General features: G+C 64.9%; 47 protein-coding genes, 1 pseudogene and 1 riboswitch (1 of these 49 running past the window's edge). Of the genes and pseudogenes, 24 read left to right on the top strand and 24 right to left on the bottom strand.

Features of this window, described 5'->3' with window-relative positions; genetic code table 11:
- The first annotated feature begins 199 nt into the window (after positions 1 to 199).
- Positions 200 to 370: riboswitch (cyclic di-AMP (ydaO/yuaA leader) on the top strand.
- Positions 371 to 502: 132 nt separating this feature from the next.
- On the top strand, positions 503 to 1,654 hold the full coding sequence (locus AB1446_01350) for an NAD/NADP octopine/nopaline dehydrogenase family protein (GenBank protein ID MEW6545550.1): 1,152 nt from the start codon (positions 503 to 505) through the stop codon (positions 1,652 to 1,654).
- Complete coding sequence (locus AB1446_01345; protein MEW6545549.1) at positions 1,651 to 3,330, top strand: cobalamin B12-binding domain-containing protein; 1,680 nt, start codon at positions 1,651 to 1,653, stop codon at positions 3,328 to 3,330. The genes AB1446_01350 and AB1446_01345 overlap by 4 nt, the downstream gene beginning before the upstream one ends.
- A gap of 19 nt (positions 3,331 to 3,349) precedes the next feature.
- Here the strand turns inward: AB1446_01345 and AB1446_01340 are convergent, their stop codons facing one another.
- From AB1446_01340 to AB1446_01330, 3 genes are all read right to left on the bottom strand, one after another.
- Positions 3,350 to 4,492 (bottom strand): BtrH N-terminal domain-containing protein, encoded by a 1,143-nt coding sequence (locus tag AB1446_01340; protein ID MEW6545548.1) that lies wholly within the window; start codon positions 4,490 to 4,492, stop codon positions 3,350 to 3,352.
- Between the two features lie 72 nt (positions 4,493 to 4,564).
- Complete coding sequence (locus AB1446_01335; protein MEW6545547.1) at positions 4,565 to 5,554, bottom strand: EamA family transporter; 990 nt, start codon at positions 5,552 to 5,554, stop codon at positions 4,565 to 4,567.
- Positions 5,555 to 5,615: 61 nt separating this feature from the next.
- The gene (locus AB1446_01330; GenBank protein ID MEW6545546.1) at positions 5,616 to 6,632 is read right to left on the bottom strand and encodes a hypothetical protein; all 1,017 of its coding nucleotides are present in this window, start codon (positions 6,630 to 6,632) and stop codon (positions 5,616 to 5,618) included.
- Positions 6,633 to 6,879: 247 nt separating this feature from the next.
- On the opposite strand from AB1446_01330, the gene AB1446_01325 reads away from it, so the two are divergent.
- Entirely contained in the window at positions 6,880 to 8,181 is a 1,302-nt protein-coding gene (locus AB1446_01325) for a clostripain-related cysteine peptidase (GenBank protein ID MEW6545545.1), read from the top strand.
- Between the two features lie 23 nt (positions 8,182 to 8,204).
- Here the strand turns inward: AB1446_01325 and AB1446_01320 are convergent, their stop codons facing one another.
- Positions 8,205 to 8,765 (bottom strand): hypothetical protein, encoded by a 561-nt coding sequence (locus tag AB1446_01320; GenBank protein MEW6545544.1) that lies wholly within the window; start codon positions 8,763 to 8,765, stop codon positions 8,205 to 8,207.
- Between the two features lie 170 nt (positions 8,766 to 8,935).
- Here AB1446_01320 and AB1446_01315 point away from each other — a divergent pair, with 170 nt between their 5' ends.
- On the top strand, positions 8,936 to 9,445 hold the full coding sequence (locus AB1446_01315) for a hypothetical protein (protein MEW6545543.1): 510 nt from the start codon (positions 8,936 to 8,938) through the stop codon (positions 9,443 to 9,445).
- 91 nt (positions 9,446 to 9,536) lie between these two features.
- Positions 9,537 to 10,295, top strand: a complete 759-nt coding sequence (locus AB1446_01310) for a GvpL/GvpF family gas vesicle protein (protein MEW6545542.1) — start codon at positions 9,537 to 9,539, stop codon at positions 10,293 to 10,295.
- A 36-nt stretch (positions 10,296 to 10,331) separates the two neighbouring features.
- Here the strand turns inward: AB1446_01310 and AB1446_01305 are convergent, their stop codons facing one another.
- The 11 genes from AB1446_01305 to AB1446_01255 all read right to left on the bottom strand — a co-directional run bounded on the left by AB1446_01305 (position 10,332) and on the right by AB1446_01255 (position 20,901).
- Entirely contained in the window at positions 10,332 to 11,414 is a 1,083-nt protein-coding gene (locus AB1446_01305) for a glycosyltransferase (GenBank protein MEW6545541.1), read from the bottom strand.
- Positions 11,411 to 12,160: a glycosyltransferase gene (locus AB1446_01300; protein MEW6545540.1), complete on the bottom strand. Its 750-nt coding sequence runs from the start codon at positions 12,158 to 12,160 to the stop codon at positions 11,411 to 11,413. The genes AB1446_01305 and AB1446_01300 overlap by 4 nt, the downstream gene beginning before the upstream one ends.
- Positions 12,136 to 13,227: a glycosyltransferase family 4 protein gene (locus tag AB1446_01295; protein ID MEW6545539.1), complete on the bottom strand. Its 1,092-nt coding sequence runs from the start codon at positions 13,225 to 13,227 to the stop codon at positions 12,136 to 12,138. The genes AB1446_01300 and AB1446_01295 overlap by 25 nt, the downstream gene beginning before the upstream one ends.
- On the bottom strand, positions 13,224 to 15,545 hold the full coding sequence (locus AB1446_01290) for a glycosyltransferase (GenBank protein ID MEW6545538.1): 2,322 nt from the start codon (positions 15,543 to 15,545) through the stop codon (positions 13,224 to 13,226). Before AB1446_01290 ends, AB1446_01295 begins: the two co-directional genes overlap by 4 nt.
- Positions 15,536 to 16,309 carry a glycosyltransferase family 2 protein gene (locus AB1446_01285; GenBank protein ID MEW6545537.1) on the bottom strand — a complete coding sequence of 258 codons (774 nt, stop codon included), beginning with the start codon at positions 16,307 to 16,309 and terminating at the stop codon, positions 15,536 to 15,538. Before AB1446_01285 ends, AB1446_01290 begins: the two co-directional genes overlap by 10 nt.
- Positions 16,306 to 17,097, bottom strand: coding sequence for a glycosyltransferase (locus tag AB1446_01280; GenBank protein ID MEW6545536.1), 792 nt, complete (start codon positions 17,095 to 17,097; stop codon positions 16,306 to 16,308). The genes AB1446_01285 and AB1446_01280 overlap by 4 nt, the downstream gene beginning before the upstream one ends.
- The gene (locus AB1446_01275) at positions 17,094 to 17,624 is read right to left on the bottom strand and encodes a hypothetical protein (protein MEW6545535.1); all 531 of its coding nucleotides are present in this window, start codon (positions 17,622 to 17,624) and stop codon (positions 17,094 to 17,096) included. The genes AB1446_01280 and AB1446_01275 overlap by 4 nt, the downstream gene beginning before the upstream one ends.
- Before the next feature lie 2 nt (positions 17,625 to 17,626).
- The gene (locus tag AB1446_01270; protein MEW6545534.1) at positions 17,627 to 18,619 is read right to left on the bottom strand and encodes a GDP-mannose 4,6-dehydratase; all 993 of its coding nucleotides are present in this window, start codon (positions 18,617 to 18,619) and stop codon (positions 17,627 to 17,629) included.
- Complete coding sequence (locus AB1446_01265; protein MEW6545533.1) at positions 18,607 to 19,719, bottom strand: sugar phosphate nucleotidyltransferase; 1,113 nt, start codon at positions 19,717 to 19,719, stop codon at positions 18,607 to 18,609. The genes AB1446_01270 and AB1446_01265 overlap by 13 nt, the downstream gene beginning before the upstream one ends.
- A gap of 103 nt (positions 19,720 to 19,822) precedes the next feature.
- Entirely contained in the window at positions 19,823 to 20,416 is a 594-nt protein-coding gene (locus AB1446_01260; protein MEW6545532.1) for a hypothetical protein, read from the bottom strand.
- Positions 20,417 to 20,418: 2 nt separating this feature from the next.
- Positions 20,419 to 20,901 carry a methyltransferase domain-containing protein gene (locus AB1446_01255; GenBank protein ID MEW6545531.1) on the bottom strand — a complete coding sequence of 161 codons (483 nt, stop codon included), beginning with the start codon at positions 20,899 to 20,901 and terminating at the stop codon, positions 20,419 to 20,421.
- A gap of 408 nt (positions 20,902 to 21,309) precedes the next feature.
- On the opposite strand from AB1446_01255, the gene AB1446_01250 reads away from it, so the two are divergent.
- From AB1446_01250 to AB1446_01215, 8 genes are all read left to right on the top strand, one after another.
- A complete protein-coding gene (locus AB1446_01250) occupies positions 21,310 to 22,407 on the top strand; it encodes a BMP family ABC transporter substrate-binding protein (GenBank protein MEW6545530.1) in 1,098 nt (365 codons plus the stop codon).
- On the top strand, positions 22,408 to 23,937 hold the full coding sequence (locus AB1446_01245; protein ID MEW6545529.1) for an ABC transporter ATP-binding protein: 1,530 nt from the start codon (positions 22,408 to 22,410) through the stop codon (positions 23,935 to 23,937). It abuts the gene before it with no gap.
- 48 nt (positions 23,938 to 23,985) lie between these two features.
- Complete coding sequence (locus AB1446_01240) at positions 23,986 to 25,104, top strand: ABC transporter permease (GenBank protein MEW6545528.1); 1,119 nt, start codon at positions 23,986 to 23,988, stop codon at positions 25,102 to 25,104.
- Entirely contained in the window at positions 25,104 to 26,015 is a 912-nt protein-coding gene (locus AB1446_01235; protein ID MEW6545527.1) for an ABC transporter permease, read from the top strand. The genes AB1446_01240 and AB1446_01235 overlap by 1 nt, the downstream gene beginning before the upstream one ends.
- Before the next feature lie 86 nt (positions 26,016 to 26,101).
- Positions 26,102 to 27,520: a thymidine phosphorylase gene (locus tag AB1446_01230; protein MEW6545526.1), complete on the top strand. Its 1,419-nt coding sequence runs from the start codon at positions 26,102 to 26,104 to the stop codon at positions 27,518 to 27,520.
- Between the two features lie 13 nt (positions 27,521 to 27,533).
- Positions 27,534 to 28,031, top strand: coding sequence for a cytidine deaminase (locus AB1446_01225; protein ID MEW6545525.1), 498 nt, complete (start codon positions 27,534 to 27,536; stop codon positions 28,029 to 28,031).
- A 98-nt stretch (positions 28,032 to 28,129) separates the two neighbouring features.
- Positions 28,130 to 28,942: a deoxyribose-phosphate aldolase gene (gene deoC / locus AB1446_01220; protein MEW6545524.1), complete on the top strand. Its 813-nt coding sequence runs from the start codon at positions 28,130 to 28,132 to the stop codon at positions 28,940 to 28,942.
- A 358-nt stretch (positions 28,943 to 29,300) separates the two neighbouring features.
- Positions 29,301 to 29,798: a GNAT family N-acetyltransferase gene (locus AB1446_01215; protein ID MEW6545523.1), complete on the top strand. Its 498-nt coding sequence runs from the start codon at positions 29,301 to 29,303 to the stop codon at positions 29,796 to 29,798.
- A gap of 280 nt (positions 29,799 to 30,078) precedes the next feature.
- On the opposite strand, the gene AB1446_01210 is transcribed toward AB1446_01215, so the two are convergent.
- From AB1446_01210 to AB1446_01200, 3 genes are all read right to left on the bottom strand, one after another.
- Positions 30,079 to 31,029: a zinc ribbon domain-containing protein gene (locus AB1446_01210; protein ID MEW6545522.1), complete on the bottom strand. Its 951-nt coding sequence runs from the start codon at positions 31,027 to 31,029 to the stop codon at positions 30,079 to 30,081.
- 81 nt (positions 31,030 to 31,110) lie between these two features.
- On the bottom strand, positions 31,111 to 32,022 hold the full coding sequence (locus AB1446_01205) for a GNAT family N-acetyltransferase (protein MEW6545521.1): 912 nt from the start codon (positions 32,020 to 32,022) through the stop codon (positions 31,111 to 31,113).
- Between the two features lie 299 nt (positions 32,023 to 32,321).
- The gene (locus AB1446_01200; GenBank protein MEW6545520.1) at positions 32,322 to 32,789 is read right to left on the bottom strand and encodes a DUF488 domain-containing protein; all 468 of its coding nucleotides are present in this window, start codon (positions 32,787 to 32,789) and stop codon (positions 32,322 to 32,324) included.
- A 117-nt stretch (positions 32,790 to 32,906) separates the two neighbouring features.
- Between AB1446_01200 and AB1446_01195 the strand changes: the two genes are divergently transcribed.
- From AB1446_01195 to AB1446_01185, 3 genes are all read left to right on the top strand, one after another.
- The gene (locus tag AB1446_01195) at positions 32,907 to 33,557 is read left to right on the top strand and encodes a hypothetical protein (protein MEW6545519.1); all 651 of its coding nucleotides are present in this window, start codon (positions 32,907 to 32,909) and stop codon (positions 33,555 to 33,557) included.
- Positions 33,558 to 34,174: 617 nt separating this feature from the next.
- The gene (locus AB1446_01190; GenBank protein MEW6545518.1) at positions 34,175 to 34,336 is read left to right on the top strand and encodes a hypothetical protein; all 162 of its coding nucleotides are present in this window, start codon (positions 34,175 to 34,177) and stop codon (positions 34,334 to 34,336) included.
- Positions 34,337 to 34,553: 217 nt separating this feature from the next.
- A complete protein-coding gene (locus tag AB1446_01185; protein MEW6545517.1) occupies positions 34,554 to 35,354 on the top strand; it encodes a nitroreductase family protein in 801 nt (266 codons plus the stop codon).
- A 50-nt stretch (positions 35,355 to 35,404) separates the two neighbouring features.
- Here AB1446_01185 and AB1446_01180 read toward each other — a convergent pair whose 3' ends face one another.
- The 3 genes from AB1446_01180 to AB1446_01170 form a co-directional block, all read right to left on the bottom strand.
- Positions 35,405 to 36,145, bottom strand: coding sequence for a hypothetical protein (locus tag AB1446_01180; protein ID MEW6545516.1), 741 nt, complete (start codon positions 36,143 to 36,145; stop codon positions 35,405 to 35,407).
- Between the two features lie 354 nt (positions 36,146 to 36,499).
- On the bottom strand, positions 36,500 to 37,672 hold the full coding sequence (locus AB1446_01175; GenBank protein MEW6545515.1) for a hypothetical protein: 1,173 nt from the start codon (positions 37,670 to 37,672) through the stop codon (positions 36,500 to 36,502).
- A 441-nt stretch (positions 37,673 to 38,113) separates the two neighbouring features.
- A complete protein-coding gene (locus tag AB1446_01170; protein MEW6545514.1) occupies positions 38,114 to 39,268 on the bottom strand; it encodes an MFS transporter in 1,155 nt (384 codons plus the stop codon).
- 699 nt (positions 39,269 to 39,967) lie between these two features.
- Here AB1446_01170 and AB1446_01165 point away from each other — a divergent pair.
- Both AB1446_01165 and AB1446_01160 read left to right on the top strand, forming a co-directional pair.
- Positions 39,968 to 40,581: pseudogene (locus AB1446_01165) on the top strand (IS607 family transposase).
- The gene (locus AB1446_01160) at positions 40,567 to 41,403 is read left to right on the top strand and encodes an IS200/IS605 family accessory protein TnpB-related protein (protein MEW6545513.1); all 837 of its coding nucleotides are present in this window, start codon (positions 40,567 to 40,569) and stop codon (positions 41,401 to 41,403) included. Before AB1446_01165 ends, AB1446_01160 begins: the two are co-directional and overlap by 15 nt.
- A gap of 21 nt (positions 41,404 to 41,424) precedes the next feature.
- Here the strand turns inward: AB1446_01160 and AB1446_01155 are convergent, their stop codons facing one another.
- The 3 genes from AB1446_01155 to AB1446_01145 all read right to left on the bottom strand — a co-directional run bounded on the left by AB1446_01155 (position 41,425) and on the right by AB1446_01145 (position 46,716).
- Positions 41,425 to 43,257 carry a sigma 54-interacting transcriptional regulator gene (locus tag AB1446_01155; protein ID MEW6545512.1) on the bottom strand — a complete coding sequence of 611 codons (1,833 nt, stop codon included), beginning with the start codon at positions 43,255 to 43,257 and terminating at the stop codon, positions 41,425 to 41,427.
- 158 nt (positions 43,258 to 43,415) lie between these two features.
- On the bottom strand, positions 43,416 to 45,416 hold the full coding sequence (locus AB1446_01150) for an FAD-dependent oxidoreductase (protein MEW6545511.1): 2,001 nt from the start codon (positions 45,414 to 45,416) through the stop codon (positions 43,416 to 43,418).
- Between the two features lie 112 nt (positions 45,417 to 45,528).
- Complete coding sequence (locus AB1446_01145) at positions 45,529 to 46,716, bottom strand: MFS transporter (GenBank protein ID MEW6545510.1); 1,188 nt, start codon at positions 46,714 to 46,716, stop codon at positions 45,529 to 45,531.
- Positions 46,717 to 46,930: 214 nt separating this feature from the next.
- Here AB1446_01145 and AB1446_01140 point away from each other — a divergent pair, with 214 nt between their 5' ends.
- The 6 genes from AB1446_01140 to AB1446_01115 form a co-directional block, all read left to right on the top strand.
- Entirely contained in the window at positions 46,931 to 47,671 is a 741-nt protein-coding gene (locus AB1446_01140; GenBank protein ID MEW6545509.1) for a hypothetical protein, read from the top strand.
- Between the two features lie 171 nt (positions 47,672 to 47,842).
- Positions 47,843 to 49,885 carry a sigma 54-interacting transcriptional regulator gene (locus tag AB1446_01135; protein MEW6545508.1) on the top strand — a complete coding sequence of 681 codons (2,043 nt, stop codon included), beginning with the start codon at positions 47,843 to 47,845 and terminating at the stop codon, positions 49,883 to 49,885.
- A gap of 280 nt (positions 49,886 to 50,165) precedes the next feature.
- Positions 50,166 to 51,770, top strand: coding sequence for an ABC transporter substrate-binding protein (locus AB1446_01130; GenBank protein ID MEW6545507.1), 1,605 nt, complete (start codon positions 50,166 to 50,168; stop codon positions 51,768 to 51,770).
- A gap of 120 nt (positions 51,771 to 51,890) precedes the next feature.
- Positions 51,891 to 52,811, top strand: coding sequence for an ABC transporter permease (locus AB1446_01125; protein MEW6545506.1), 921 nt, complete (start codon positions 51,891 to 51,893; stop codon positions 52,809 to 52,811).
- 97 nt (positions 52,812 to 52,908) lie between these two features.
- Positions 52,909 to 53,766: an ABC transporter permease gene (locus AB1446_01120; protein MEW6545505.1), complete on the top strand. Its 858-nt coding sequence runs from the start codon at positions 52,909 to 52,911 to the stop codon at positions 53,764 to 53,766.
- A gap of 26 nt (positions 53,767 to 53,792) precedes the next feature.
- On the top strand, positions 53,793 to 54,955 hold the 5' portion of the coding sequence (locus AB1446_01115; GenBank protein MEW6545504.1) for an NlpC/P60 family protein. Its footprint extends 76 nt past the window's final position; 1,163 of the gene's 1,239 nt are visible here — the first part of the coding sequence; the start codon lies at positions 53,793 to 53,795; its stop codon lies beyond the right edge, outside the window.

The following is a 54,955-nucleotide window of genomic DNA, read 5'->3' as shown; positions in this document are numbered from 1 at the left end:
TGACCATCCCCCGTCGATTCCGGATGGTCTAGGCTTCGAAACATCTGGCCGTCGCCTCCTTCGAGTACCTTTTGGTTTTGAGGCAACGACCTCGCTTCGAGTACTTTTTACGTGAGGCAACGCGGGGTGTTGACAGGGAGCTGGAGAATATGCTAGCCTCAGGTAGAACCTAATAATGCTTGGTTGGCTTACCGGCCAATCCGCTTGATCGCTGAATTCCCCTGAAGGGGAAGCGGGGGAACCAAACCAACGGGGCGAATCTCGTCCGGGCCTCAGGTGGCCGAAGGGTGGCACAAGGCGAAGGCGAGACGGGTCAGACTCTTTCGATCCGAGCCCGGCAGCTAACCTCGTAAGCGTGGAAAGAGGAGGTGGATTGGGCCCGGGCAAGTGACTGACTCCTTTAAGGGGAACATCATGCCCGACCCAGGAAACGACCTCCCGGGTCGGGTTTTTCCACCTCCAGGGCCGGCGCCGCCAGGCCGAGGAGGTGTTTCATTTGCGTGTGCGAGCTTGTGGGGTTCGAGGTGATCCAGGGCGGCCGTCGTTCGCCGTCCTGGGGGCGGGGAACGGCGGTCAGGCCATGGCCGCCCACCTGGCGATGCAGGGGGTGGACGTGGTCCTGTACAACCGCACCCCTGGCCGCATCGAAGATCTGGCGAGCAGGGGGGTGCTCAAGGTCACGGGTGCCATTGAGGCCCGGGTGCCGGTCAAGCCGTACCGCGAGGGCTGCGGGGTGGGCGTGGTGTATGTGACCTCTTCTGTGCGGGATGCGGCGCGGGCGCGGGTGCTGATGGTCACGGTGCCGGCGACCGGCCACCGGGATCTGGCGCATGCTCTGGCTCCCTACGTGGATGAACACCAGGTGGTGGTCTTGAATCCGGGGCGAACCCTGGGCGCTCTGGAGACTGAGCATGCGTTACGGGCCGGGGGCTGCCGGGGATTGCCCGTGGTGGCCGAGGTGCAGAGCCTGCTGTATGCGGCCAGGGTACTGGAACCCGGTCACGTACACATCTTCAGCATCAAGCACCGGGTTCCCCTGGCGGCCCTCCCGGCCTGGCAGACACCCCGGGTACTGGCTCTGCTACGGGGATTCTTCCCCCAGTTCGTCCCGGCAGAGACGGTGTTGCACACCAGCCTGGACAATATCGGAGCGGTGTTCCATCCTGCCCCGGTGCTGCTCAACTTGGCCCGCGTCGAAGCCGGGGAGACGTTCGACCATTACCACCAGGGGATCACGCCGGCAGTGGCGCGAATCGTGGAGGCTCTGGACGCTGAACGTCTGGCCGTGGCCAGGGCGCTGGGGATTTCCCTGCCCACGGCCCGGGATTGGCTGAAGTGGGTCTATGGCTCGTACGGTCCCGACCTGTTCGGGGCCCTGCAGGAGACGGGGGCTTACCGGGGGATCAGGGCTCCCGGGAGCCTGGATACGCGCTACCTCTGGGAGGATGTGCCTACTGGCCTGGTGCCCCTGGCGTCCCTGGGGGAACTGGCGGAGGTACCCACCCCCACCATGCGCAGCCTGATCCACCTGGCATCGCTGGTGCACGGCATCGATTACTTCCGCCACGGCCGGACTCTTGGCCGTATGGGTCTAGCCGAGATGGACCTGAACGGTTTGCTCGACTACGTGCGGGAAGGCAGGGAAGCAGCATGACCGTAGCAAGGCAGGCGGGCGGCATGAGCCGTCCCACAGTGCTCGCAGCTACTCTGGGAGATTGCGTGCATGTGGCGGGCGTGTTCGGCTTCCTGCGGCTGGCGGAAGACCAGGGGTACCGGTGCCATTTCCTGGGGCCGGCTCGCTCACCGGAGGAGGTGGCCCAGGCCATAGAGACGCACCGGCCCGATCTGGTGGCCCTCTCTTACCGGTTGACGCCCGAGGCGGCAGGACGCCTGCTCGCTGACCTGAAGGAACTGCTCGAGCACAAGGGTCTTCTGCCCAGGCGCATGGCTTTCGGAGGGACTCCCCCGGTGGCCGAGGTGGCCCGCCGGACGGGGCTGTTCGAGCGCGCCTTCGATGGTTCCGAGGGGGATGAGGCGGTAATTGCCTATCTCAAGGGCCGGGAGGAGGCGGGGCGGGAGGAACGTTTCCCCCAGACCCTGCCCGGGCGCGTGGCCTGGCAAGCCCCGTATCCCCTCATCCGCCACCACTTCGGGCTACCCTCGCTGGAAGCCACCGTCGAGGGAGCCCGCCGGCTGGCGGAGGCCCGCATCCTGGACGTGATTTCCATCGGCCCGGACCAGAATGCCCAGGAGAGTTTCTTCCGGCCCCACGAGATGGATCCCCGCCAGGACGGCGCCGGCGGGGTGCCGGTGCGGCGACCGGAGGACTTCGCCGCTATCTACGCGGCCTCCCGGTGCGGCAACTACCCCCTGGTGCGCTCGTACAGCGGCACGCGAGACCTGATCCCCATGGCCCGCATGCTGAAGAATACCATCAACCTGGCCTGGGGTGCCGTGCCCCTCATGTGGTACAACGTGCTGGACGGCCGGAGCTCGCGCCCCCTGGGGGAATCCATCCGCGAGGCCCAGCAGGCCATGCGCTGGCACGCGCGGGAAGGAATCCCTTTGGAGGTCAATGAGGCTCACCACTGGAGCCTGCGGGATGCCCCCGATCAGGTGGCGGTGGCTGCCGCCTTCCTGGCTGCATACAACGCCAAGAGGGCCGGCGTGACCCACTACGTGGCCCAGTATATGTTCAACACCCCACCGGGTACCACGTTCCCCATGGACCTGGGCAAGATGCTGGCCAAGGTGGAATTGATCGAGTCTCTGCAGGACAGCCACTTCACCGTCTACCGACAGACGCGGACGGGCCTGGCCAGCCTTCCCGTGGACATGAGCCTGGCGAAGGGGCAGTCGGCCTCCTCCACCATGCTGCAGATGAGCCTGCGTCCCCACATCGTGCACGTGGTGGCCCACTGCGAGGCGCATCACGCTGCCACACCTGAGGACATTATCGAAGCGGTGGGGATAGCTCGGGGCGTGATCCGGAACGCCATCCACGGGTTACCCGACATGACCCGCGATCCCCTGGTGCAGGAGCGGAAGGAAGAGCTGCTCCACGAGGCCCGTCTGCTCCTGGAGGCCATCAGGGAGATCGCTCCTCCCGGCACTGTCGACCCGTGGGCCGATGCGGCCACCCTCGCCCTGGCCGTGCGCATCGGGCTCCTCGATGCGCCTCACCTGCAGGGGAACCCTGCCGCGCGCGGTGCCGTGCGCACGCGCATCGTGGGGGGAGCCTGCCGGGCCGTGGACGACGAGGGCTTACCCATGCCCGAGAAGGTACGCATCGCCCGCCTGCTGGCAGGAGGCCGCCGGGCCGCGACCTGACAACGGGATGCGAGGCGGTTCAGACGGTAGCCAGAAGGTGGAAAGCCTCCTCCTCATGAGAGGCCGCTTCCAGCAGGATGCCGGAGAGACGGCGCAACCCGGCGGCGACCTCGGTGGGGCCGCGCGGCCCTGGGGCGGTGTCTGCGAGTTGACGGAAGAGGGTTGCCGCTTCGCTCCACAGGGAGGCGGCCCTCTCCATTTCAGCGACCGCCGTAGGAGGGATCTCCGGCACCAGGGCGCGGGCTTCCCGCAGGAAGGCGGCATACATCCGGCGGAAAGCGCTGCCCCCCGTCCCCCTCTTCTCGATCATCTGGTAAGCAAAGCGACAGCACCAGGAGAAGTCGGGGGCATCCATCCATGCGGGAAGGGAGGCAGACATGGCGCGTAAGCCCGATATTCCGAAGTGCTCGACCCCGAGCCGTGCCAGTTCGGGGGGCGGCGGGGTGTGCAGGTAGCAGCGGGCACAGGTGGCCAGAGCAGCGCGGATCGCCTCGGGCAGAATCCGGGAGGCGACCTGGAATGCGGGGATGGGGGTCCACTGCCCGTCCACGGGGAAGGGTGGGGCCAGCGAGTGCATGGCCTGCCGGAAGCGGGTATAGGGCACCTGCTGCAGTTCGGGCCAGGCGGTATCGGCCAGCAGGACCTTCCCTTCCTCAATGCCCCCGTCCAGCCCTTGGGGATTCTGGCCGGCTCCGGTCACACCGCCGCCTTTGGGTTGGACAACCCCGTACGCTCTGGACGCAGGTGCACCCCCGGCTTCCTCTCCCGGAGGGAGGTAACCTGCCACTACCACCGCATGTCCGCCAAAATGGACGGTGGATGCGTAGTAATCCAGATAGTAAAGGTCTGTAAGGGCAAGGATAGGGACGTCCCGGTCTACGTAGCTCGATAGTTCTTCCCATTCAAGGGGAGCGTTGTGCCATGCGAATGGGACTCCCAGGTGGGAGAAGAAGTGGTGCTCCAGGTAGGGGGCACGCCCGCAAAAGCCGTGGGACGGGGACAGGGCAGGACCCGCCATGTAGGCGAAACCCAACCCAGCTCCCAGTCCGAAGCAGATGGCTTCGGACAGTTCAACCCCCGCACAAGATTCGGCCAAGTCGCGCAGGGCCGTGGACCCGCAATGCGCGCCCGGCCTGTGGACGAATCCGGAAACAATCCGCACCGTTGCCTCCTCCCCTGGTAGGGCAGCCCGGCTGAAGCAGTACCCCGGTGCGTGGGGAGTATGTTCGCCGGTCTAAGGCCCATCCCCTGCCACTGCCCCGCGTACGGGGACGGTGGCGGTGTTCTTTCCCTCCAGGCTGACGGTGCAGATTGCGCCCAGCACCACGACCATCCCGGCGGCCTGGGTCAGCGTCAAATGTTCTCCGAGGACCAACCATCCCAGGAAGGCGGCCACCAGGGGCTCTATGGTGAGCAATATGGACGCCGGGGCGGCTTCCACGCGGCACAGGCCATATGTAACCAGGAGAAACGCGGCCAGGCCGGGCCCGGCTGACATGAGGAGGATGGTTCCAGCAGTGCCGGCCGTGACCTCGGGTACCCGGGTGACGTCAGCCACTCCGGTAAGCGCAGCTGCGTCCGGTGCCAGGCGTACCCAGGCGGAGCGGATGGCGAGCAACAGGGGTAGCCCCGACAGGGGGCCCCAGATCTGGATGGTGGCGGGAGAGTAGGTGGCGGAAAGGCGCCGCAGCACCAGGAGGTTCACGGCGTAGAAGAATCCGGATCCCAGGCCGGTCATCAATGCCAGGGGAGAGACGGCATAGGCGCTCAATGCCCCCGGGGGGAGGACGCCCGTCACCAGGGCCAGTCCCAGGACGCTCAGCCCCAGGGCCAGAACCTTGTGCCCCGTAAGCTTTTCCTTCAGAAACGCCCGGGCCAGGAGGGCAACGAAGAGAGGGGCCGTGTAGTTGAGCAGGACTGCCACGGCCAGGGGGGCGCCCACCAGGGTGAGGATGAACATGGGCTGGGAAGTGCCGGGGCCGGAGATACCGGAGAGCAGGAAGTAGGGGAAGTCCCGGCGCCGGATGGATAGCAGGCGCGGGCGCAGCATGGTCACGCCCGCGGCGAGGAGGACTAGGGAACAGGTGGTACGGACAGCGGCGACGTCCAGAGGCTGCCATCCGTGCGTGTTCAGCGCGCGCACGAACAGTCCCGTGGTACCCCAGGTTATGCCTCCCACCACCAGAGCAACGTAGCCGGAGGTGCGTGCAGAAATCTTGAACACGGATATTACGGTATCAGAAGCGCCCCCACGCTGGCAAGGCGGTTATTGGCCGGGAGAGGGTTCAGGAAGCCCTTGGGCCCAGTGGCACCATGCCCGGGATGCGGTAGCCGCGCACCCTCAGTATTTCCGCTGCCGTAACAGAGAAAACCTGCGCCACATATGTCAGCCAGTCGCTGCCGCCTCCGGCTCCGGCGGTGATAGCAGCCACGGCTGAAGTGTCTCCAGGGTTGATAAACCCACTTACGTCAACGGTTAGAGTATCCCACAGGCCGTCCAGAGGAAAGAAAACCAGCCCATCCTGGCCGTCGAAAGCATCGGCGGTTTTGAGACCTGTCCCCGGTCCCGCTACGGCCGTCGCTTCAAAAAGGGCGGAGTCGCTCAGAAAACGCGCCTGGCCATCTGACACTATATAGGTGGTCTTGGCCTGGACAGGGCTGGTAGCGACGAAATTCTGGAGAGTGGTGGACACCGTGTTGCCGAAAACGGTCTGCCCGCCATCGTTGACGATCACCGTTTTCAACGGAAAGCCGGGGTTGCTGAAGATCACAACCAGGGATGCTCCGTTGAGCAGGGGAAATGCCCTCGGGGCGTCCTGCGGTGGAGTTCCGTCGGTCAGCCCGGAGGGAAATTCCGTCAGGAAGTTGCTTCCCGCCACAGCAATCTCGCTGACATCGGCGCGGAAGACGTCGGCGAGGGTGGTGCCGGCTTCCGCTTCAGCGAGATCAGGCCAACCCGGGCTGCCCGTGGTGGCAATCAATGTTCCTGTGATAGCCTGCCCATTGAGCCAGCCGCCAGCGGGTGCTGGGCCTGCCGCCGCCTGGCGAATGATCGACCAGTATAACAGGGCCCGCACGATGCTGGAATAAGGGGGAAGGTCGATGGCGATTTGCCCCGAGCCCAGATTGCGCATGCCCACGCCGGCTGCCACATAGTCTCCGTTGAGAGTGACGAGAAAGCTTTGAGTGAGTGGCTGCTGCGGTCCGATTAGAGTCGCAGCCGTCCGCATTCGGGCGAGGACCTGTTCTTCTGTCGCTCCGCCTGCGGAGGGACCTGCTCTGGTCATTTCTTTTTCAGCCATCGTTATCCCCTTTTCAGAGCGTCGCACACCTGGTGACGGTCGTCTGGCGCCGGCAGGGGAGCATGCTGGCCCAGTGCTCGAAGCTGCTCTGGCCTTGCTATTCCCCGCACACATTCTTATGCCGGACCACGAGATTATGTCACCGGCCTTTTCCGGAAGTTTGGCTGCATGACCCGGCAAGGAACGATCATGTCCCCCGCCCATACACTGATGAAGAAGATGCTGGTCCGGGTCAGGTGAAGACGGAATGCGCGAACCCTGCCGCGGCGCCCAACACAGGCATACCCTGTGGACCGTGCTGATCTACCTGGCGGGTGCGGGCGGACTGGAACCAGCAGTGAGTCGATCGCTGTTGGATCTGGAACGGGCAAGGGCAGAGGGGTTGGATGTCGTGGTGCAGTTAGCGCGGGCCCCGCAAGGGCTGGCCCGGGACCCGGGCGGCAGGCCTGCAAATTCGGCCTTCGGTGGTAAGTGGACGGGGGCAAGACGGTACCTTCTTCGGGCCACGGTGGGGGTGGTGCGAAAGGGGAGGGCAGTCGCCACAAGCGGCCGCTGGACCCTGGTGGCTGAGCGGCCGGACGTGAACATGGCTGATCCCCACACGCTGTACGACTTTGTAAGGTGGGGTCTTGAAAGGGCGTCGTCCCCGTACCGGATGGTCATCCTGTCTGGCCACGGTGTGGGCATCCTCGGTGCGCTCACTGATTTTGCGAACGGCGCCGTCTGGGTCATGGGTGTCAATGGGCTTGCCCGCGCCCTTTCTCTGGCTCAGGCCCATGCCGGAAAGGCGATTGACGTGCTGGTTCTGGATGCGTGTTACATGAATTCCCTTGAGGTCGCGTACGAACTGGCTGCGTCCGATCCGCCGGCTGCTCGACACCTGGTGGTTCCGGCTGAGATCTCCTCCCTTGAGGGCTGGCCCTACCGTAAGATCCTGGAGTCGCTCGGCCAGCGCCAGGGGAGCGGGGCAGCGGGTGGGTGTAACTATGGCCCGGGCCCTGTCCCCGAAGAGAGGCTGGGGGAGGGACGGACCGCCCGGGGTAGCGCGGCAGTGAGCACCCTGATCAGGTGCATAGGCTCCGCCTGCGAGTATCCCCCTGTCGCCATAAAGTTGGACGGCAATTTCTTCGGGCTGATCAAAGCGGCAGCCCACGGCCTGGCGCAGTGCCTTCTGGCTCAGGGAACGCCTGCAGCAGGACGGGCTCTGAGCAGCCTGCATGCCCTCCTGCGCCATGGCGACCGGTCGCATCCTTGTTTTGGTGCGTTGCGCCGGCTGCAAGAGGCAGCCGCCGAGGTGATCATCACAGGGTGCGAACCTGAGCCAAACGACCGGCACCGGTACCTGACGGTATTCGTCCCCACGTACCCTGCGGAGTACCGCGAATGGAGTCCTTACTATGAAACCCTCCAGTTCGCCCGCGACAACGCCTGGGTGCGGCTGCTGGGGGGTCCTCTGGGCTCCGAGGAAGTTTCTGCTTACCCGGGTGATCTCTTGCCCGGCCCCATCCCCATGCCTGGCCACATTCTGGTTTCATCTGCCAGGCTGTGACCACGGGGGACCCGTCCCAAAAGTCACGCCTGCTGCCCTGCGTAACGGGAGGGCACGAAGACAACGCGGATGTCTCCCGGCAGGAATCTGGTGACCTGATGCGCAGCCCCCACGAAGAGGACGCCCGTCTCCCCTTCCATCAGAGTTTCCGCGATTCGGGTAGCCATGTGACGATCGCGGGCCAAGAGCAACTGATCAAACTCTTCCCTGGGGCAAGTTCTGCCGCTGCTTACCAGTTCGTATTCCCGCAGCAGCAGGCGCAGATCCTCGGTGGCAATCAGGGTGGCCCCTCTTTTTACTAGTTCCTGCACCAGCTTGTAGTTGGGGCTACCTCGTGCTGCCAGGCTGCGCACCACTCTCAGGCCATCGCTGCCTCCCGCAGGCAAGCTGTCGTGGTAAACCTTCACCCGGCTCCAGTCCAGCCCGAGGAGATCCAGTTCCCGGGATATTTGGTGCCAGTATGCGCGGATTTCCTGCTGATGGCGCGCCCAGGTTTCTTTGCCGTACCGGGAGCGCGCCCGGGATGCGGCGGAACCAAGGTCAACCTCGGCGTGAATTATGGAAACATGAATCAGTGTCCGCATGGCGGTTGTCCGTGGCCCTCCCGGTTATAAGGTATGCGGAGTGCCCCCGCCACTGTAACCGGGGCGCAATGCTATGCTTTATGTCCCCAGTTGCCCGGTGGGCATATACTGACTACCGCCAGGGATCCGACTCGCGGTATCGGGACTATTGCCCGGGGGGAGTGCTGGCGGTGAGTATTGTCCACAAGGGCCTGACTCTGACGCCGCTGGAAGCCCTGGTGAGTGTCATCCACAGCACTCACCTGGAGCGGTACGAGCGCTTTCATACCTACACACTGTATCAGCCCATCCAGAGCATTGAGAGTTCGTCCGTACACCTCACATCGGTGCGTGTACTTCCTGACGAGCCGGGCTGGTGCGTCTTTTTCCGGTACAAGGTAGTCGCGACACTTCGCACCTCCCGGTTGGGCATGCGCACCCTGACCAGGTGTCACCACGGCTTTTACCTGGCTCCTCGTTCCCGTGATGCCGATCTGTGCCAGGCACCGGTGGCGCGGGTCGTGGATGCCCGTTGCGAGAGCGGCCTTACAGCCATCAACGGCAAGGCGCTGCTTATGATGCGGGTCAGGATCGAACTGGCCCTGCACGAAACCCGGGTGGAACCGCGGACGGTGGCCGAGGTGGTTTTCTCGGCGTCTGCCCCTGGCAGGGCCCCGGGACCGGATGCGCCTTCCCGTTGAGATGAAAGCGTCTCTGGGACGCCAGTGGTGCATCCCACACTTGAGGCGGCCATACACACTGTCCGCTGCCGGCACGGAGGCGGATGTGACCATGGCTGAAACAGGCCTCTACCTTTACGGGATAACTGACGGCACGAGCGAGGTATCGCTGGGCCCCGTGGGAGTGGGTGACCCGCCGGCAGAGGTGAAGGTCATCCCACTGGGAGGTATGGCTGCCGTCGTCAGCCCTGCTCCCGACGGAGGAGTTGCTCCCAAGGTGGCGTACCTTCTCGCCCACGACCGGGTGCTCAACTGCCTGATACCCGAGTACACGGTGCTGCCGGTTGCCTTTGGTACCGTGGTTCCGGGCGAGAGCGAACTGAGAGCCTGCTTGGCCATGTACAGCAGCGTGCTCACGTCTGAACTTGAGCGACTGCGGCACAAGGTGGAGGCAGAATTGAAAGTTTTCTGGGTGCCCGAAGCGGTGCTGCGGGCCGCCGGATACGACCCCGCGCAAATGCAGTCAGCGGGCGAGCACAATCCCGCCCAGAGGTACCAGATCGCCATCGAGGTGGGTCAGGCTGTGGAAGCAACGGTACAGGCGTGGCGGCAGCGCTTCACGCCCGAGATCTGCAATCACCTGGCCCCTTGCTGCCTGGGGTACCGGCTCAACCAGCCCCTATCAGTCCGGATGTTGATAAATGCTGCTTTTCTGGTGTCCAGGGACTGCGAACCGGACCTGGCGCGTGCCGTCCGAGCGCTGGGCGACCGGCATGCACACCAGCTCTCGTTCAAGTACGTAGCTCCCCTGCCTCCCTACAACTTCGTGGAGATCAACCTGCCCTGGCGACGCCGGCCAGGCGAGGGATAGACGGTGGTGGGGCCGGGGCATGGGCGTGCTGAGCGCTCAGGCCGTCCCGGCTCTGGTGCCGATAGCTGCGCGGTAGACGTCGATATGACGACGGGCCACGGTGGGCCACGCGTTCTCCCGCACCAGCCCATCCTGCAACTCGATCATCCGGAGGGCTTCACCGTCCAGGCTGAGCAGCATGCGGAGCCTTTCCTCTAGAGCACCGAGGTCACCAAACGGTACCTTCAGTTCTGCGGGCAAGTCGTGAAACAGCAGGACGTCGGTCAGAACCACCGGACGGTGAGCCGCAAGAGCCAGGCGCGCCCCCGCCGAGGAGACGCCTCGTACCCCGAACTCGGGGTAATACAGTACCACCACGTCTCCGGCCTGGAGGAGGTCGAACAGAGCATCAGGGGGGAGGAAATCCCCCGCGTAGACGAGGTGGCTTTCCAGGCCGAGGCGCCGGGCTGCCTCGTACACCGGGGGCATGCGCGCGGGGGGCGCGGCGATGGCGTAGGTGAGGTGCGGGTAGGCATCCAGCAGATAGGCGAGCGCTTCCAGCACGGTCTCGTGAGCGGTCCTCCCCAACCCGAATGAGGTGAGGACCGGGTTTCCCGGGAGGCCGAGGCGGGTTCGCACGGCCCGGGCAGGTTGATCGGCACGGAGGTGGCAGCCCGGCGGGATGACGTGGACGGGGACGCTGCGTATCATTTCGGCCAGGACCCGGTTGTGCACGATGCTCCGGCGCACCGAAGTCAGGGGAAATTCGGGCGGGATGCAGGGATCGTGAAACGTGACTACCAGGGGCGCGGCCTGCGCCAGCCGGGGAAGGTGTTCGAGGAAGGGAGGAGCGTAAATGAAGCTCTGATACTGCAGGTGCAGGACATCTATGCGGTGGTTTTTCACAGCGGTCAGAGCGGTTCCCGGGTCAACGCCCCGTTCGCGGTGCCAGCCCGTGTAGAAGAACCGGTGCACCAGGGCGTCGTCGGTGGCCCAGGGTACCGGCTGCACCGGGTAGCTGGCCAGGACGATTACCTGGCACCCAGCCGCGCGCAGGACTGTGGCCAGATCCCGGCTGTACTCGGATACCCCGCACCTGGCGTTCCAGGTGGTGATCAATCCCACGGTCAGACCCTTCACTGCCCTGATTCCCCCTGGCGATATACCTCCAGCACCAGGTGCTTGAACGGCTCCCACTTGTCGATCAGCATCTGGTTCATGCGGGCGATGTGGGCGTGCACGTCGGTCACCCCGGGGAATCCCGTCTTGTGCTCGTGGTGGACCACAGGGACGGGGGTCACTACCAGCCGGTAACCGAGGAGCTTGACGCGCAGGCAGTAGTCGGCTTCCTCATTCCAGGCGGGGTAAAAGGTGGGGTCAAGAAAGCCGATGTAGTACACCAGGTTGCGCATGAGGAGGCAGTACCCCACCAGGACGTCTACCTTCTGGCCGGTAGCCTGCTCGGACGGCCACCCTTTGGTGTGAAAGAGATGGCCCCAGTCCCGGCGGTACGCGACGCCTTCCGGCCCCGTCGCGCCTACCGCCGGGTCCTCCAACGCTTTGATCAGGGTGTCGAGCCATCCTGCCCCGACCTCGGCGTCGTTGTCCACCCAGGCAATGAACTCCCCCCTCGCCACCTCCATGGCGAAAGTCCGCGCATAGCCGCCGTAGTTGCGCTCCTTGAGGATGGCCTTGACGTGCTGGTGCTGTTGGGCCAGCTCCTGAAAGTAGGTACCCGTCCCGTCAGTCGACCCGTTGTCAACCAGCAACAACTCGTAGGGGGGCCCGGTGTGAGCGAGTATGGCCTGCACTGCCCGGCGCGTCCAGTGAATGCCGTTGTGGGCGATGACTACGACAGAGGTCAGTCCTGACTCGAAATGTCCCACGGTCTCTCCTCCCCGGAGGGTTCCTGTGCCCAGCGGTCGAACTGCTCCACCCATTCCTGCACGATGTGAGCGTACGTGTACCTGGCCTGTACCCGGGTGCGGGCCTGGCGGGCCATTTGCTCGAGCCAGGTCTGGTTCCCCAGGAGGGTCAATACCGCTTGCGCGAAACGGGTATAGAAGGCGGGCTGACCGGGGGTTTCCCGCACCAGGACGCCAGAGTAGCCGTCGGCTACGGTGGTCTCGAGGGCTCCCAGGGCGGTGGCCACCGTGGGGGTGCCGGCTGCCTGGCACTCGATGGAGGCCAGACAGAACAGTTCCGCCACCGTGCAGGGGTACACGTGCAAAACGCTGGTCTTTTGCTCCTGGATCAAGCGGGGGCGCGGTACGTTGCCCAGGAACTCCACCCCCGGCAGATGTGCGAAGAGTTCCCGGTATCCTTCGGTGCCGGGAGGCCGGCCCCACAGGGAATAGTCACTGGTGATCACCAGGCGGGCGTAGGGAAATACTTCCCGGATGCGGGGGAAGATGGAAGCCAGGTAGGGCAGGCCTCGGCCCGGCACCGAACAGTAGATGAGTTTTCCCGCCTCTTTGGGGAGGGGTTGAGCGTACTCTTCCCAATCCACTCCCAGGCGTGTCTCATAGATCTTTGCCGGGGGAATTCCCGATCGGCGCTGCAGTTCGGCAGTGTGGAAGGGGCTGATGGTGAACACCGCCCTCACGTAAGGGAGCACTTCGCTCCAGTCTTTCACCAGGACGGCATCCTCTTCTATTGACCAGTAGATTTTGACCGGCGCTTTGACCCGCTTGAGGTCGGGTGCCCTCCCGCGCATAACGATGAAAACATCCCACGGCTCCTCGTAGTCGAACGAGTCCAGCCTGCGGTACTGCACGCCGTGGAATTTCCCTTCCCGTCGCGTGCGGTTGAACACGGTGACCCGGTGATCGCGGGCCAGTTGCCTCGAGATGAGAATGAGCGCGGTTTCCGTGCCTCCCACGCCCGCGCTGTCCAGGTCCTCGTCGTTCCAATCCCATTCCGCAGGGTAGGCGTAGTAGAACGCAATCTTCATGCCCAATCACCTCCGGTGCCCTGGACCGCCCGGTACAGGTTCACGTGACGGCGGGCACACAGTTCCCATGAGTTTTCCTCCACGTAGCGATCGGCAGCTGCTACCGTAAGGGCGGCCAACCCGGGATGGGACAGCACGAAGGCAATTGCATCGGCTATGGCCTCCGGGCTGGACTCCGAAATCTTCAGTACCTCCTCGCCCAGGTCGCGGAAAAAGGGCACATCTGTGGTGATCACCGGTCGACGGGCGGCCATCAACAGGCGAACCGCCGCCGAAGTGGACCAGTAACCGCAATCCTCGTAGGGAAGTACGTTCACGTCCATCGCGTGCAGGTGCGCTACCAGTTGCTCCTCCGGTTCAAGACGCAGGTGCAGGGAAACGACCCCCTCGAGACCCCGGGCACCACATTCGTGCAGGAAGTGTTCCAGGTAGCTAGCGGACGGGATACCGGAACCCACCGGGCTGAAAACGTGGCACCTGATCCGCGGATAGACGCTCCGCAGCCGGGCGGCTGCTGTGGCCAGGGCTAGCAATCCTTTGTGCCAGTGCATGAGGCCGGCAAAACCGATGTGGGGACCCTCGCCCAGCCCCAGCCTCTCCGCCGCAGCCGATCGGGCCGGCAGGGAGAATCGCTTAACCCCCATGGGAATGACGTGCAGGCCATCAGGGCTCCAGCCGCTGGATGTGAGCTTCTGCCGCGTGGGCTCCGAGTGAACGATGAGGGGGCGCACGTCCCGCAACATGGCGTTGTGGCGAACTGCCTCCTCGGTGTAAGAGTGCAGGGTGAGTACGAGAGGAACGTGCATGGTCTGGAGCCGAGCGAGGATGGCCCGTAAAGCTTCGAGTTCGTACAGGCTGTACTCGTACTGAAGGTGGACCACTTCGCCCGGGGCGACCAGGCTGGCCAAACCATCGGTACTGACATGCTCTTTCCCTGCCACTCGTGCCCGGCACCCCACGGCCTGCAGGGCCGCAGCCAGCGATCTGGTATACTCAGCCACTCCACATATCTCGCCCCAACTGGGGACTACGAGGAGTACCGCCGGCGAGCCATCACCCCCTTTTGGCGGATTCGGGGCGCGCTGGGAGAGCGCGGTTGGGGATGCCCCGCCTTCGGCTGCTTCCGACCGGGCACCGGGGGGAGTCCAGGACCACTTCCCCCAGAAGGTGCGCAGGGGCGAGGTCCGTGTTGTCCGGCGTGGCCGGGCGTCTAGCTCCTTCAACCTCTCCAGCATAGCCGCGGCGCAGCGGTCCCAGGTGAGTTTAGTGGAGACCTGCCTCCTGCCGCGCTCGGCCCGGGCGCGGGCCTCTTCCGGGTGGTCGTATACCCAGCGCATTAGGTGGGCCAGGTGCTCTATGGAGGGACGCGCCCAGCGGGCCCCGCGATACACTTCGTCTGCGGGGTGGCCGGGCCAGGCTGCCGGCTCCAGGTCCTCGATTTCCACCAGGTAGGCATTGTCGTCGTCCAGGTAATCCAGGTGCCCCGACCAGCGCGTGGTGATTACAGGGACCCCGCACGCCAGTGCCTCCAGTGCCGGCAAGTTCCAGCCTTCACCCCGGGAGGGCAGGACGAAGCAGTCTGCGGCTGCATACAGAGACGGGACCTGGTTCTGGGGGATGACTCCGGGCAGCACCAGTACCGGGGGCCGCTCCCCCTTGCTTCCCTGCAACATGGTCTGGATGCAGTCCCGGATCGTCCGCCCGGAGGCATCGTAGTCGGGGCCGTTGGAGTGCGTCTTGATGGCCAGGCACACGTTATCTCGGGCGGAGAAGGCACGGGTGAAGGCCCGCAGCAGCAGGTCCCACCCTTTGCGCGGGGTCCATTCGAACACCGAGAGGAATACGAACGCGCGCCGGCCGGGCAGGGGGAGGGACGGGACACCGGGATGAAAACGGGAGGTGTCTACGCCCAGGGGAAACACCTTGACCTTTTCCGGCGGCATCCCGCTCTCGACGAAGGTGCGGGCGTTGAAGGACGAGGGTACCCATGTCTCGTCCATGTCGAGGCAGGCGTCAACCCAGCGCGGCGGGACCCGGTCGCACTCCAGCATGGTCAACCCCACGGAGGGCCGGCCGGGCTCACGGGTGAACAGGGGTGGGATGCCGATGGAGAGTACGGGCCCGGTGGCGTGACGACCGGCCCGGAAGCTGTTAAGGAGGTACCCGACCTCGGGCAGGAGGTCGGGGCGCGGTACGCCCCAGGCCACGGGATGGGTACGGACCTGGGCGCCGAGGCGGTGGAACGCGAGGGCTATCTCCCTGGCAATCTCCGCGTACCCCGTGGCGTCGTCCAGAGGCCCTACGATGGTTACCTGCAACCCCAGTCACCTTCCGGGTCGGGAGGAGGCTTGCGGAATAGCTTCTCGCCCCGGGCCGCGCGCTCGGCGGCCCTCGTCTCGATGTAGTCACGGATAACCTCCGGGTGTGGGCGCCGGAAGGGGTAAAGGGGCCGGTCATCGAGGATGTGCTCCGGGTCCAGGCCGTCGTAAATGCCGGGATTGCCCTCCAGTTCCGCATACAGTTTCCAGCGTTCCAGGATGAGGGCGGGGTCTTTCGTGTAGCCGTAGTGGACGTAATACAGTCCGGAGTCGCGTACCCGGGGTCCTGCCCCCACCAGCACCTGGTGTACCGGACCCTGGTAGCGAACCCCCGGCAGGCGGCGGAAGAGAAATACCCGCTCGAACTGAGGATCGTACTCGCAGCAGTTTTGCATGTAGTAGTAGCTGCGCATCAGGTGGTAGTAACGGCAGGTATACGCATCCACATGGGGGTCACGCACCAGGCGCGGCACGACCTCCTCCACGTCGCGGTAGAACACCTCGTCGGCGCACATCACCATCACCCAGCCTCCCTGGCAGTGGGATATGGCCAGGTTGCGCAGGGCGGAGAAGTCGCGGGCGTCCGAATGGTATATGCGCACCTTGGGGAAGCTCCGCGCCACGTCCAGGGTGCCATCGGTAGACCCGTTATCCACCACCACGATCTCGTCCACCACGTTGTAGATAGACCGGATCGAGTAAGGAAGGAACTCCTCCTCGTTCAGCACCATGTAGGTGGCGCTCACCGTCGCTCGTGCGGTCATGGGATCATCACCGCCCGCTGAGATTCGGCGAGTTGCTCCTCGGGGTCAGGTGGCGGGGGGCGGTAGAGCTTGTATCCCCGGGCTGCCAGTTGAGCGGCACGGGATTGCACGTAGGCGTGGATGACCTCCGGGTGCGGCCGCCGGAACGGGTACAGTGGCCGACCGTCCAGGATGTGGTCCGGGTCTCGACCGTCGTAAATGCCCGGATTGCCCTCGAGTTCTGCATATAGTTTCCAGCGTTCCAGTATCCGGGCGGGGTCTTTCGCGTAGCCGTAGTGTACGTAATGAAGGCCGGAGTCACGGATATTTGGCCCCAGCCCCACCAGCCTCTCGTGCACCGCCCCCACGTAGTGCACCCCGGGAGTACCCCGGAACAGAAAGATCCGGCGGTATCGGGGGTCCTTGTCCTGGCGGTTCTGCATGTAGTAGAAGCTCCTCATTAGGTGATAGAACCAGCAGGTGTACCCGTCCACCCCGGGTACCTCCAGCAGGCGTGGTACAACTTCCTCCACGTCGGAATAGAACACCTCGTCGGCGTCCAGCGTCATGACCCAGTCACTCTGTACCTTGGACAGGGCCAGATTGCGCAGCATAGAGAAATCCTTGCCAGGGCATGTGTAGAGACGGACACGGGAAAATGCGCGAGCGATTTGGGGTGTTCGGTCGCGCGAGCCATTATCGACCACCACCACCTCGTCGGCCACGCTGTAAACGGACCTCAGGGAGAAGGGGAAGAACTCTTCGTCGTCTTTGACCACGTAGGTGACGGTGAGACCAGGGCGGCTCATTTACGATCCTCCCCGCTCGAGGAGTCCTCGATGTGCCTCAGGGACACCCACGATATCCACAGTACGGACGGGAGGGTTTCGGGGGAATCATGTACGCCGCAGGCGACCTTGAGCCGGCTCACCCCTGGTGGTATGACGACCAGCCCCCCGTAACGCTGCATCTGGGTGGTCGAGGTGAACTTGAGGTGATATTCGGACAGGTAACGGAGGGTGTCATCCATGAAGACGGCTATCAGACGCAAGGGGACACCAGGTTGTTCCGTCTTCATCCATGCGGAGAGTTCCCACGCCTCGCCCGCCCGCACGGGGATGGCGTAGCACTGATCCTGGACTATCCCCACCATGCTGCGGGTATAGGAGGTGTTGCGAACCTTCACCGTGTGCTGCCCCAGCACGGGGTACTCCGTGGACCACTCCCAACGGGTGCCCTGGTCGCCGTTGACCGGCACCCATCCCATGGGGAACTCGGCATTTGCAGCCTCAATGTCGAAGTAGCCGTTGAAGGCCATGTTCTTTCCCCGCACCATCGCTAACCCTCTCCCTCGGTACCGGTGGGTGTGGCGTTCCGAGCCACCCGTTCCCGCCAGTAGTCGAGCAGGTCGGCGAGGGTTTGCTCGAGCGGGATGGCGGGCACCCAACCCGTGCACTCGCGGAGCCGGGATGCGTCACCCAGAAGCAGGGGGACGTCGGACGGGCGCAGGCGCGCGGGGTCGACCTCTACTTTTATCCGGCAGCGTGCCCGCGCCAGTACCAGGTCCAGCACCTCGCGCATGGATACGCACCTGCCCGATGCGATGTTGTATACCTGCCCCGGCTCCCCCATCTCCAGGGCCAGCCAGTATGCCCGCACCGTATCGCGTACGTCGGTCAGGTCCCGCCGGGCTTCCAGGTTCCCGCACCGCAACACAGGGGGCGCCAGCCCGCACTCTATTTCGGCCACCTGCCGGCAGAAACTCGAGGTGGCAAAGGCTTCGCCCCGCCGGGGACCAGTGTGATTGAATGCCCGCGTGCGTATGATGTGCAGGCCGTAGGAGGCGTGGTACTGCCATCCGAGCAGGTCCTGGGCCACCTTGCTCACCCCGTAGGGGCTGAGAGGCCGCAAGGGGTTTTCTTCCCGGATGGGCGTCTCCTCTGGGTACACCAGGCCGTACTCTTCGGAAGAGCCGGCCACCTGGATGCGGGCGCCCGGGCATTCCTGACGAGTAGCCTCCAGCAGGTTGATCTGGGAAAGCACGTTGGTGGTGAACGTTTCCTCCGGTGCCGCCCAGGACGCGGGGACGAAACTCTGGGCGGCGAGGTGAAACACCCGGTTCGGCCTGACCTCGGCGATCATACTCCGCACTGCGAAGGGGTCACGGAGGTCGCACTCCACCAGGCGTACCTTACCGGTGAGGTGAACGATGTTATCGAGGCGGCTGCGGATACGCACCGTGCCGTATACCTCCACCCCGGGCTGGGACAGGGCATATTCCGCCAGGTGACTGCCCGCGAACCCGGTGATCCCGGTGATCAGCACCCGCATGGCCTGTTCCCCCCGTCAGTGGTGGTCTGTTCCGCGGGGAGGTGGTCCATCGCCCGCACCAGGTTAGCGAGCCTGCGGCAGTGACGGCGGGTGCAAACCAGCAACCGGTCTCCCGAGCCGGCGATGATGAGGTTTCTGGCCCCGGCGATGATGGCTGCTCTGCCCTCCCAGTCCACCAGGACACCCCGGCAATCTTGGAGCAGAGCGTTCCCGCGGCAACGGTTGCCGTGGGCATCCTCCGGCAAGATCCTCTCCATCGCCAGCCAGTTTCCCAGATCATCCCATTCGAACCGGGCGGGAACCACCGCCAGGCCCTCTCGGATCTTCTCCATTACGCCATGGTCGACAGAAGTGGCGGGCATGGAGGGGTAGATCATCCTTAGCAGATCCTCGCGCGCGGACGGCGGCGTCCTGGCAACCTGTTGCAGCGCCCGGGCATGTTGGGGCAGGTGCTGAGCGAGCCGGGCGAGGAAGACCGATACCTTCCAGGCGAATATGCCGGCATTCCAGAGGTGCCTGCCATCCCGGTAGATGCGCCGGGCCACCGGCAGGCTTGGCTTTTCCCGGAAGCCCTCCACCGCGTACACGGGGAAAGGCCACCCATCCAGTTGCTGGCCGAGTTTCACGTACCCGTAAGCTGTTTCCGGGCGCGTGGGCTCGAGGCCGATGGTCACCAGCAGTCCCTCCTGGGCCACCAGGGAAGCCTCCTGAAGCGTCCGGGCAAATTGCTGTTCGTCCTTCACCAGGTGGTCGGCGGGAAGCACCAACTGCACCGTATCCGTGCCTTCCCACTGTCCCATGACGCAGGCCAGCCCTATGGCACCGGCGGTACCGCGCGGGGCCGGCTCCAGGATGAGATTGCCGGGAGGCAGGTCAGGTAGCTGATCGCGTACCTGGCTGGCATATGCAGCTAAGGTAACGACCCAGATGCGCTCCGGGGGTAGTACTTGTGTGAGCCGCTTGAAGGTTGCCTGCAGAAGGGATTGATCTCCGCCGCCCAGGCGGAGGAACTGTTTTGGCCGCTCGGGCAAACTCTTGGGCCAGAGCCTCTCGCCTTGACCGCCGGCAAGAATCAGCCCCACCACGTTGCCGGCGGGCAACCCTTTTCCTCCTCTTTCCACAGAGGGAATTCACCTCACCTCGGGCTCCTCCAGGACTCAGGGAAACTCCCCATGCATCGTATGCCGGTCCATCTGGCGATGGTTACATAATGCGGGGCTCGCAGAATCCTGCCACGGGGATTAGCAGACGGACCCGGCCGGCTACTTCCACCTGCACGCACAGGTCGATTTCGCAGCAGACCTGGGGTTGAACGCCGTCCACGACCAGGCACCAGGTCCCCTCGCACCACAGCACCTCACAGGAGGGGTCGGTTCCGTCGGGCGCATAAAGGACCACGTTTCGGACCAGGGCGAACGTGGCAGGGAACCTGCACCGTTCCAGACCGTACTGGTTGAGGACTATGATCTCGAGGGTTACCGTCACCAGCACGGTGAGAACCTTGAACCCCGGGCCGTGGGGCGGTGGAGCCGGCACCGCATCCAGGATACGGCAGGAAACGCCGGTCACTCGCAGCGTTGCCGTGCTTCCCAGGGGCAGGGGAAACGGTCCGCACGGGTCTTCGGGGATCGGAAAACACTGGCTGCGTGTCTCCTGGAAGGTACACTGGTCGAAGACTTTGGTGGTTTGCACGCACTCCACTGCTGTGGGAGGCCGGTTGGTGATCCGGGCAGTGGGGGGTTGGTTGTTCTCCCGGGCAGTGCGCCCCGGGACCGCATGAGCCGTCGGCAATGTCATGGTCATTCATTCCCTCCCGCCTTGTAAGCGCGCAGGCATATCACCTCATCGTCCCGGCCGCTGATGGGCTCGACACGGGCAAACCCGGCTTCCATCAGGGCGGCGGTCAGGCTGTCCAGACTGAAGCCGACGAAGTGATAGTCGTCGGGGTGTTCTTGCTTGCCGTACACCCAGATCTCGAAACGCCCAAAGTCCCAGCCCGGCCTGCCCTCGACGTAGGCCAGGGCGTATCCGTGCAGGTTGGGACCGTAGATAAAGAGAAATCCCCCCGGCTTCAGGGCACGCAGCCACTCCCGGAGGACCGGTATCACCTCCGCCCGCGGGAAGTGCTCCAACAGGTTGTAGGCCGCGATCTCGTCTACGGTGCCGTCGGCAAAGGGAAGATGCCGGGCATCGGCCACATATTCGATGTGATCCAGGGGTCTCTTGTCCAGATGTTCGTAACCGGGCAGAGGGTGTTCGCCGGCCCCTACTTCCAGGCGCACTTTCTCTCCTCTTCCCACGGAGCTTCGCCTGCGCCAGTGGACGTACGACGCCCCGCCTATTTGGCTACAGTGGCCGCGGGAGAAGCTCCTGACGTAGTGCTGTAGACATAATATGATCGCTGCGGTGCATCTGCTATCAGCAACCACTCCGGCAGCAGCATCCGGTCTTGCCTGGGAAAGCCAAGCTGCCCCTGGGTGCCGTCGCGTGATGCGTTGCGGAGCATGTCCTGAGAACGCCCGGGCCTCACCCCGGTAGCACTGCGGCGCCCGCCCGTCCCGGGTGCCGAGCGGCGCCCACGCGTTGCGCCGGCCCCGGTAAGCCGGCAGGATTTTGCCTGACAGACGGGGAACTTTTTGTTACTTGGTATGGGGTCGAGCCCATCATGTGAAGAGGGGGGTCGATGGGGAATGGCATGGCGAAGGTTGCTGGTAGTGGGGTTTCTGCTGATCTTTGCCGCGGCGACGCTGGGTGCTGGTTGCGCCAAGAAGGAGGCGCCCGCTCCTGCCCCCGCGCAGCCGGAGAAGCCCAAGCCGCTCCGGGTGGGGTTGGTGTTCGACATCGGCGGCCGGGGCGACCTGTCATTCAACGATGCGGCATATGCGGGGTTGGAAAGAGCCCAGAAAGAGTTCGGAGACAAGATCGAAACGAAGTACCTCGAGCCTTCTGCGGGCGGCGAGAACCGGGAGCAACTCCTGCGCCTGCTGGCAGAGGATAAGTTCGACCTCATCTTCGGAGTCGGCTTCATGTTCACTGACCACGTTGCGAAGGTGGCGAAAGAGTTCCCGGGCACCAAGTTCGGGCTCATCGACGGTTTTATCGGCGACCTTACCGAGGCCTCCAACATTTCCTGCTTGCTGTTCAAGGAGAATGAGGGCTCCTTCCTGGTGGGTGCGGCCGCCGGGCTGAAGACGAAGACGAACAAGATCGGTTTCGTCGGAGGCATGAAGATCCCGCTCATCGAGAAGTTCGAGGCGGGATACATCGCCGGCGCCAAGTACGTGAACCCCAAGGTGGAGGTATTCAGCGACTACATCGGCACCACGGGCGAGGCGTTCAAGGATCCCGTGAAGGGCAAGGAACTCACCCTTTCCCAGATCAAGAAAGGCGCCGACATCGTCTACCACGCCTCCGGTGCCTCGGGGATCGGCGTGATCGAGGCGGGTGCCTCCCAGAAGAAGCTGGTCATCGGGGTGGATTCCGACCAGTCCCTCACGGCCAAGCCCGAGCAGCGCCCGTACATCCTGACCAGCATGCTGAAGCGGGTGGATGTGGCGGTATTCGAAACCATCAAGGCCACCCTGGAAAACAAGTTCCAGGGTGGGTACCGGGTGTTCGGGGTGGCTGAGGACGGCGTGGGTTACGCCGTTAACGAGTACAACCAGGAGATGCTCAAGGACATCCGGGACAGGCTGGAGGAACTGAAGAAGAAGATCATCAGCGGCGAGATAAAGGTGCCGGCGGACAAGAAGGAGCTGGCCGAGTTCGAAAAGAATCTGCCCAAGTAAATGGCGTTGATCGAACTTAGAGACCTGACCAAGCGCTTCCCGGGGGTCGTGGCCAACGACCACATATCCCTGGGAATCGACAAGGGCGAGATCCACGCCCTGGTGGGGGAGAACGGTGCCGGCAAGAGCACCCTGATGAAGATCCTCGCCGGCCTTTACCAGCCGGACGCGGGGGAAATCCGGCTGGGCGGCAAACGGGTGGTGATCGACAGTCCCCGCCGGGCCATTGAACTGGGGATCGGCATGGTGCACCAGCACTTCATGCTGATCCCCCGTTTTACCGTTCTGGAGAACATCGTGCTGGGATCGGAACCCGCCCGGGCGGGGGTCTTGCGGGGGCGAGACGCGCACAGGGTCGTGGAGGATCTCTGCCGGCGGTACGAGTTTGTCCTGGACGTCGCTGCCCGGGTAGGCGAACTCTCGGTGGGGCAGCAGCAACGGGTGGAAATCCTCAAGGTCCTGTACCGGGGTGCGGAAATCCTGATCCTGGACGAGCCCACCGCCGTCCTGGCTCCCCAGGAAGTGCGGGAGTTGTTCGTGAACCTGCGCAACCTGCGCGACCAGGGCAAGACCATCATCTTCATCAGTCACAAGCTGGATGAGGTGCTGGAGATAGCAAGCCGTATATCGGTGCTACGCCGGGGTGTCCTGGTGGACACGGTGCCCAGGGAGAAGGCCACAAAGGACGATCTGGCCCGCATGATGGTGGGCAGGCCCGTACTGTTCGAACTGGCGCGTGGTCCCTACCGGCCGGGGGAGGACTGCCTGCTGGTCGAAGACCTCACGGTGCCGGGCAGGGGAGGGCGCCCGGCAGTGCGGGGGCTCAGCCTGCGGGTGAAGGCCGGGGAGATCTACGGCATCGCCGGGATAGAGGGCAACGGCCAGTCGGAACTGGTGGAAGCCCTGACCGGTCTGCGCAAGCCGTCCGGGGGACGCATGCTGGTGCGCGGCCACCCCATTGGCGATCGGACGGTGCGGCAAATACGGGAACTGGGTATGGCCCACATACCCGAAGACCGCCACCGGCGCGGTCTCATCCTGACCATGACCGTCTGGGAAAACGGCGTCCTGGGCCTGCACAGATCCAGGCGTTTTTCCCTGCCCTACCGGCTCGACCTCAGGTCTGCCAGGACCCACGCCCGTACCCTGGTGAACGGGTTCGACATCCGGGTGCCCGCCCTGGATATTCCGGTGCGTAACCTGTCGGGTGGCAACCAGCAGAAGCTGATCCTGGCCCGCGAGTTGACGCGGGAGCCTTCCCTCATCGTCGCCTCCCAACCCACCAGGGGCCTGGACATCGCCGCGACGGAATTCGTGCGCCAGCAGTTGCTGCTGGCACGGGACCACGGCCGGGCCGTATTGCTGGTATCGGCCGACCTGGAGGAGGTGCTCTCCCTCAGCGACCGGGTGGGGGTCATGTACAACGGGGAACTGGTGGCCGAGTTCCGTCCGGGCGAGGTCACCCCGGAGCAGATTGGCCACTACATGCTGGGCGGCAAAGGGCCGGGCCGGGGGATGGCGGGGTCATGAGTGGCGAGGAGATCGTGCGGTCATGATCGGCCGGGGGATGGGGCGGGTATGAGGAGAGGGTACAGGTATCTGGCTCTGGAGTTGGCATCCCCGCTTGTGGCCATAGGGTTCGCCGTCCTGGTGGGGGCCGTGGTCATGGCTGCCATCGGCAAAAACCCGGTGGAAGTGTACCGCACCATGTTCGTCTTTGCCCTCAGGCGGCTGGACAGCGTGGCCATCATCCTGTTCGGCGCCACCCCGCTCATTTTCTCGGGCCTGGCCGTAGCCGTCAGCTTCCGGGCCGGATTATTCAACATCGGGGTGGAAGGGCAATACCTCATCGGTACCTTCCTGGCCGCTTTGGCCGGATTTGCCCTCAAGGGGTTGCCGTCCTTCGTCCACCTGCCCCTGGTCATCGCCGTGGCCGCCTTGGGCGGCGTGCTCTGGGCGCTGTTGCCCGTTTACCTCAAGGTCAGGCGCGGGGTCCACGAGGTCATCAGCACCATTATGCTCAACTACATTGCCTTTTCCCTCATCCACTATCTGATCGCGGACGTGTTCATGGACAAACAGCAGGGTCTCATGCCGGGGGTGGGGAATCCGCTCATCAGGTTGCCCAGGATTGCTCCCAGCGCCCTCATGCCCAGGATGCACGGGTTCCTTTCCCTGTTCGGCGTTGATCTCCCCAACCACGTCTACCTTAACTGGTTCTTCCCCCTGGCCCTGCTCCTGGCAGGCGCCGTCCACTACCTCATCTGGAGGACCCCCTTCGGGTACGAGTTGCGCGCGGTGGGCCACAATCCCGCCGCGGCGGAGGCGGCGGGCATCCATCCCGCTTCCGTGTGCACGAAAGCGTTCTTGCTCAGCGGCCTCATCGCCGGGATGACCGGCCTGAGCGACCTCTTGTCGTACTTCGGATACATGGACCTGGATTTCCCCAAGGGCTACGGCTTCACGGGTATCGCGGTGGCGCTGATGGGCAAGAACAGCCCGCTGGGGATCGTCCTGGCAGCGCTGCTCTTCGGCTTTCTGAACCGGGGTGCGGAGGGAGTGCAGGCATTCGCGGGGGTGCCCATGGATACCGTGGTCATCCTGCAGGGGGTCATGATCCTCAGCATCGTGGTGGCCTCCGCGGTGATGAGCCGGTACATCCGCCGCCAGGAAAGGAAGGAGGCGTTACAGGGCTGATGGTCAGCGAACTTTTGGCTTCCGCCATCCGCATGGGACTGCCCGTACTCCTGGCGGCCCTGGGCGCTGTCTATTCCGAACGGGGTGGCGTGGTGAACATCGGCCTGGAGGGCATGATGATCACCGGGTCGTTCTGGGGAGCGGTGGGTGCCTACTATTGGGGCCCGCTGGCGGGCATGGCCCTCGCCGTGACGGCAGCGGTGGTCATGGCCCTCATCCACGCCGTGGTGACGGTGACTTTCCGGGTGGACCAGATCGTGAGCGGGGTGGCCCTCAACATCCTGGCCTATGGTGCCGCCCGCTTCTGCAGCATCACCCTGTTTCAGAAGGCCACCATGAGCCCCCATGTGCAGGGGTTCGAACCCATCAGCGTCCCCGGCCTCGACCAGATTCCCTGGCTGCGGCCCCTGGTGAGTAACGTATCCCCGCTGGTGGTGGTGGGCTTTCTCCTCGTCCCGCTTTCCTACTGGGTGATCGAGAAGACTGTGTTCGGGCTGCGGCTCCGTGCGGTGGGTGAGAATCCGCTGGCGGCCGACACCCTGGGATTGAAGGTGTACCACCTGCGTTACAGCGGGGTGCTCCTGAGCGGTGTCCTGGCTGGCCTAGCCGGGGCCTACCTTTCGGTGGAGCACACCGGGATGTACGTGGAGGGGATGACCCAGGGCAAGGGTTATATCGCCCTCGCGGCCATGATCTTCGGCAACTGGTCACCCGTGGGGGCCATGTGGGCGGCCCTGCTCTTTGGATTGGCGGAATCCCTCAGCTTCCGCGTGGTCCAGAGTGCCGTGGTGCCTTACCAGTTCATCAAAATGATCCCGTATGCCCTCACCCTGGTGGTGCTGGCCGGGGTGTTGAAGCGGACGACGCCCCCGGCGGCGGACGGCATCCCCTACGAGCGAGAAGAGGCGTGACGTGGTGGTGAGGCGACGGCAGAAACGCGCTGGACCCGGAGTTAGCCAGGTCCGTAGATATCGTGTGCCATGAGGAGGCGTCGGCGGTGCGGGCATATGACGTCATTCTGAAGAAGAGGGACGGAGGACGGCTGTCGCGCGAAGAGCTGGACTTCCTGGTGCAGGGGTTCGTGCGGGGTGAGCTGCCCGACTACCAGATGGCGGCCTTCCTGATGGCCGTGTACTTCCGGGGGATGGAGCCCCAGGAGGTGGCCGACCTGACCATGGCCATGGTGGATTCAGGCGACCGCGTCGACCTGAGTTCCGTCCCCGGAGTCAAGGTGGACAAGCACAGTACGGGAGGGGTGGGCGATAAGACCACCCTGGTGCTGGCCCCCCTGGTGGCGGCTGCAGGGGTGCCGGTGGCCAAGATGTCGGGCCGGGGCCTGGGCCACACGGGAGGCACCCTGGACAAGCTGGAATCCATCCCGGGGCTGAGGGTGGATCTGCCGCCGGAACGCTTCCTGGAGCAGGTGCGCGGCATCGGCCTGGCCGTGGTGGGGCAGAACCCACAGCTGGTTCCCGCCGACGGCAAGATTTACGCCCTGCGTGATGTAACCGCCACCGTCGACAGCCTTCCTCTGATAGCATCCAGCATCATGAGCAAGAAGATTGCCGCTGGTGCCGACGCCATCGTGCTCGATGTCAAAACGGGCAGGGGCGCCTTCATGAAGGATTTTGACGACGCGCTGGCTCTGGCCCGGATGATGGTGGGTATCGGGGAGTGGGCTGGGCGCCGGACGCGGGCAGTGATAACCGGCATGGATCAACCCCTCGGCTACGCGGTGGGGAACGCCCTGGAGCTGCGGGAGGCGGTGGCCACCCTGGCGGGGCAGGGCCCTGCCGACCTCAGGGAACTGTGCCTGGTGCTGGGCAGCCACATGCTGGTCCTGGGCCGGGCGGCCGCCAGTCTGGACGAGGCGCGAACACGTCTGGAGGAACTGCTGGATACGGGAGCAGCGCTCGCCAGGCTCCGGGCCATGGTAGAGGCCCAGGGCGGCGACCCCCGGGCTCTTGTGGCCGATCTGGGTGGTGCCGGGCTGATGCCGGTCTCAGGCGGCGGGGAAGGGCGAGGCGGCGATGCGGGGCGAGGCGGCGGGCCGGCACAGCAGGGAGGATTGCTGCCCATGGCCAGCCACATCCACCTTTTTCGTGCACGCGGGGGCGGGTACGTGACTCGGGTGGATGCGCTGCTGGTGGGCCGGGCGGCCATGGTGCTGGGGGCGGGCCGGGCCAGGAAGGAAGATCGCATCGACCCTTCCGTGGGCATCGTGCTTCGCCGCAAGGTGGGCGATGAGGTGTGCAGAGACGACGTGCTGGCGGAAGTTCATTACAACGACCCCTCCCGGTTGCCCCCCGCCCTGGCATTGCTGGGGGAAGCCTACCGCATCGAGGAGGAACGGCCGCCCGCACCACCGCTGGTTTTGGCCCTGGTAACCGCCGAGGGAATCCAGAGGTGTGGGTGAGGAGGTGGGGACCATGGGCGACTTGGGAGGGGAGCGGGCCGCCGGTTGCGGGGCTGGACCTGCGGGCTCCTGTGGGCCCTGCTCCGACGAGACCCTGGTGGAACTCGCGAAGGGGGCGCGTGAGCTGGCGTACGCTCCCTACTCCGGGTTTGCGGTGGGCGCAGCCCTCCTGACCCGGTCGGGCGACGTCTTCACGGGATGCAACGTGGAGAATGCATCTTACGGGCTGACGGTTTGCGCGGAGAGGGTGGCCATCTTCAAGGCCGTTTCCCAGGGCCACCGGGAGTTCGTGGCCCTGGCCGTGGTGGCGGATACGGAGGGCGTTTGCCTTCCCTGCGGCGCCTGCCGCCAGGTGATGAGGGAGTTTGGCGACCTGCGCGTGATCATGGCCAACCTCAGGGGGGAACGGGCGGTGAGCAGCGTGGGTGAGCTGCTTCCCTGGGGGTTCAGCTTGCCGCGCGGCGGGCGGGACGCGGGTAATCCTGCCCCGAACACCGGTGGAGCCAGGTAGGCTGGTAGGCCAGGCGCGCCGGGATCCGCGGCAGGCGGGCTGCGAGGCGAGCATGCCGCGACAAGACGCAGGTACTGGGGAGGAGAGTAAGCCTTGCTATGCGACCTCAGGAACTGGCAAGCCGCATAGACCAGACGCTCCTACGGCCCACCGCGACTCCAGCGGAGGTTGCCGCTCTTTGTGAGGGAGCGCGCAGGCACGGATTTGCGGCCGTCTGCGTAAGTCCGGCCTATGTCAGCCTGGCTGCGCGGCACCTGGAAGGTAGCCCGGTACGGATTTGCACCGTGGTGGGATTCCCGCTGGGGAATACGACCAGCGCGGTCAAGGCATACGAAGCGCAAGAAGCAGTGCGGGCCGGGGCGAGCGAGATCGACATGGTCATCAACATCGGGTTTCTCAAGGCCGGGTTGCTGGATGAGGTTAGGGAAGACATCCGGGCCGTGGTGCAGGCGGTCGCTCCGCTGGCCGTCGATCCGCATGCCGTCGATCCGCAGGCGGTTGATCCGCATGCGGTTGATCCGCAGGCGGGGAGCGCTGCCTCCCGGGACACGGGCGCGTGTGGCCCGTCCGGAAAGGACGGCCGTCCTCCAAAGGGTGGTCACCCGGTCGTCTCCGTCAAGGTCATCATTGAAACCTGCTACCTGACTGAAGAGGAAAAAGTGATGGCCTGTCGGCTGGCGGAGGAAGCCGGCGCGCACTTCGTGAAGAGCTCCACCGGATTTGGCCCGGGCGGTGCCACCGCGGACGATGTTCGCCTGATGCGGCGGCTGGTGGGTGACCGGCTGGGTGTCAAGGCGGCGGGCGGCATCCGCACGCTCTCGACAGCGCTGGCCCTGCTGGAGGCAGGCGCCGACCGCCTGGGCACGAGTTCCGGCGAAGCCATCATGGCCGAGCTGGTGGGGCTGACGTAGGGCCCTACGGAAGGGCGGTGGGGTTGTGCCACGCCGGAAGTCTCTTGCGCAAACGAGGAGCTTTCTTTACGCACTCGCCCGGTTCCTGGGGGATGTGCAGGCGGTTCGCAAGGGCCCCGGGGCTGTCGTTCGGCGCATGACACGCCGGGCCGTGGGCAGGGCGACCGGTCGTCTGCTGGGCAGGCTGTTCAGGTAGCCTGCGCTCATGGCCGGAGAAGTCATGCCGTATTGCGCCTCACGGCGGATTGGCTGAGGTGATATAGCCGGGGGCGGCTGACCCGGCCGGCAGGGCTGAACGTGGGATCCCACCCGGTCGGCAGCGCCGGAAAACTTCCGGAACTCGGGAGTGACTTGGTGTATGGCAGAGCCCGAAAACGGCCGGATTCCGCTCAACTCGTCGCATAGTGCGGGAATCACTATCAGGGCCTGGCGAGAGGAGGATTTTCCTGCCATTCAGGAGATCTCGTCGGGTGAAGGTTGGCTTACCCCAAAGGTAAGGCCGTCTGAGGCGTTCCTGGCCTGGGAAAGGTCGTATCCCGCCCTGGTGGCGGTCCATGAGGGTGAAGTCATCGGATTCCTGCGTGCGCTCACCGACGGCGAAGTGACCACATATGTGGCTGAACTGGCTGTGGTGCCGCGTTTCAGAAGACAGGGCATCGGTCGTGCCCTGATCGAGGCCTGCCACCGCCTTTGCCCCCACACCCGGCTTGACGTTCTTTTGATTGGGTCCGCCGATGCCTTCTACGAAGCTACGGGGTTTCATCCGTGTCGCGGTTACCGGAAGAGTCCAGACCAGGGTCCGCGGGCCGACGGCGCATGCCCTTCGGACCAGTGTCAACCTGTCGGACAGCCGTGATCGCGGGGAACGATGTCAGTGGGCTGACCCTGCCTACCGGCCGGACAGTATCAGCCACATGACTGTGTTTCCCCGCGGCTTGTGACATAATCAGCCCGACCCGTATCAAGCCTCGTGACTGTCGTTTACAAGCGCACCAACAGCATGGTGACCGTGTTCCCAGTACCACCGTCGGCAAGGATGACGGTGTTCTGAAGACCAGCACCGTCACCAGGGTGACAGTGTCGATGCTGGGACACGTCCCGGCAAGCATTAGGCGGCCGCGGTGCGTGAAGTAATGTTACCGGCCGCAGTAGGGGCAGATCGGCAGCGATACCGGGCGCAGCCGCCCGCAGTGCGGGCAGTCCTCCGCCACGCGGTTGCCGCACTCGGGGCAGAAAACGTACTCCCGGGCTACCGGAAGGCCACAGCGGGTGCACTGCCCCATGCGGGCGCGGGCGCGCATCACCCGCTGGGGGCTGAAGACGTAGCGGCGGAGGGCAACGATCCCCGCGGCCGTGATGGTGGCCCCCGCCAGGGACACCCCGAGTTGGGCCCACGCCCGGAACAGCGTCCAGGCGTATGCCCCTACCAGGAATGCAGCCTGCAGCACGGCGAAGGCCATGAAACCGGTCAAGAGTATAAGGTAGGGCGAGTGTTTACGGCGTACCACCTGCCACATTGCTACGGCGAGGGCCAGCAGGGGTAGCGCGTACCCCAGCCGGAGCAGGAACGCCTTCGTTTCATATTGCCGTGACAGGTGGGCGTACTCCGTGGAGACCAGGGCGCGGCGTTCCTCGAGCGTGCTCTGGGGCTCGCGCAGTGCTTCTTCCCAGCGCGTCACCACCGCCTGGGCCGCTGCGGCATTCTCGCGGGCGCGGTCGTACGCCGCCAGGGCGTCGTGGTAAGCCTGCCTTCTCTGGGGATCGTCCCGGCCCGCGTCGAGGAGGGTGCGGTACTCCTCCCGGCGGAATTCGTACTGCACGCGGGCCTGCGATTCTTGCTCGCGGGCCTGCCGGAGGATCTCCCGGGCCTGGTCGAGATCCGCCTGCAGGCGAGAGACCTCTTCTTCCAAGGACGACAGCCCGTGTTTTGCCACCAGGGCAGCGTATTCCGGTCGCCGGGGCACGTCCCCCAGCCGGTCAAGCACCCACAGGCCGCCCAGGAGCAGGAAAACGACCAGCCCCAGGGCCAGGATTTTCTCGGCCCGGGTGGCCTCCGTTGTCTCCTGCTCGTCCGGGTGAACGCTCATGCTGATCAGTCCTTTCCCGCTCGTCCCGGTGAACGCTCATGCTGATCTGCCCTTCATGATATGGAGCTCGCGCAGGCCGGTTCATCCTGCTGCAATGGCCTTCGCGATGGCTTCCCGAATCCCCTCGCGGGGAGCCTCGTACCCCCAACCGATCTCCTGGCCCTGCACGAAGATGGCGCGCGGGATCTGGTAGCGGAGGAGGACGTCCCGGTCGTCGGCGCAGAACTCGCGTAGCACCACCTTGTCGCCGAATTGGGCCGCCACCTCCCGCACCCGTTGGGCCTCGATGTTGCTTGTCTGGCAGAAGGTGTTCCAGAAAAGATCAACTGCGGCCTTGCCCGGTACGGGCTCGAAGATATACCGGGGCCTGAGCAGGCGGGGCCTGGCGAAGCCGGCCGTGGGCGAGCCGGAAGGGAGGAATCCTGTGCCGGGTTCTGAGCCGGTTACCCCCCATGGTATCCGGCGCGGTGCCACCTGGCCCGCCCTGGCCGGCTGGCCGGCGGGTTCATCCTCTGCAAATACCTTTCCGAATGCCTTCCAGAGCACGGCCTCGTCGTCCCGGCGGTCGGCCACCTCGTACCCGAGCCGCTCGAAGAAGGAGGCGGGCATGAACCAGAAGTCCCAGAAATAGGCGATGGTTGCTATCCCCCTCATGCCCTGGCGCCGCGCTTCTCCCTCGGAGGCAGCCACCAGGGCCCGGCCGGCACCCAATCCCCTGGCCTTCTGCTCGACGAACAGGCACGGCACTACCGCCAGGTCGTGTCCCAGGGGGCCCCAGGGTGACACGCTGATGGGCATGACGTGGGCGAATCCCACGGGATCCCCGTCCGCGATCGCCACCTTCACGCGCACGCCGGGGGCGTGCATCCTTTGCAGCCAGGCCAGCCGGCGCTCGGCGCAAGCGTCCATCTCGTCCGACTCGTTCACATGGGAGCACGTCCCCACATAGTAGGCGGTTTCGGGACTCATATCGATGACGCTGACTGCTGGCACCGTGTTCCCTCCCCCGGCCACAACCGGCCGTCGTCTATGTGGCCGCGTCGAACACCCCTCGTAACGCGGAGACATGGCCGCGCCGACAGCCTGGTAGCGTGCAAACATGGCCGTGTCGACCGTGGGAGCGCACAAATGTGGTGGAGTTGATAGCCTGGCTGGCGCAGAGCCGGCTTGCGTGGTTGCCTTTGAGCCGTCACCCAGTAGTTCCGCGGACGCTGCGCCAACTCCTTTGTACGTCGGCAGGGCGGCCGGGTGGCGGGCTGCGGGCCGTATCTACTGGGCCCCGTCCGAGCGCTTCATGGTGCCGCGTAGACCCTTCCCCGGTCGAGGACGTGGACAACGTGCCAGCCGGCGGCCGAGAGGTACTGGGCGATGAACCGCCGGTGACACTTCCACGGGAATCGTTCGCAGCACAGGATAGCTGCTGGTCCTTGTCCGGCCAGCGACAGGACCTGCTCCAATCCTTTACGGAAGGAAGCGGTTTGGGTATACGCCTCGTACCCGCCGCGCCGGTAACCGCCCAGTGTCTCTCCCAGGTAATGGTAAGCGATGTCCGCTTCGGCAAGCCAGGAGGCGAGGGACGAGCGCGTGAAGTGGGGATACCGCTGGCTGGTGGGAAAACGCCGCACATCCAGGATTATGGTGATACCGTAGTAGCGGAGGAGGTCCAGAAATTCCTCCTGCGTGCGGGTGCTGGAACCTACCGTGTAAACCACCGGGCGCGTCTCACCCCTGGGAGCGGCTTTCTTTTCGGGATCGAGCATCGTGCCCTCCTCCTCACTCAGATCATCCATTGCTTTCGCTGGAACCGCCTCGATACTCCTCCTGGGTGTTACCTGGCACCCTGCTGGCGTTTCTACAGGACGAGCCTGCCGCCCGAGATGTCACAGATCAAGGATTACGCTGTTGCCAACGGGTTCGAGAACCTGGACTATCTGCTCGAAAAGATGATCTACGAGGGTGGCTTCGGAGCACTGGTGATAATCGACGAGCTATCGGAGGAGCTAGAGGCCGTATTGGTCCGCCAGTTCAAGTTTCCAGTTGAGGTTATCACATTGTCGCGATACTCTAACGAGCAGGGGGACCGCATCTACCAGTTTGAGCCCTTTCTGGCAGATGTTACTGGCCCGGAAGAGGTTCCTGGAGGAGGTGCTGAACCGTCCGCCGGGCGCATGGACATTGCCGAGGTGGACACCATTGTGGTCCCGGCTCGAGAAGACGGGTTTAAAGAAGTGTTTCTGGGTGAAAACCGCTGGTACGCAATCCGCATCCACGGCAGCATGATTCCCAGGATCAAGCACATAGCTGCGTACCGGGTGGCTCCGATTTCTGCCGTTACACACATTGCTCGGGTCGGCTCGATCGAGCGCTGGAAAGAAAGCGACAAATACGTGGTTAACTTTGCTCAGCCAGCAGTAGAGATCAATCCCGTTCCATTGGTGAAACAGGGCAAGGTCAAACAGCTGCAGGGCCCCCGGTACACCTCACACGAAAGGCTGCTGAGTTCAAAAACCCTGGACGAAGCATTCTAGGACGAATCCAGTGGCCCCCGGCCGGATTGCCGCTTAAGGCCTCGGGGGCGGGAGAAATGCCGTCCGGCGTGCGGGCCCTGTACCGGGGCTCGCGGACAATTACCTTGTCCGCGGCAAGCATGCAGTCCGCAGCATGTCCACGGCACCAGCCATGATTCCCCTTTTACCGCCTCAGGATGCTTGAGTCGCGATGGAGGTGCACCTTGGTCCGCTTGAGCTTCTCGACCACCGGCAAGTCCGCGGGGACAAAGTCATAGGAGTGCAAGTCCGTGACCTTCACCCAGCGGGCGGCCACCCGGCCCAGACAGCCGGTGCCATGCTCCCGCACGTCGCACGCGTAGGCAAGCAGTAAGATGGGGCCACCGGCATACTCGTGGTAGACTACGGCAAAGATGTCCCCGACTGGGCCTCAATGCCCAACTCATCGTCCTGTCTGATTACCCCGGCCGTGACTATCAAGGGGTAGCCCCTCGGTCGCCAGGCCGCGCCCAACCGAAACTTTTGCTGGTCTCAGGAGGTGACGCTCAGGATGGGTAGAAATGGGTAGAAACGGTGGGTCTGGCGCTGACTGGGGGTGTGCGCAGGTGCAGGGCTCCGGATCCGGGAGTGCAACCTGGGTGGAGTTGATAGCCATAGCGGTCAAGGACACCGACCTCCGTTGCCGGCAGCTTGACGGGGGCGAAGTAGTCACCCCGCGGCCGGCGGGGGGCGTGCGAAACGAAGCCGAAGGGAATCCTGACGGTTTAGTACCCTTGGTCCGGGGTTCCGTGGGCTGTTGACCTGGTCCATGATAGAAAACCGTCCTCTCTTGAGCTGCCTGCGCGGGCTGGGATTGTGCCTTTGGCAGCTGGGGAGGGTGGACGAGGCGCACGCCGCTTTCGGTTGAGTCCTCCCGACAGCCTGGGGTCCGGTTTCAGCTGGCCCACCTTGAGGCAGGCTTGTCGTACCTTGCTATGCGGGAGCAGGAGGAGCGGTTCTGGGAGGGGAGGTGGCCGCATGGAGATTCCGCATGACGAATGGTACGCCGCCATCGGGAAGCGGCGCTCACGGCGGCGGTTTGATTCCCGCCCGGTAGAGCCTGAGTTGGTCAAACGCATGGAGGCGGTGTGTGACGGGTTCAGGCCTTTCGCCGAGGCGCGCGCCCTCCTTGTGGCGCGGCCAGCCCACGAGGTGGTAAAGGGCGTGGTTGGCAACTACGGGCAGGTGAGGGGGGCCCCTGCCTACGTGGCCATGGTGGGCGACATGGGAAGTCCCTATGTGCACGAGCGGGTGGGTTACACGGGGGAAGGCGTTGTGCTGGAAGCGACGGCACTGGGTTTGGGGACGTGCTGGGTGGGGGGATTCTTCCGGCCCGAGGTGGCAGGCCGGCTGCTGGGGATCCGGGATGGCGAGCGGGTGCTTGCAGTCATCCCCTTCGGTTACCCGGGCGGGCGAACCTGGGAGGAGGCCGTCATGACCGGCTTCGCGCGCTCGCACCGGCGCAAGCCCCTGGGCGAAATGGTGGATCCTGCGGACGAGTCCCGCTGGCCGCCCTGGGCGAAGGCTGCCCTCGAAGCTGCCCGCCTGTCCCCATCAGCGGTGAACCGCCAGCCGTGGCACTTCACGGTGGAACCGGACGGCATCACTGTGTCGGTGAGCGGCATCGGGGACACGTGGGGCATCGCCAGGCGCCTGGATTGCGGGATTGCCATGTTGCACATTGAGGTAGCGGCCCTTTTCCAGGGCGTGCGCGGTCATTGGGAGCCGTTGCCGCCCCCATGCGTGGCCAGGTTCAAGGTACGCGACGCGTTGCGATGACGTGCCGGGTTGGGGGTTGATGAGCCCCGGGGCTACGTGCGGGTGCGCTTTCACCGGGACGGACGGTGCTGCCGGGCGGCACGTGCCCTGCCCATGTAGCGGAGACTTACCTCAGTGAGGTATCGCAGCACCGGATCATCGGGGCGCAATTCCCGCAACGGGAGCAGACCCTCGACCAGCTTCCGCATGCGGGTGAAGGTGAGGTCATCCGGCCGTATGGTAACCAGGTGAACCCCCTTTTCCTGGCTGATTCCCCTCTTGATGTAGTCGCGCCCCATCGTGAGCCTGGCCTGGGCCGGGTCAGGATATACGTCAGTGGGACCGTAATGCTGGGGACCGTTGAACTCGAACGCCACTCCCGCAGTATACCACCGGTCGTACTCCATGTTTTCACCGGTCATGGGGTTGCGGAGGAAGCCGGGGCGCGCATTGTCGTCGAAGTCGTCCGAATCCACGATCAGATTAAGCCACTCGCGCATGAGCGCCTCTCCCTTGTGCTCAGTGCGGTCAATGCGTTTCCTTACCCTGGCGACTTCCGCCTGTCTCTCCTCGAGGACGGGATTCCGTACCACGAAGGTGGTCTCTCCGTGATTCCCTCCTTCCATGCTGAGCCAGCCACTATCCACGAGGATACCCAAGTACTTGCGCAGGGTATCACGGTGGATGCCCAGCGCCCGCGCCAGTTTGATCTGACTGGCTGACAGCCGGTTAGTCCCCGGTGAACAGCGGCTCAGCAGGAAAATGTGGAGGGATTTGGCTTGCCACGGCAAGGCAGCCTCAAGCAGGTCCACCGGGACCTTGACCCACCACACTCGCGCCATACATCGCGTCTTACCGATGGCACTGGGGCTTGGGGCGCCGATTGATTGCCGATCACAACCTGACATGACCTCTTGGTCACCTCCGGTTTGAGTGGTCGCCTGCGCGCTCCCAGTCCCCTTCGAGTGCCAGCGGCCCCCCGCACTGCCTTCTGCCAGTATTTGACACAACGTACCAAAATCCTCCTGACGAGGTTCCGGTGCTGCCGCGAATTTGGTCAGGTCCTGGGGCGTATGGGTGCCGAATTCTCGTGCACCCGCGGGGCTTTGGCCCGATTTCCGGGTGACCGCATTGGTTGCGTCTACATAAGATCGACCTTGGCGTGGTTATGTTTCACTCGGCTGGGGGAGGGAGGGACGTGGGAGGGTGTTGGCGGGGTCGGAGCCGGGGGAGCTGCCGGAAGTTTGGGCGGTACCCGGGCGACAAGATGCCGAGAACGTCGTCAGGGCGGGGGGAACGGGGAATGCCGGGGCGAGGGCGGCAAGGTGGTCATCATGGCTTCCGCCGGCAGCCACGGCCAGTCCATCGCGCACGCGGCGGGGGGCGGTGGACTTCGGGGACGGGGGGCAGTGGGACCGGGGCGACGGTGGGTAGTGTCCGACCAGGCCTTGGCCTTCCAGCCGGTTCAGGGCGTGGGTGATGAGGAACGAGGGCACGGGCAGTGCCCGACATATATGCTGTTCCGCGGCCGCGCCGGCCAGCTGGAGGTAACGCAGGATGACCGCCTCGGTCGCCTCGGATCTGCCTATGCTGGCGGCGGCGGCCACTGCCTGCGGAAAGCGCCGTGGGAAAAGATCCCATACGTATGTGTATCTCCGCGGCCCCTCGGGTCGGGTGCCCACCGGTACCAGGAGCATGGCGGTCTGTAACTCCGTGAGGGCTCGATCCAGTGACGTCCGCCTGACCGCAAAGTGTTGCTGCAGTTCGATGGTGGAGGTCGCACCCCGGGCGGCGATGTGTTCGTAGACGGAGCAGGCCAGCACTCCCACCCTGGCCTCGTCGCGGGCGTTGGCGCAGTCGTCGTCTTCGCCCAGGTTGCCCGTCATGGCATAGAACCAGGGCAGCATGCCGGATGAGACGTACGTTGGCTTGCGGTGGATAAGCTTGCCGTAGTAAAGCCGGCCGGATTCCAGGAAGCCGTCCTTCCAGGTCCAGGACCAGTCCCAGCGGATGTCCTCGTCGTGTGTGGGCAGGACCTCGAACAATGATGGTACCGCGGGGACGGGGAAGGGATCGTCGGGAGCCTCGGGCGTGAAGGCATGGCAGAACCCGAGTTCCTCGATGAGGCAGGCTACCTGCTCGGGCCCGGATACGCTGAACCGTTCCCTGAGCCTCAGCCGGAGTGCCGCGGCCGCCTCCCAGACGCGCGCCTCGCCCTGGCAGCCGAGTGTGACCTGCGCGCAGGTGCTGCCCGGCGTTCCGGCGACCTCTCCCGGGCTGACATGGTTGTCGAGCGGAGCCCCCGCGGGATTGCCTTCGATCCCTGTCCAGTACCACATCGGTTAGAGCATATCAGAACAGACGTCCCCCCGCTACTCCCGGCCTGTGGGGCCCGACTATTGCTTACCGGTTGGCGAAGTGGTAACGTCTGTACGAAGTCAGGGACCGGCCGGGGTGTGTCCCTGCAGCGGTTCGCCCTGGGGGTCGATAGAATGAGTGATTGCAAGGTTGCACCCTGCGGGTCGATAGAATGAGTGATTGCAAGGTTGCACCCTGCGGGATCGACTGCGCTCAGTGCGATAAGCTGGATACTCAGGTGCTGCGTGGATGAAAGGCGGTTGGAGTTCTGCAGCGATTGTGTAAAGTTCCCCTGCGAAAGGCTTCAGAACTGGGCTGCGAGGGATGAGGGATACGGTAGGGCTCTCGCGCGCCTCAAAGGCATGGTGAAGAAGCCTTAGCAGATCGATGGGGTGGCGGCCGGGTGCGAGCCCAGGTGGCGACTAGGGTGCACCCGGGGCGCGCGTGCGGAGGACATGCCATAACCCGAGAGAGGCCAGGCAGCCCATGGCACCGCCGAAATAGAAGGGAGCTGCGGCGCCCAACAGGTTCCACAGCAGGCCGGCCAGGGCGGAGGCGGGCAGCAGGCCGATCCCCACCAGGGTGGCGTGTAATCCGATCAGGGTGGCTTTCTGGTGGGCAGGGGCGATGTCGGCCACCAGGGCCTTTTCCACGCCCTCCGTGAACCCGATGTAGATGCCGTATGCCGCGAACAGCCACCACAGGGAGCCGGGATCCCGGACTACGGCGAATCCCAGGTAGACCAGACCGTAAGCCAGATAGCCCAGGACGAGCAGGGTGCGCCTGCCGATGCGGTCCGAGAGCTTCCCGGCCGGGTAAGACACCAGCGCGTAGACCAGGTTGTACAGCAGGTACAGGAGGAGGACCTTCTCGGGTGCGAATCCCAGGTTGCGCGCCCGCAGGAGGAGGAACTGGTTGGACGAGTTCCCCAGGGTGAACAGGAAGGTGACTACCAGGAAAGCGCGCAGGCGGGGATCCAGGGCACCCCACTGGAAGGAAACCTGGCGGCGTGCCGCTGCTGCTGCTCCCCTTTCGCGCACCAGGAAGAGGCAGGCCACGCCCAGGGCAGCCGGGATGATTGAGTAAATGAAGACCATGCGGTAGTCCCCGTGGTAGCCGGTCAGGAAGTAGTAGGCCAGAACCACGCCCAGGACGGCACCAAGGGTGTCCATGAGACGGTGGAGGCCGAATGCGGCTCCGCGTGCTCCCTCTCGCGCTGATTCTGCGATGATGGCGTCGCGGGGGGCGGTGCGGACTCCCTTGCCAAAGCGGTCGGCCAGACGGCCCACCAGTACACCCGTCCAGGAGGTGGCTATGACCAGGAACAGCTTGCCCACCACCGAGAAGCCATACCCGGCGATGGCCAGGGGCTTGCGTCGGCCGAAGCGGTCGGATATGGCACCGGAAAAGACCTTGAGCAGGCTGGCCAGGCTCTCGGCCATGCCTTCGATGATGCCCACGATGGCCGGGGTCGCCCCCAGGGTACTGGTGAGGAAGAGGGGGAGCAACGGGTACACCATCTCGGTAGAGATGTCCGTGAGCAGGCTGGTCAGGCCCATTATGATTATGTTGAACATCAGTCGGACCCCTTTTCTGTAGAATACCCTGCGCGGCTGCGGCGCCCCGTACGGGCAGCGAACAGCGGCGGCTTGGGGGTGTCGGGAGGTATGCACGCCGATCTTTGAAGGTGCACTGCCCGGGTTCCTTGAGCTGCCGCCAAACGGCCACCCGGTAGGGGGACGGGTCGGGCGGGGTCTAGTGGCCGAGCAACAACCGACTCTCCTGCACGGGTAGCCTCCCCCGCGTATCGTGTAACGACCGTTACGTCAAAACCTTACCATGGCCGCAGGCATCCGTCAAGGGGTCAGACGTCAGACTGGGCGGTCAGACTGTGCTGATGGGGTAGCACGATTCTGGGGCCACCCAGAATTGTTTGGGGTGGGAGCAGCTGGATGCTCCCGCGGCCCCGCGCCGGCAGGGAAAAAGGGCAAGGAGGGCGGACCCTGGTGGTAGGCAATCCGTACGGACCTAGCACTTTCGACCCCGCATGCTGCGCGGAGCAGGCCGGGATCGACATCATCGCGCTGGTTTCGATTCCCTGCTGTCCCGTCCGGCGCGGGACTTCCCGATGATCCAGGGTCGTGGTGTCCATTACCGCCGCCCTCGGGATGCTGATGGGTGCGCTGGCGGGGTTGTCAGCAGTTTAACCATTTCATAGGTGTTCATTGGTATTTGTCCTGATTGACAGGAAAACTCACGTTCGCTAGACTGGAAGCATTGACCAGCTCTACGGCATCGAACGGGCAGCGGCTCTCCTCGGTGTCCACCCCGACACCATCCGCCGCTGGGAACAGCAGGGCAAAATCCGGGTCTTGCGCACGCCGGGCGGCAAGCGGCGGGTCCCGGAATCCGAGATCCGCCGCCTCCGGGGCGAGGTCCAGGGAAACCGGCAGCGGGTCCTCGCCATTTACGGGCGCGTGTCCTCTCACGAGCAGAAGGCCAAGGGGGATCTGGATCGCCAGGTGGCCCACATCCGGACGGTGATGGCCGGGCAGGGATTTGACCGGATCATCGCGGTTACCGACGTGGCCTCCGGCCTCTCCGACCGGCGCAAGGGCCTCTTGCGGCTCATGGAACTGGCGAGGCGGGGCGAGATCACCGACGTGGCGGTGACGTACGAGGACCGGCTGACGCGGTTTGGGTTCGGTTTTCTGGCCCGGTACTTCGCCAGCCACGGCGTCCGCCTCCATGTGGTGGAAGGGCAGGAAGACCGGAAGCCCCTACAGGAAGAGCTGGTGGATGACCTGCTGGCGATTGTGGCCAGCTTTGCGGGCAAGCTGTACGGTCTTGGAGCCACAAGAAGGCCCGGGAACTGGTGTCGGCAGTGAAGGCGGTGGTGGCGGGTGCAGGCACCTGGTACCTTTTCGCCACCACGGAGCGGCCGGCGGCGGAGCGGGTGACCCGCCGGCAGGCCGGTGCCCTGGGGGTGGACCTGAACGCGGACCGGGTGGCGGTGGGCGAGGTGGACCGGTTCGGCAACCCGGTAGCCGCCAGGGACCTGCACATCCGACTGGAGGGCCGGCGGAAGGAACAGGTGCTGGCCACCCTGGGGGATGCGGTGGTAGATGTCGTCGCCTGGGCCCGGGGGGCCGGCAAGCCAGTGGTGGTGGAGCGGCTGGACTTCCGGGCGAAGAAAGCGCGGCTGCGGGAAGTGTCGGACCGGCACGCCCGCAAGCTGTCGCACTTTGCGTATGCCGCCTTTCACGCCCTGCTGGTGTCCCGGGCGGCCCGGGAGGGCGTGGAGGTCATCGCGGTGAATCCGGCCTACACGAGTGTGATTGGGAAGGTCAAGTTTCTGGCCCGGTACGGGCTTTCGCCGCACGGGGCAGCGGCAGTGGCGATTGCCCGGCGGGGCCTGAAGTTTGGGGAGCGGCTGCGGTCCGGAAACGTCCGCCCGCTACCTGCAAGGAATCGCGGGCGGCACGTCTGGAGCGACTGGAGCCGGGTTCTCCCCAGCGTGCGTGGGCGAAAGCAGACGCACGCCTTATACCAGCGTCCCTCCGAGGGAGGCCCAGGCAGGGGGGAACCCCTATCCGCGCCGGCACCGGCGGGTGCAAGCCCGCGCGGCCCGGGGCGAGATGGTCTGGCTTGGGTCCCGGGGTGCGATCCCCCGGAGCGAATCGCCGGGAGCACTGTTCGCCCGGCGTCGTAAGCATGGATTACGTAGCAAGGCTTACGTTTCTAGGAACGGTAATTGCCGTGCCGGGGGTGCACCGGCGTGGCGCCGGGAGCTGTGTGGCGTGGTTCGGAGTTTGCGGTAGAGGCTTGCCCGGCTGATTCCCAGTTCGCGGGCGGCTTGGTCCACCGCCCTGCTTCCCGACCCGTAGCGGGCCAGGCAGGCTTGGATGAGGCTGGCCTCGAAACGGCGCACTTGCTCGCGCAGCGTACCACCGCCGGGCGCCGTCGTGTGACGGCGCAGGCGCGGCGGCAGGCTATCCAGGGTGATGGTGGGCCCCTTCGCCAGGTGGACGGCGTATTCCACGGTGTTCTGCAGTTCCCGCACGTTGCCCGGCCAGTCATATGCCAGGAAGGCTTCCAGGACGGCCCGGCTGAAGCCGCTCACTTCCTTTGGCACCAGGTGACGCTGGTTGTCCAGGAAGTACTCGGCCAGCAGGGGGATGTCTTCCCGCCGCTCGCGGAGGGGTGGGATCTGCAGGGGGATGACGCTCAGGCGGAAGTAGAGGTCCTCGCGGAACTCGTGGTCGTGCATCATTTGCTCCAGGTCGCGGTTGCTGGCCGCGATCACCCGCACGTCCACGGGTATGGGACGGGTTCCGCCCACGCGTTCCACCACGTGGTCCTGCAGGACGCGCAGGAGCTTCACCTGCAGATGCAGGGGCATATCGCCTATCTCGTCCAGGAAGATGGTGCCACCGCTGGCCAGCTCGAACTTGCCCGGCTTGCCCTCGCGCCGCGCTCCGGTAAATGCCCCGCCCTCGTAGCCGAAGAGCTCGCTTTCCAGCAGGGTTTCGGGGATGGCGCCGCAGTTGATGACCACGAACGGGCCGGCCGCCCGGGGGCTGGCGGCGTGGATGGCGCGGGCAAACATCTCCTTGCCGGTGCCGCTTTCACCGCAGATGAGGACGGTGACGTCGCTGGCCGCCACCTGCATGGCCTGCTCCTTGACTCGCAGGATGGCGGGACTGGTCCCCTTGATGTCCGCGAAGGTGCAAACGGGGCGCGTATCGGTCATGCTGCGCACGAGGCGGCGCACCTCGGAGAACGCCCGGAAAGTGGCCACCACTCCCTTGACGGCGCCCTCCACGCGCACGGGGAAGGCGGTGACCAGGAAGTGGCCTGGCCGGGGCCGCTGGTACATCTCTTCGCGTTCCCGGTATCCCTGCCCCGTGGCCAGCACCGTGAGCATGGGAGAATCCGGCCACAGGGCCGACAGGTGCCTACCCAGCAGTTCCCGTCGCGGCAGCCCGATGAGGACTTCCGCAGAGCGGTTGCAGTGGGATATGAATCCCCCTTCGTCGATGGCCAGGACTCCTTCCCCGATGCTCTCCAAGATGGTGCCCAGCTGGCTCGAGGTGATGCTCAAACGGGTGATGGCCTGGTGCTCCCTGACCTTGCTGGCCAGCAGTTCGGCCATGCGGTGCAGGAACTGGAGCATCTCCCGCTGCTTCCCCAGCAGGATCTCCCGCTGGGCGGCGTTCATGGCCGAAAGTCCGAGTACTCCCACCACCCGGCCGTCCACCACGACGGGGCAGCAGATCTCGGCCTGCTCTTCGGTTTCGCCGGTGAGGGAGCGGGGGTCGTAGGTGGGGTCGGAAGCGGGGTCTTCTACCACAAAGGACTGCCCGGTGCGCAGGACCCGGCCGTACAGGAACCCGGCCGACGGGTCGCCGCCTTCCTCCTTGGTGCCGATGCGCTGGCGGTACTTACCGGTCCCGGCCACCACAGTCAGTTCGTCATCCACGATTTCGGTTTCCACACCCAGGGCGGCAGAGACCGCCTCCGCCACCTGCTGGGCCGTGGCCTGGATGGACATCAAATCCGACATAGGCAACCTCGCCCGGCGGCTCCGGCCGCGTAGTGCAGGAGCCGGTGGTACGCGTCGCTTGAGCGCAGTAGTTACTTCGGCGTATCCAGCAGACCATCCTTCCCGGGACCGAAGGGATCCCTCCAGCGCCGGGGCACCGCGTACGGTCGGGAGCCAGGCTATACGGTGGCGTGGGCAGGGGAGAGAGGGCTGAGCCACTTGTGGGCTTCGGCGATGGAGTAGGCGGCCAGTGCTCCTTCCTGGGCGGCCTCCATGATGCGGCGCGGGCGTACGGCGTCTCCCACCACGTAGACTTCTCCGACACGCCCGGCCAGGTCGAGGGCGAGGTCGTTCACCGGAGTGGCCCCCACCGCCAGCACCACGGTATCGGCCGGGAACGACCGGGTCTGCATGTGGCGGTCGACGGTGTGTACGGTGCTGTCGGAGATTGCGGTCACCGTGACCCCGGTCAGGCCGGTGATGCCCAGGCGCTTGAACCGGCCCAGCAGGTCCAGGCGGGTGATGGGTTCCATGTCCAGGGCCAGGTCCTCCAGCATCTCCAGGATGGTGACCTGCTTGCCGCGTCCGCCCAGGAACTCGGCGGTCTCGCAACCCACCTGGCCGCCTCCGACGATCACCACTTTCTGGCCGTCGACCTGCCGGGTACCGGCCAGGACGTCCCAGGCCTGGGCCACGCGGGGTCCGTCCACCCCGGGGATGTCCGGACTGGCGGGGACGGCGCCGGTGGCGATGATCGCGGCGGCGGGTTGTTCGCGCAGGACATCCTCCGCCGAGACCTGCCGGCCCGTCATCACCCGCACCCGGAACAGGGAGAGTTCCCTGATGAGGAAATCGGTGAACCAGTTGATCTTGTCTTTATGAGGAGGAAGCGCGGCCAGGAGCATCTGGCCACCCAGGCGGCCGGACTTCTCGAAGAGCACCACGTCGTGGCCGCGCATAGCGGCGATGCGGGCCGCCTCCATGCCGGCGGGGCCGCCTCCCACCACCACCACCTTCACCCGGTGGGGGGCGGGCGGGATGGTGCCCAGCAGTTCTTCCATCCCCACGGCGGGGTTGACCGTACAGCGCATGATGCTGGAGGCGAATATCCCGTTACCCACGCAACCGACGTTGCAACTGATGCACCGGTTGATGCGGTCGGTATGGCCGGTTGCTGCCTTGAGGGCGAACTCGGCGTCGGTGATGAGGCCGCGGCCCACCGCCACGAAGTCGGCCTTGCCCTCGGCGATGATGCGGTCCGCCATCTCGGGCGTGCGGATGACGCCCACGGTGATTACCGGAATCCTCACCACCTGCTTGATGGCCTCTGCCAGGTAGACGCGCCAGCCCTCAGGATAGGACATGGGCTCCAGGACGCGGTCCATGCTTTCGTAGATGCCGGCGGATACGTGCAGGACGTCCACCCCCGCCTGTTCCAGCATCGCCGCCACCCTCTTGGCTTCTTCTAACGTGAGGCCACCTTCCACGAACTCGTCGGCGCTGAGCCGGAAGCCGATGATGAAGTCGTCCCCCACCTTCTCGCGGGCGCGGCGGACGATCTCCAGGGGGAAGCGCATGCGACCCTCTAGTGTACCCCCGTACTGGTCGATGCGCTTGTTCGTGTACGGCGAGATGAACTGGCCGATCAGGTAGCCGTGGGCACCGTGAAGTTCCACGCCGTCGAACCCGGCCAGCCTGGCACGCGCGGTGGCCTCCGCGAACTTGTTGATGAGGGACTCGATCTCCCCGATGGTCAGTTCCCGGGGCTGGACGCCCAGGTACCTGCACGGGACCGGGGATGGTGCGACCGGCACATGTCCCTCGGTGATGGCGGGGGTGGTCTGTCTGCCCGCGTGGTGGATCTGCTGGAGGGCCACCGCCCCGTGACGCTTGATGGCCGTGGCCAGAAGGCGCAGTCCGGGGATGAACTTGTCGTTGTCGATGCGGTGCTGGCGGACCACATTCTTGCCCGCCGGGTAGTCGACCTGGGCGTTCTCCACGATGATCATGCCCGTGCCGCCTTTGGCGCGTTCCTCGTAGTAGCGGATCATGCGGTCCGTGACTTCGCCGTCCTCGCCCGCATAGTTGGTGGCCATGGGCGGCATCACCAGGCGGTTCCGCACGGTGACCTTCCCGATACGACCCGGCTGAAACAGATTGGGATAGTGACTGGTAGGCACTGGCGCTCCCTCCCCGCAGGGGCTGTTCTTGTTCTCCCCAGTATTGGTGTCCTGACTGGGAGCGCCTCATGCCTGGTGGCCGGGATCGCCGGCCGGGAGGGAGCCGGGGTCGCTAGCCGTGGAGGGAATTGGGGTCGCCTGCCGCCGGGGAGTGCGGATCGCCGGCGGCGGAGGCGGACTGGGCGTGACGGGCAGAGAGAACCTGCGTTGCGAAGAACAGCACCAGGGCCGTCCCGCCAGCCAGCAGGAACGGGGCGAGGGGGAAGATCAGGCGCAAGTACCCGGCCACGGGGACGGCTAGGGCAGCCGTCAGGCTGCTGACGGTGCCGATAGCGCCCAGGGCCCTGCCCCGGATGGAGTCGGGCAGCGCGATAACCCGGAAGGTGTCACTGGCCACCATCGAAAACTGGAAGGCGGCTGCGATCGCCAGCATGCCGGCCACGATGGCCACGAGGTGCCTCTGAAGTGACCAGAGCAGCACAATGGCGCCCAGGCTCAGGGTGGCCCAGGAGAGCACCCGGTAGCAGCCCCACCTGGCCACTGCCCGGCCGGCAAGCAGACTCGATACCGCTGAGACCGCTGACCCCGCCGCGTAGAACAAGTTTATCTGGGATTTGCTCAGCCCCATGGCGTCGCTGGCGTGCAGGGCCAGGAAGGGACCCCACATGGTGGTGCTCAGTACCAGGTGGTAGGCCGCCGAAATGAGGAGCACTACGGCCAGCCGTCCGGAGAACACCTGGGTGAAGCGAAAGTGCAGTGAGCCCGCCGCAGCGGGTTTGGTCTCCTGGAGCAACGCGTGCCTGGTGATGGCAGTGCACAGGAAGACCGCCCCCGTGATGAGGAGCAGGCCCTGCGCCCGCACGATGGGAAGCAGGTAGGCGCCCACCAGGGGACCGACCACCACACCCACCCCGACTGCGAACTCCACTACCCCGAAGGCATGTCCCTGCCGCTCGGGGGGGACGGCCTCACCGATTATCGCTGAGAACACGGGTCCTTGGATGGCGTTCGCTACGTACCACAAGACGTAGACCGCCACGAAGGCCCTCCAGGAGGGCATTAAGGCGGCCGCCGCGATGGACACGGCACACAGGTAGGTGGGGTAGACGATGGTTGGGTGGCGGCCCAATCGGTCGGTCCAGATTCCCCCCTGGTACTGGAAGAATGCCGCTACCGCCGTCCATATGGCCACCGACAGGCTGACCTGAAAGTCCGATGCCCCCAGGTCGCGCAAGATCAGGGGAAGGATGGGACTCCAGAGCGTCATGGCCCCCACGTTGAGCGCTGTGGTGACGGCCATGACGGGTACGTTGCCTCCCGGGTATCCAGATGCTGTGCGCACGCCTACTCGTTCGCCCCGGCCCCGGCACTTCCCTGCCGTGGCCCACCCGTAACTTTGTTGCTGTTCGGGGCGGTTCCTGTTCGTGGCGCGGCACTGCCCGGTCTCTCTTCACAAAACCTTCACGGTTGGGGGGTATCATAGCGGCAGGAGCGGGAGAAGGAGGTTGATCGGTTTGCGCAGGTGGATGTGGGTGATCGCCGGCGCGCTGGTGCTGGCACTGGCAGCTTCGCCGGTGCTGGCTTCCGGGGTGGGCGGCCAGCGGATGCGGGCCCGCGATGGGTCCGGCCTGGACCAACCGCGGTTGCAGGTCCGGGATCGCGTCTGTACGGAGCTGGGCGTGACCCCCGAGCAGTTCCGTCAGGCGTGGCAGCGAGCGGCTACCCAGGTGGTGGACGAGGCTCAGGCTCAGGGGAAGCTGACCCCCGAGCAGGCTGACCGCATCCGGCAGCAGATCGAGCAGGGCAACCCGGGTTTCCGGGCCGGTCGGGCTGCAGCTGGTAAGGGCCGGTGGGCAATGGGGATACACCTGCAGGCAGGTCGTTGGGCGCTCGACCAACTGGCCGAGTTCCTGGGGATGACCCCGGAGGACTTCTGGAGTGCCCTGCGGGGCGGCAAGTCGGTAGCTCAGATAGCGCAAGAGCGGGGCAAGACCCGGCAGGAAGTCGTCGACTTCCTCACGGGAAAGGTGAAGGCACGGCTGGATGAGGCTGTGGCAACGGGCAGGATCACCCAGGAGAGGGCCGACGAGGCGATGGCGGCCTTCCAGGCCCGCCTGCCCCAGGTGCTGGACTACGTGCGGGATTGCACGGGGTGTCCGGGTTGCGGCGGCCCCGGCGCCCGGTGGCAGCGGGGTGGCCAGGGGCCGCGGGCGCCCCAGCCATCCCAGGAACCTCAGGCGAGCCAGGGCTTCTAGCTGGCAAGGGATAGCGGAAAGCCATGCTGGGGACCGGGAGGGGCACGCGAGGTGCCCCTCCCATCTTTACTGTTTGAGGGTTGGGACCGGCGCCTGCGGCCGGGGACCGGAGGGTAACGGGCCGCCGGAGTCGAATTCTGGGCTGGAAAGATCGGTCGGGGTGGTTGGACGATGGGGGAACCCCGGATAGCGGTGGCGGCGGCCTCGCGGCGGACCAGCAATTTCCTGGTTTCTCACATGCGTGAGGTCCTGAACCCCTTAGGAGGCCGGCTGCGGATCGACTCCTTCTGTTTGCAGGAAGGACTTTCCTCTTTCGGGGACTACCCCCTCGTGCTGGTGTCTTCGTCTTCTCTGGCCCAGGACGTATCGCGGTACACGGAGCCTGGCACCGACATCCTGGTTATGAGGCGGACGCTGCGCCGGGAAAGCTGGGAAAAACTCATGGCGCTGCCCCCGCGGACCAGGGCCATGCTGGTGAACGATGACCAAGGCTCGGCAGCCAGCGTGATTTCGCTCATATATGAGCTGGGAGCGAAGCACCTTGACCTGGTGCCGGTGTCGCCCGAACTCGATGACGTTCCTGCACTGGACATTGCCATCACCCCTGGTGAGCCCCACCTGGTGCCCCCCAATGTGAAGAAGGTCATCGACATCGGGTATCGGGTGATCGATGCCACCACTTTCGTTGACGTTCTCAGCAAGTTTGGCATGTTCGATGTTCGAGCAAACCGCCTGATATCAGATTACATGCTGGGGATCATCCCCCGCAGCCCGGGCCTGTGGTTCGTGCTGGGGCGTATGGCCGAGATGCGCAGCCAGATGGAGGGGCTGCTGGACGTGGTGGGGGAGGGCGTGGTCGGATTCGACCTCCAGCACCGGGTTAACGTGTTCAACCGCAAGGCCGAGGAGATCCTGGGGCGTCCGGCCTGGACCGTGATGGGGCGTCCTGTGACCGAAGTCCTTCCCGCCCTGGCCGACGTGTCTTCCCTGCAGGGTGCCGACGGCATCAGGGATGAGGTGTGGCCCCTGGGATCGCGCCGGGTGGTGGTAACCCACATCCCCGTGACCCGGGACGGCGAACCCGCCGGTGGCGTGTTGCGGATACGGGAGGCCGACGAGATAGAGCAACTGGAAGGGAAGCTGCGCGCGCAGTTGCGGGGCAAGGGCCACGTGGCGAAGTACACCTTTGCCCAGATCCAGGGGGTGAGCAGGGCTATCCGTGCTGCGGTGGCGCGGGCGGAAAGCTTCAGCTGCAATTCCTGTGCCGTACTCATCCACGGTGAAACCGGGACGGGCAAAGAGTTGTTCGCCCATGCCATACACAACGCCTCGCCCCGGAAGGCGTACCCCTTTGTGGCGGTGAACTGCGCCGCTCTGCCAGAGACATTGCTCGAAAGCGAACTGTTCGGATACGAGGAGGGGGCGTTCACGGGGGCCCGCAAGGGCGGCAAGGCCGGTTACTTCGAGCAGGCCCACCGGGGCACCATCTTCCTGGACGAAATCGCGGACATGCCGCCGAGCGTGCAGGCCCGCATCCTGCGCGTACTACAGGAAAAAGAGGTTGTGCGGGTGGGGGGCACGCGTGTGATCCCGGTCGACGTGCGGGTAATAGCCGCCACCAACCGGAATCTGAAGGGGCTGGTGGAGCAGGGGGCATTTCGGGCTGACCTTTATTACAGGCTGAACGTGTTGCCCCTCCACATCCCGCCCCTGCGGGAACGCGCCGAGGACATCCTCCCCCTGGCCCGCTTTTTCCTGCGCATGCGGCAATCGGCCATTGTCCTTTCTCCGGAGGTGTGCGCGGCACTGCAGTCCTACTCCTGGCCGGGCAACGTGAGGGAGCTGGAAAACTGCATCGAGTACCTGATCAGCGTGGTCCGGGGAGAGGCCACCCTGGACGACCTGCCCGAGGCCGTGCGCGAGTACGCATGCCGCCAGAGCACGAACAACGCGATGCTCCAAGCTGGTGGACAGGCGCCCGACCCGCTGGTGGCGGTGCTGAGAGAGATAGAGCGGGCAGCCGACAGGGGGGTGTCGGTGGGCAGGCGCAGCCTGGCGAGGAAGCTCAACGGTTTGACGGAGCACGAATTGCGCCAGGTTCTCAAGCGCCTGCAACTGGCGGGCATGATCCTGGTGAAGAGGGGTAGGGCGGGAACCAGCATCACCAGCCTGGGACGGGAATTCCTCCGCCGCCAGGGCCGTGCCGGCTCGTAGCCGAGGGACCTGCTGCACACAGGTGCTCTTATAAGGCGGGACACCCGGTCCGGATGCGGGGGCGACCGCAAATGGGTCGGGAATTGGGTGACGGGTTATTGGGCGTCGCCCTTTTTGTTGTGCGGAGGCGGGGTCAGGTTGTCCGCTGAGCACTTTTTCGGTCGGGGCCGATGTGGCACGGTTGTTGCGTTGGATCCTTCCGGGGGTGGGAACGGGCATACGGGTTGCAGTACTGCGCTGAGTCCGGTGCATGTCAGCACAAGATAGGGGGGTGCATGGTTTGAGAATCAGGCATCCATTGCTTGCAGTTGTGGTGCTGTCGCTGGCAGTGGTGCTGGTCGCGGTGGGTTGTGCCCGCAAGGTGCAGGAGCCGGCCAGGGAACCGGTCATACTGCACGACTGGTTCACCGATGATCCCGGAACGCTGGATGTGCAGCAAGATACCACCCTGGCCGTGTACGGTCTCGCCCGGGAACTGTTCAATACCCTGGTCCGGTACAAGGGGGAGACCCTGGAACTCGAGCCAGAGCTCCTGGAGTCAATGCCGACCATCTCGGCTGATGGCAAGGTTTATACCTTCAAGCTGAAGCAAGGGATACTCTGTCACGACGGCAAGACAGAGCTGACCAGCAAGGACGTGAAGTTCACCTTCGAACGCATGCTGGATCCTAACGGGAAGGGCCTGAGCACCTGGCTGTACGAGCCCATCTTGGGCGCAAAGGATATGGTGGAGGGCAAGGCCGCGGAGCTGAAGGGGTTTAAGATCATCAACGACTACGAATTCGAAATCACCCTTGAGAAGCCCTACGCACCCTTCTTGCACAATCTGGCCGTGCCCTCTGCCTCGATATACCCGGCCGAGCTGTGCAAGGCGGCCGGCGAAGAATGGGGGCGTAAGCCCGTCGGTACCGGGCCGTTCAAGCTCAAGGAGTACACTCCTTCCACGTCCATCGTGCTGGAAAAGAACCCCTACTATTTCGAGAAAGGGCTGCCGTACCTGGACGGTATTGAGTACCGCATCGTTCCCGATGAGGCCACCGGACTCATGGAGTTCGAAAAGGGCACCTTCGATGTCACCTCCATTCCCACCAACGAATTCGAGCGTATCACCAAGTCCGGGCAGTACACCATCCTGGAGAGTACGCCACTCAACACGTACTACTTCGTGTTCAACATGAAGGAAAAGCCTTACACCGACGTGCGCGTGCGTAAGGCCATCGCCATGGCCATCGACAAGCAGAAGATCATCGACAGCATCCTGGGCGGACGTGCCACGGTGGCAAAGGCATTCGTCACGCCCGGCATACCGGGTGCATACCCTGCCGGCCAGGGCCCGGCGTATGACTACAACCCCGCCGAGGCGAAGAAGATCCTCGAGGAGGCCGGGCTTAAGAAGATCAAAGCAGTCACCTGGCAGCGGGGCGGCACCCAGGTGGCTGATACCAACATTGCCATCCAAGCCATGCTGAAAGAAATCGGGATCGACCTGGAAGTGCAGATCATAGACCGGGCCGCTTTCGGTGAGGCGCGGGCCCAGGGCAAGGTACCGGCCAACTACGGTAACTGGTGGGCGGATATCCCGGACCCCGACAACTACCTGTATACCTACTTCCATCCCAGCCAGTCCAGGTACATGTCCACCAACTACGACAACCCCAGGGTAACCGCGCTTCTGGATGAAGCACGCATCACCACCGATCCTGCCCGGCGGGCTCAGCTGTACCAGGAGGCGGAGAAGATCATCGTGGGGGACGATGCTGCCATCGTGCCGCTGTTCCACAAGAAGGACTACCTCGCCGTGCAAAAGAACGTGAAGGGCATTATCATGCACCCCACCGGTGTGAACAGTTACAAGATGGTCCAGAAGGAACCGGCACCCAAGTAGAGGCATGGTTGGGGGGAGTCCGGCACAGGCCCGGGGTGATGTCCTGCCGCCCCGGGGCAGGGTCCTCGTGGCCGGACACCCCCCTTATCATTCCCGCCCATTGGCCTGAGAGGTGAAAGGATGCTTGTTTACAGCGTGCGCCGGCTGTTGCTGGCCATTCCGGTCTTGCTGGGCATTTCCGTGATAACTTTCATCCTGATGAACGTGGTCCCCGGGGACCCGGTGCTGAACATGCTGGGCAAGCGGGCGGACCCGGTCGTGGTGGAAAAGGTACGCGCGCAATTGGGTCTCAACGACCCTCTTTACGTGCAGTTCTTCCGGTTCGTGGCCAACGCGGCCCGGGGCGACCTGGGGGAGTCTTACCGCTTCCGCCAGCCGGTTACTCGCCTCATCCTCACCAGCTTCCCGGTGACCGTCAAGGTGTCGATCAGCGCCATGCTGGTGGCCATCGCCATCGGGTTGACGGTGGGCATCGTCTCGGCGGTGAAGCAATACTCCGTCATCGACCATGGCAGCATGATCCTGGCCCTGAGCGGCATCTCTGCGCCCATATTCTGGGTGGCCCTGGTGGCGCAGTATGTGTTCGGCCTTCGCCTCGGTATCCTGCCCATTTCCGGATATGCCACCTGGAAGGAGATGGTACTGCCCGCCCTGGTGCTGGGGTCCCGGTTCGCCGCCTCCATCGCCCGGCTCACCCGCTCCAGCCTGCTGGAGGTGATCAGGCAGGACTACGTCCGCACGGCCCGGGCCAAGGGGCTGGCCGAGCGGGTGGTCATATTCAAGCACGCCCTCAAGAACGCGCTCATCCCGGTCATCACGGTGGTGGGCCTGCAGATCGGCGGGTTGCTCACGGGGTCCATCCTCACCGAAACTATCTTTGGCATCCCGGGTCTGGGGCGCCTGGCGGTGACGGCCCTCAACAACCGGGACTTCCCCCTCCTCCAGGGGACGGTGCTGTTCACAGCCTTCGTGTACATCATGAGCAACCTGGCGGTGGACCTCTCTTACGCCTATGTCGATCCCCGCATCAGGTTGCGCTAGAGGGGAGGGAGCAGCATTGCCCCGGGAAAGCCCATCTACCGCCCAGGGAACCACGTTATTGCCTCGGGGAAGCCGGTCGGCCCGGGAAGGCCGCACTTTGGCGGCCGACGCATGGCGACGTTTGCGTCGTAACCGTCCCGCCATGGCGGGGCTGGCGTACATCGTGATCCTGGTCCTGGTGGCCATCCTGGCCCCTGTTATCGCCCCCGCCGATCCATACGAACAGGATCTCACCTGCCGGCTGGCACCTCCGGGTGCCCCGTCCGTCATCAGCCGCACCGGGACGTACGTCCTGGGGGCGGACCAGTTCGGGCGGGACATCCTATCACGCATCGTCTATGGCTCGCGCATATCCCTGGCCGTGGGGCTGGTATCGGAGTTCATCGTCACCGTAATCGGAGTCACCGCCGGCCTGCTGGCGGGGTATTACGGAGGCTGGTTCGATAACCTGGTGATGCGCGTGTGCGACATCCTCTTCGCCTTTCCCGATCTGCTCTTTTGCATTGGGATCATGTTTGCCCTCGGCCCCGGGCTGCTGAATATCTATATAGCGTTATCCGTGGTGGGATGGGCCGGGATGGCTCGTCTGGTGCGGGGACAGGTGCTGGCGCTCAAGGAGACCGAGTACGTGGAAGCCGCCCGCGCCCAGGCGGTGAGTGACCTGCGCATCATGTTCCGGCATATTCTACCCGGGTGCCTGGCCCCCGTCATCGTGTCCATCACCCTGGGTATCCCGGGGGCCATCATGGGCGAAGCCAGCCTCTCGTTTCTGGGCCTGGGGGCGCAACCGCCCACGGCCAGTTGGGGAAGTATGATCTACGACGCCCGGGCTTACCTGCGAACCCATCCCCTCTTCTCGATATGGCCTGGCGTCGTCATCATGCTGACGGTGTTTGCCTTTAACCTCTTCGGTGATGGGTTGCGGGACGCCCTGGATCCCCGCATGAAGACGTAGAGCCGACAAAAGGTGGTGGCGATCAGGTGGACGCGGGAATGTGTGGCGCTGGCGGCATCGTCTGGCGTCCCCTGCTGGCGGGCGTGTTCTTCGCCTTCGGCCTGTTCCTCTCCTTTGCGGGATCGGGGTGTGCCTTTTCCCCCGGATGCAGCGGCCTGCCTCTCAGCCGGGTCCCCGATGAGCAGATACTGGCCTCTACCAGGGAGGCACTCGACTCACTCGCCCGGGAGAAGCAGCTGGACGAACGGACCACGGTGTGGCAGGTGGACGTCGCCGTGGCGGGCGGCCAGGTGACTCTGACGGGTAAGAGCAGTTCCCGTCAGTTGAAGGACGAAGCGGTTGCCCTGCTGGGCCGCCTGCCCGGGGTGCGCCGGGTGGCGGACGCCGTGGTGGTGCTGCCCGATCCCTCTCTGGGGGAGAACACGCGGGCCATCGTGAGGTTCCCGGTGGTTAACCTGGGCGATGCCCCCGGGCAGGCGGAAGGTAAGCACACTGTGACCCAGGCCGTACTGGGCATGGTGGTGGATGTGCTGGAGCAGGCGCAGGGGTGGTATCGGGTCAGGATGTGGGACGGTTACCTGGGCTGGGTGGATGGCCAGTCCCTGGTGCTGGCAAGTCCTGCCGCGGTGGAGAAGTTCCTGGCGGGAAGGCGGGTGGTGGTAACCGTGCCTCTGGCTCCCGTGCGAGCCTCAGCGTCGCCGGAAGCCCGCGAGGTGTTCTCCCGGCGCGCGGTGGAGGGTACCGAGCTTCCCTGCTTGGGGGAGAAGGGGGGGTGGGTACGGGCAGGGCTTCCCGGCGGGGGGGAAGGGTTTCTGGCGAGCAGCCACGTGACCGTGGTACCCGGGCACGGCCAGGTTTTTGCGGAGAAAAAGGACGCCGGGGCGGTGATAGCCACTGCCTGCCACTACCTGGGCCTGCCCTACCTCTGGGGAGGGACCACCGCCTACGGTTTCGACTGCTCGGGTCTCACCCAGTTTGCCTTCCGCGTCAACGGATGGCACCTGCCCCGGGACTCCGACATGCAGTACGAGACGGGGGTGCCGGTTGCGGACCGCGGCAAGCTGGTACCGGGAGACCTGGTTTTCTTCACCACTTACAAGCCGGGGCCATCCCACGTGGGCATCTACTTGGGCGGCGGGCGGTTTGTCCACAGCAGTTCGGGAGGCGTTGCCATCAACAGCCTGGACCC

The organism is Bacillota bacterium (assembly GCA_040757085.1).
In the GTDB taxonomy this organism is placed as follows: Bacteria; Bacillota; Sulfobacillia; order JACIYH01; family JACIYH01; genus JACIYH01.
The sequence above is the reverse complement of the archived record's forward strand: the minus strand, read 5'-3'. Positions and strand labels throughout refer to the sequence as shown.

Coding starts and splice junctions, on each gene's coding strand:
- AB1446_01250 (MEW6545530.1), top strand. CDS start 21,310: ATGGCATGGCGAAGGTTGCTGGTAGTGGGGTTTCTGCTGATCTTTGCC.
- AB1446_01215 (MEW6545523.1), top strand. CDS start 29,301: ATGGCAGAGCCCGAAAACGGCCGGATTCCGCTCAACTCGTCGCATAGT.
- AB1446_01325 (MEW6545545.1), top strand. CDS start 6,880: ATGCGCGAACCCTGCCGCGGCGCCCAACACAGGCATACCCTGTGGACC.
- deoC (MEW6545524.1), top strand. CDS start 28,130: ATGCGACCTCAGGAACTGGCAAGCCGCATAGACCAGACGCTCCTACGG.
- AB1446_01200 (MEW6545520.1), bottom strand. CDS start 32,789: ATGCTCGATCCCGAAAAGAAAGCCGCTCCCAGGGGTGAGACGCGCCCG.
- AB1446_01320 (MEW6545544.1), bottom strand. CDS start 8,765: ATGCGGACACTGATTCATGTTTCCATAATTCACGCCGAGGTTGACCTT.
- AB1446_01125 (MEW6545506.1), top strand. CDS start 51,891: ATGCTTGTTTACAGCGTGCGCCGGCTGTTGCTGGCCATTCCGGTCTTG.
- AB1446_01235 (MEW6545527.1), top strand. CDS start 25,104: ATGGTCAGCGAACTTTTGGCTTCCGCCATCCGCATGGGACTGCCCGTA.
- AB1446_01245 (MEW6545529.1), top strand. CDS start 22,408: ATGGCGTTGATCGAACTTAGAGACCTGACCAAGCGCTTCCCGGGGGTC.
- AB1446_01275 (MEW6545535.1), bottom strand. CDS start 17,624: ATGGTGCGGGGAAAGAACATGGCCTTCAACGGCTACTTCGACATTGAG.
- AB1446_01260 (MEW6545532.1), bottom strand. CDS start 20,416: ATGACATTGCCGACGGCTCATGCGGTCCCGGGGCGCACTGCCCGGGAG.
- AB1446_01330 (MEW6545546.1), bottom strand. CDS start 6,632: ATGGCTGAAAAAGAAATGACCAGAGCAGGTCCCTCCGCAGGCGGAGCG.
- AB1446_01270 (MEW6545534.1), bottom strand. CDS start 18,619: ATGCGGGTGCTGATCACCGGGATCACCGGGTTCGCGGGCAGTCACCTG.
- AB1446_01185 (MEW6545517.1), top strand. CDS start 34,554: ATGGAGATTCCGCATGACGAATGGTACGCCGCCATCGGGAAGCGGCGC.
- AB1446_01345 (MEW6545549.1), top strand. CDS start 1,651: ATGACCGTAGCAAGGCAGGCGGGCGGCATGAGCCGTCCCACAGTGCTC.
- AB1446_01280 (MEW6545536.1), bottom strand. CDS start 17,097: ATGAGCCGCCCTGGTCTCACCGTCACCTACGTGGTCAAAGACGACGAA.
- AB1446_01155 (MEW6545512.1), bottom strand. CDS start 43,257: ATGTCGGATTTGATGTCCATCCAGGCCACGGCCCAGCAGGTGGCGGAG.
- AB1446_01145 (MEW6545510.1), bottom strand. CDS start 46,716: ATGGCCGTCACCACAGCGCTCAACGTGGGGGCCATGACGCTCTGGAGT.
- AB1446_01295 (MEW6545539.1), bottom strand. CDS start 13,227: ATGAAGATTGCGTTCTACTACGCCTACCCTGCGGAATGGGATTGGAAC.
- AB1446_01170 (MEW6545514.1), bottom strand. CDS start 39,268: ATGTTCAACATAATCATAATGGGCCTGACCAGCCTGCTCACGGACATC.
- AB1446_01240 (MEW6545528.1), top strand. CDS start 23,986: ATGAGGAGAGGGTACAGGTATCTGGCTCTGGAGTTGGCATCCCCGCTT.
- AB1446_01135 (MEW6545508.1), top strand. CDS start 47,843: ATGGGGGAACCCCGGATAGCGGTGGCGGCGGCCTCGCGGCGGACCAGC.
- AB1446_01195 (MEW6545519.1), top strand. CDS start 32,907: ATGTCACAGATCAAGGATTACGCTGTTGCCAACGGGTTCGAGAACCTG.
- AB1446_01285 (MEW6545537.1), bottom strand. CDS start 16,309: ATGACCGCACGAGCGACGGTGAGCGCCACCTACATGGTGCTGAACGAG.
- AB1446_01310 (MEW6545542.1), top strand. CDS start 9,537: ATGGCTGAAACAGGCCTCTACCTTTACGGGATAACTGACGGCACGAGC.
- AB1446_01225 (MEW6545525.1), top strand. CDS start 27,534: ATGGGCGACTTGGGAGGGGAGCGGGCCGCCGGTTGCGGGGCTGGACCT.
- AB1446_01175 (MEW6545515.1), bottom strand. CDS start 37,672: ATGTGGTACTGGACAGGGATCGAAGGCAATCCCGCGGGGGCTCCGCTC.
- AB1446_01210 (MEW6545522.1), bottom strand. CDS start 31,029: ATGAGCGTTCACCCGGACGAGCAGGAGACAACGGAGGCCACCCGGGCC.